Annotated in this window: 51 protein-coding genes (2 of these 51 running past the window's edge); 26 read left to right on the plus strand and 25 right to left on the minus strand. The window is 61.3% G+C overall.

Annotated elements, in window-relative coordinates:
* Positions 1–591 carry the 5' portion of a threonine aldolase family protein gene (locus ACU680_RS16555; RefSeq protein WP_038363178.1) on the minus strand. It extends 450 nt beyond the left edge of the window, so the window shows 591 of its 1,041 coding nt (coding positions 1–591); it begins with the start codon at positions 589–591; its stop codon lies off the left edge, out of view.
* 126 nt (positions 592–717) lie between these two features.
* On the opposite strand from ACU680_RS16555, the gene ACU680_RS16560 reads away from it, so the two are divergent.
* From ACU680_RS16560 to fdhA, 8 genes are all read left to right on the plus strand, one after another.
* The gene (locus ACU680_RS16560) at positions 718–1,428 is read left to right on the plus strand and encodes a TraX family protein (protein ID WP_448179998.1); all 711 of its coding nucleotides are present in this window, start codon (positions 718–720) and stop codon (positions 1,426–1,428) included.
* Between the two features lie 310 nt (positions 1,429–1,738).
* On the plus strand, positions 1,739–2,992 hold the full coding sequence (gene glyA / locus ACU680_RS16565) for a serine hydroxymethyltransferase (RefSeq protein WP_003228965.1): 1,254 nt from the start codon (positions 1,739–1,741) through the stop codon (positions 2,990–2,992).
* A gap of 20 nt (positions 2,993–3,012) precedes the next feature.
* Complete coding sequence (locus ACU680_RS16570; protein WP_003206307.1) at positions 3,013–4,263, plus strand: sarcosine oxidase subunit beta; 1,251 nt, start codon at positions 3,013–3,015, stop codon at positions 4,261–4,263.
* A 14-nt stretch (positions 4,264–4,277) separates the two neighbouring features.
* The gene (locus ACU680_RS16575; protein ID WP_007962600.1) at positions 4,278–4,607 is read left to right on the plus strand and encodes a sarcosine oxidase subunit delta; all 330 of its coding nucleotides are present in this window, start codon (positions 4,278–4,280) and stop codon (positions 4,605–4,607) included.
* A complete protein-coding gene (locus tag ACU680_RS16580) occupies positions 4,604–7,621 on the plus strand; it encodes a sarcosine oxidase subunit alpha (RefSeq protein ID WP_448179999.1) in 3,018 nt (1,005 codons plus the stop codon). Before ACU680_RS16575 ends, ACU680_RS16580 begins: the two co-directional genes overlap by 4 nt.
* Before the next feature lie 181 nt (positions 7,622–7,802).
* Positions 7,803–8,435: a sarcosine oxidase subunit gamma gene (locus ACU680_RS16585; RefSeq protein ID WP_367086003.1), complete on the plus strand. Its 633-nt coding sequence runs from the start codon at positions 7,803–7,805 to the stop codon at positions 8,433–8,435.
* Positions 8,436–8,656: 221 nt separating this feature from the next.
* Positions 8,657–9,514, plus strand: a complete 858-nt coding sequence (gene purU / locus ACU680_RS16590; protein WP_448180000.1) for a formyltetrahydrofolate deformylase — start codon at positions 8,657–8,659, stop codon at positions 9,512–9,514.
* A gap of 200 nt (positions 9,515–9,714) precedes the next feature.
* Complete coding sequence (gene fdhA / locus ACU680_RS16595; RefSeq protein WP_027610665.1) at positions 9,715–10,914, plus strand: formaldehyde dehydrogenase, glutathione-independent; 1,200 nt, start codon at positions 9,715–9,717, stop codon at positions 10,912–10,914.
* Between the two features lie 216 nt (positions 10,915–11,130).
* Here fdhA and ACU680_RS16600 read toward each other — a convergent pair whose 3' ends face one another.
* Entirely contained in the window at positions 11,131–11,805 is a 675-nt protein-coding gene (locus tag ACU680_RS16600; protein WP_448180001.1) for an anti-sigma factor, read from the minus strand.
* A complete protein-coding gene (locus ACU680_RS16605; protein WP_448180002.1) occupies positions 11,802–12,437 on the minus strand; it encodes an RNA polymerase sigma factor in 636 nt (211 codons plus the stop codon). Before ACU680_RS16605 ends, ACU680_RS16600 begins: the two co-directional genes overlap by 4 nt.
* Before the next feature lie 148 nt (positions 12,438–12,585).
* On the opposite strand from ACU680_RS16605, the gene ACU680_RS16610 reads away from it, so the two are divergent.
* Positions 12,586–13,143, plus strand: a complete 558-nt coding sequence (locus tag ACU680_RS16610; protein WP_007962589.1) for a DUF2780 domain-containing protein — start codon at positions 12,586–12,588, stop codon at positions 13,141–13,143.
* 1 nt (position 13,144) lies between these two features.
* Here ACU680_RS16610 and yihG read toward each other — a convergent pair whose 3' ends face one another.
* Positions 13,145–14,032 (minus strand): 1-acylglycerol-3-phosphate O-acyltransferase, YihG family, encoded by an 888-nt coding sequence (gene yihG, locus ACU680_RS16615; RefSeq protein ID WP_448180003.1) that lies wholly within the window; start codon positions 14,030–14,032, stop codon positions 13,145–13,147.
* A gap of 337 nt (positions 14,033–14,369) precedes the next feature.
* On the opposite strand from yihG, the gene rloA2 reads away from it, so the two are divergent.
* From rloA2 to creC, 3 genes are all read left to right on the plus strand, one after another.
* The gene (rloA2, locus tag ACU680_RS16620; protein WP_007962587.1) at positions 14,370–14,873 is read left to right on the plus strand and encodes a retropepsin-like aspartic peptidase RloA2; all 504 of its coding nucleotides are present in this window, start codon (positions 14,370–14,372) and stop codon (positions 14,871–14,873) included.
* Between the two features lie 68 nt (positions 14,874–14,941).
* Positions 14,942–15,622 carry a two-component system response regulator CreB gene (gene creB / locus ACU680_RS16625; RefSeq protein WP_448180004.1) on the plus strand — a complete coding sequence of 227 codons (681 nt, stop codon included), beginning with the start codon at positions 14,942–14,944 and terminating at the stop codon, positions 15,620–15,622.
* Positions 15,622–17,040 (plus strand): two-component system sensor histidine kinase CreC, encoded by a 1,419-nt coding sequence (gene creC, locus ACU680_RS16630; protein WP_448180005.1) that lies wholly within the window; start codon positions 15,622–15,624, stop codon positions 17,038–17,040. The genes creB and creC overlap by 1 nt, the downstream gene beginning before the upstream one ends.
* A gap of 21 nt (positions 17,041–17,061) precedes the next feature.
* Here creC and ACU680_RS16635 read toward each other — a convergent pair whose 3' ends face one another.
* Positions 17,062–18,195 (minus strand): acyltransferase family protein, encoded by a 1,134-nt coding sequence (locus tag ACU680_RS16635; protein ID WP_448180006.1) that lies wholly within the window; start codon positions 18,193–18,195, stop codon positions 17,062–17,064.
* A gap of 20 nt (positions 18,196–18,215) precedes the next feature.
* Between ACU680_RS16635 and creD the strand changes: the two genes are divergently transcribed.
* Positions 18,216–19,586: a cell envelope integrity protein CreD gene (gene creD, locus ACU680_RS16640; RefSeq protein ID WP_448180007.1), complete on the plus strand. Its 1,371-nt coding sequence runs from the start codon at positions 18,216–18,218 to the stop codon at positions 19,584–19,586.
* Positions 19,587–19,785: 199 nt separating this feature from the next.
* On the opposite strand, the gene ACU680_RS16645 is transcribed toward creD, so the two are convergent.
* From ACU680_RS16645 to ACU680_RS16680, 8 genes are all read right to left on the minus strand, one after another.
* Entirely contained in the window at positions 19,786–20,415 is a 630-nt protein-coding gene (locus ACU680_RS16645) for a glutathione S-transferase (RefSeq protein ID WP_448180008.1), read from the minus strand.
* 206 nt (positions 20,416–20,621) lie between these two features.
* A complete protein-coding gene (locus ACU680_RS16650) occupies positions 20,622–20,801 on the minus strand; it encodes a hypothetical protein (RefSeq protein WP_041069939.1) in 180 nt (59 codons plus the stop codon).
* Positions 20,798–21,922, minus strand: coding sequence for a PepSY-associated TM helix domain-containing protein (locus tag ACU680_RS16655; protein ID WP_448180009.1), 1,125 nt, complete (start codon positions 21,920–21,922; stop codon positions 20,798–20,800). Before ACU680_RS16655 ends, ACU680_RS16650 begins: the two co-directional genes overlap by 4 nt.
* A gap of 74 nt (positions 21,923–21,996) precedes the next feature.
* On the minus strand, positions 21,997–24,423 hold the full coding sequence (locus ACU680_RS16660; protein ID WP_448180010.1) for a TonB-dependent siderophore receptor: 2,427 nt from the start codon (positions 24,421–24,423) through the stop codon (positions 21,997–21,999).
* A 248-nt stretch (positions 24,424–24,671) separates the two neighbouring features.
* Positions 24,672–25,643 carry a FecR domain-containing protein gene (locus tag ACU680_RS16665; RefSeq protein ID WP_367085985.1) on the minus strand — a complete coding sequence of 324 codons (972 nt, stop codon included), beginning with the start codon at positions 25,641–25,643 and terminating at the stop codon, positions 24,672–24,674.
* The gene (locus tag ACU680_RS16670; protein ID WP_045121971.1) at positions 25,640–26,158 is read right to left on the minus strand and encodes an RNA polymerase sigma factor; all 519 of its coding nucleotides are present in this window, start codon (positions 26,156–26,158) and stop codon (positions 25,640–25,642) included. The genes ACU680_RS16665 and ACU680_RS16670 overlap by 4 nt, the downstream gene beginning before the upstream one ends.
* Positions 26,159–26,446: 288 nt before the next feature.
* Positions 26,447–27,154, minus strand: coding sequence for a 3'-5' exonuclease (locus ACU680_RS16675; RefSeq protein WP_448180011.1), 708 nt, complete (start codon positions 27,152–27,154; stop codon positions 26,447–26,449).
* Positions 27,151–29,085, minus strand: a complete 1,935-nt coding sequence (locus tag ACU680_RS16680) for a putative nucleotidyltransferase substrate binding domain-containing protein (RefSeq protein WP_448180012.1) — start codon at positions 29,083–29,085, stop codon at positions 27,151–27,153. The genes ACU680_RS16675 and ACU680_RS16680 overlap by 4 nt, the downstream gene beginning before the upstream one ends.
* 259 nt (positions 29,086–29,344) lie before the next feature.
* Here ACU680_RS16680 and ACU680_RS16685 point away from each other — a divergent pair, with 259 nt between their 5' ends.
* Positions 29,345–29,791, plus strand: coding sequence for a response regulator (locus tag ACU680_RS16685; RefSeq protein WP_007966541.1), 447 nt, complete (start codon positions 29,345–29,347; stop codon positions 29,789–29,791).
* Positions 29,792–30,033: 242 nt separating this feature from the next.
* Here the strand turns inward: ACU680_RS16685 and ACU680_RS16690 are convergent, their stop codons facing one another.
* Positions 30,034–32,211 (minus strand): malate synthase G, encoded by a 2,178-nt coding sequence (locus ACU680_RS16690; protein WP_448180013.1) that lies wholly within the window; start codon positions 32,209–32,211, stop codon positions 30,034–30,036.
* Between the two features lie 603 nt (positions 32,212–32,814).
* On the opposite strand from ACU680_RS16690, the gene ACU680_RS16695 reads away from it, so the two are divergent.
* Positions 32,815–33,333 carry a glycine cleavage system transcriptional repressor gene (locus ACU680_RS16695; RefSeq protein WP_027610683.1) on the plus strand — a complete coding sequence of 173 codons (519 nt, stop codon included), beginning with the start codon at positions 32,815–32,817 and terminating at the stop codon, positions 33,331–33,333.
* Positions 33,334–33,556: 223 nt separating this feature from the next.
* On the opposite strand, the gene rarD is transcribed toward ACU680_RS16695, so the two are convergent.
* From rarD to ACU680_RS16720, 5 genes are all read right to left on the minus strand, one after another.
* The gene (rarD, locus tag ACU680_RS16700; protein WP_448180014.1) at positions 33,557–34,444 is read right to left on the minus strand and encodes an EamA family transporter RarD; all 888 of its coding nucleotides are present in this window, start codon (positions 34,442–34,444) and stop codon (positions 33,557–33,559) included.
* Between the two features lie 204 nt (positions 34,445–34,648).
* Complete coding sequence (locus ACU680_RS16705) at positions 34,649–35,623, minus strand: serine/threonine protein kinase (RefSeq protein WP_007966536.1); 975 nt, start codon at positions 35,621–35,623, stop codon at positions 34,649–34,651.
* A 182-nt stretch (positions 35,624–35,805) separates the two neighbouring features.
* Positions 35,806–37,707: a PhoX family protein gene (locus ACU680_RS16710; protein ID WP_448180015.1), complete on the minus strand. Its 1,902-nt coding sequence runs from the start codon at positions 37,705–37,707 to the stop codon at positions 35,806–35,808.
* A 70-nt stretch (positions 37,708–37,777) separates the two neighbouring features.
* Positions 37,778–38,542 carry a TOBE domain-containing protein gene (locus ACU680_RS16715; RefSeq protein WP_367085976.1) on the minus strand — a complete coding sequence of 255 codons (765 nt, stop codon included), beginning with the start codon at positions 38,540–38,542 and terminating at the stop codon, positions 37,778–37,780.
* 190 nt (positions 38,543–38,732) lie between these two features.
* On the minus strand, positions 38,733–39,467 hold the full coding sequence (locus ACU680_RS16720) for a ComFC family protein (RefSeq protein ID WP_448180016.1): 735 nt from the start codon (positions 39,465–39,467) through the stop codon (positions 38,733–38,735).
* 91 nt (positions 39,468–39,558) lie between these two features.
* Between ACU680_RS16720 and bioB the strand changes: the two genes are divergently transcribed.
* From bioB to ACU680_RS16765, 9 genes are all read left to right on the plus strand, one after another.
* Positions 39,559–40,614 (plus strand): biotin synthase BioB, encoded by a 1,056-nt coding sequence (bioB, locus tag ACU680_RS16725; protein WP_448180017.1) that lies wholly within the window; start codon positions 39,559–39,561, stop codon positions 40,612–40,614.
* A gap of 133 nt (positions 40,615–40,747) precedes the next feature.
* Positions 40,748–41,926, plus strand: a complete 1,179-nt coding sequence (gene bioF, locus ACU680_RS16730) for an 8-amino-7-oxononanoate synthase (protein WP_448180018.1) — start codon at positions 40,748–40,750, stop codon at positions 41,924–41,926.
* Complete coding sequence (locus ACU680_RS16735; RefSeq protein ID WP_448180019.1) at positions 41,919–42,650, plus strand: alpha/beta fold hydrolase; 732 nt, start codon at positions 41,919–41,921, stop codon at positions 42,648–42,650. Before bioF ends, ACU680_RS16735 begins: the two co-directional genes overlap by 8 nt.
* Entirely contained in the window at positions 42,643–43,455 is an 813-nt protein-coding gene (bioC, locus tag ACU680_RS16740; RefSeq protein WP_448180020.1) for a malonyl-ACP O-methyltransferase BioC, read from the plus strand. Before ACU680_RS16735 ends, bioC begins: the two co-directional genes overlap by 8 nt.
* Positions 43,452–44,132, plus strand: coding sequence for a dethiobiotin synthase (gene bioD, locus ACU680_RS16745; protein WP_007966523.1), 681 nt, complete (start codon positions 43,452–43,454; stop codon positions 44,130–44,132). The genes bioC and bioD overlap by 4 nt, the downstream gene beginning before the upstream one ends.
* Before the next feature lie 108 nt (positions 44,133–44,240).
* Entirely contained in the window at positions 44,241–44,537 is a 297-nt protein-coding gene (locus tag ACU680_RS16750; RefSeq protein WP_003228898.1) for a hypothetical protein, read from the plus strand.
* 275 nt (positions 44,538–44,812) lie between these two features.
* On the plus strand, positions 44,813–46,618 hold the full coding sequence (locus ACU680_RS16755; RefSeq protein WP_123589027.1) for a phenylacyl-CoA dehydrogenase: 1,806 nt from the start codon (positions 44,813–44,815) through the stop codon (positions 46,616–46,618).
* Between the two features lie 192 nt (positions 46,619–46,810).
* Positions 46,811–48,100 carry a GGDEF domain-containing protein gene (locus tag ACU680_RS16760; protein WP_448180021.1) on the plus strand — a complete coding sequence of 430 codons (1,290 nt, stop codon included), beginning with the start codon at positions 46,811–46,813 and terminating at the stop codon, positions 48,098–48,100.
* Between the two features lie 189 nt (positions 48,101–48,289).
* Positions 48,290–50,068 (plus strand): acyl-CoA dehydrogenase C-terminal domain-containing protein, encoded by a 1,779-nt coding sequence (locus tag ACU680_RS16765; protein ID WP_007966520.1) that lies wholly within the window; start codon positions 48,290–48,292, stop codon positions 50,066–50,068.
* A 227-nt stretch (positions 50,069–50,295) separates the two neighbouring features.
* Here ACU680_RS16765 and ACU680_RS16770 read toward each other — a convergent pair whose 3' ends face one another.
* On the minus strand, positions 50,296–51,225 hold the full coding sequence (locus tag ACU680_RS16770) for a LysR family transcriptional regulator (RefSeq protein ID WP_007966519.1): 930 nt from the start codon (positions 51,223–51,225) through the stop codon (positions 50,296–50,298).
* Positions 51,226–51,394: 169 nt separating this feature from the next.
* Here ACU680_RS16770 and ACU680_RS16775 point away from each other — a divergent pair, with 169 nt between their 5' ends.
* Together ACU680_RS16775 and ACU680_RS16780 are read left to right on the plus strand one after the other, a co-directional pair.
* Positions 51,395–52,678 (plus strand): aspartate aminotransferase family protein, encoded by a 1,284-nt coding sequence (locus ACU680_RS16775; protein ID WP_448180022.1) that lies wholly within the window; start codon positions 51,395–51,397, stop codon positions 52,676–52,678.
* Between the two features lie 196 nt (positions 52,679–52,874).
* Complete coding sequence (locus ACU680_RS16780; RefSeq protein ID WP_003228885.1) at positions 52,875–53,033, plus strand: YqaE/Pmp3 family membrane protein; 159 nt, start codon at positions 52,875–52,877, stop codon at positions 53,031–53,033.
* A gap of 136 nt (positions 53,034–53,169) precedes the next feature.
* On the opposite strand, the gene ACU680_RS16785 is transcribed toward ACU680_RS16780, so the two are convergent.
* From ACU680_RS16785 to pqqB, 5 genes are all read right to left on the minus strand, one after another.
* Positions 53,170–54,981, minus strand: coding sequence for an alpha/beta hydrolase family protein (locus ACU680_RS16785; protein WP_448180023.1), 1,812 nt, complete (start codon positions 54,979–54,981; stop codon positions 53,170–53,172).
* On the minus strand, positions 54,947–56,119 hold the full coding sequence (gene pqqE, locus ACU680_RS16790) for a pyrroloquinoline quinone biosynthesis protein PqqE (RefSeq protein WP_448180024.1): 1,173 nt from the start codon (positions 56,117–56,119) through the stop codon (positions 54,947–54,949). Before pqqE ends, ACU680_RS16785 begins: the two co-directional genes overlap by 35 nt.
* Positions 56,091–56,366 carry a pyrroloquinoline quinone biosynthesis peptide chaperone PqqD gene (gene pqqD / locus ACU680_RS16795; protein WP_003228880.1) on the minus strand — a complete coding sequence of 92 codons (276 nt, stop codon included), beginning with the start codon at positions 56,364–56,366 and terminating at the stop codon, positions 56,091–56,093. Before pqqD ends, pqqE begins: the two co-directional genes overlap by 29 nt.
* A complete protein-coding gene (gene pqqC / locus ACU680_RS16800) occupies positions 56,363–57,115 on the minus strand; it encodes a pyrroloquinoline-quinone synthase PqqC (protein ID WP_448180025.1) in 753 nt (250 codons plus the stop codon). The genes pqqD and pqqC overlap by 4 nt, the downstream gene beginning before the upstream one ends.
* 135 nt (positions 57,116–57,250) lie before the next feature.
* Positions 57,251–57,671, minus strand: partial view of a pyrroloquinoline quinone biosynthesis protein PqqB gene (gene pqqB / locus ACU680_RS16805; RefSeq protein WP_448180026.1) — the 3' portion only. 491 nt of this gene lie beyond the right edge of the window; 421 of the gene's 912 nt are visible here — the last part of the coding sequence; its start codon lies off the right edge, out of view; the stop codon is at positions 57,251–57,253.

The following is a 57,671-nucleotide window of genomic DNA, read 5'->3' on the forward strand; positions in this document are numbered from 1 at the left end:
GCCGGCCTTCCAGGTCAGATCGGCCGGCGAGCAACCGAGGAACGCGCAGGCGTTGGAGAAGCGCGCGCCGTCCATGTGCAGGTGCAGGCCCAGTTCCTTGCAGGTGGCGCTGATGGCGCGGACTTCTTCCGGGGTGTAGACGCTGCCGACTTCGGTGGCCTGGGTCAGGGTCACCACGCGCGGTTTGGGGTAGTGGATGTCCTGGCGCTTGAGCGCGACTTCGCGGATCGACTGCGGGGTGATCTTGCCGTTTTCAGTGCCGGCGATCAGCAGTTTCGAGCCGTTGGAGAAAAATTCCGGCGCGCCGCATTCGTCGGTTTCGACGTGGGCGGTTTCCGAGCAGATCACGCTGTGGTAACTCTGACACAGCGACGACAGCGCCAGCGAGTTGGCGGCGGTGCCGTTGAAGGCGAAGAATACTTCGCAGTCGGTTTCGAACAGTTGGCGGAAATGGTCGGACGCGCGTGCGGTCCATTCATCGTCGCCGTAGGCGCGCTGGTGGCCGTGGTTGGCCTGTTCCATGGCGGCCCAGGCTTCGGGGCAGATACCGGAGTAGTTGTCGCTGGCGAATTGTTGGCTCTTGTCGGTCATGGCCGGCTTCCGTGGTCGAGACTCTTGTGAAGGCTCGTGGTCAATGAGGGTGCGCACTTTACCGAAGATCTTCCGGGGAGCACACGGGATGTCGCAGTCAGAAAATTACCAGTTTGTTGCCCGATTATGCACGTGACTAAACGCGACGGCGCGCTGGATTTGCTCAAGTGGCTGGCGCTGCTGAGCATGCTGCTCGATCACCTGCGATATGTCGGGATCAGCGCCGATTGGCTGTATGTGCCGGGACGTCTGGCGTTCCCGTGGTTCTGCCTGGCGATGGCGGCGAATCTTGCCCGCGCCGGTGCGCAGAAGACCGAGTGGCGTTATTTGGGCTGGTTGCTGCTGTTCAGTCTGGTCAGCGAGTTTCCTTACCGCTTGTACATTCCAGATCCCGACACTTTGAACGTGATGCCCACCCTGGCGCTGGGATTGCTGGTAGCGCGGGGCTGGCAGGATCGCACGTTGTTGTCGCGGCTTTTGGGCGCAGGTGCGTTGCTGCTGGCGGCGCTGTTTTCGCAATGGCTGATGTTCGGCGTGTTTGGCGTGTTGCTGCCGCTGGCGCTGCTGTGGGTGATTCGTCGCCCCGGGTATTTTGGCCTGCTGCCGGGACTGGTGTGTCTGGCGGGTAATCAGTGGCAAGTGTTGTATGAGGCGGCGCAGTTCGGCAACCACGTGGCGGTGTTTGGTATCGCGGCGTGTCTGGTTGCGCCATCGCTTGGGTTGTTCTTGTTGCGACGTGCGCGACATCTCCAGCCACCGCCAATGCGGCGCTGGGCTTACGCACTCTATCCCCTGCATTTCCTCATTCTCCTGGCACTACGCACAGTATTTGCCTGACACCTGTGGCGAGGGAGCTTGCTCCCGCTGGGCTGCGCAGCAGCCCCAAATCCTCAACATAAGGTCTATCAGGCGCACCGCATGCTGAGGTTTTGCGACGGCTGCGCCGCCGAGCGGGAGCAAGCTCCCTCGCCACAGAAGGCATTGTGTGCCTGAGCTTTCCCGGCCATGTCGTAAACGCACCTTTGTGTGGCGTCCGTAGGCATCTGGGCTGTCTGCGCCGGCCATACCATCGCATCAAAGGGCACCGCCGCAAGCCGCGTGCCTGACCAAGACGAAATGGCGCACCGACGCCGCCGGGAGAGACGCGATGTTCAGCAAGCAAGACCAGATCCAGGGTTATGACGATGCACTGCTGGCGGCGATGAATGCCGAGGAGCAACGTCAGGAAGATCACATCGAGCTGATCGCGTCGGAAAACTACACCAGCAAGCGCGTGATGGAGGCGCAAGGCAGCGGCCTGACCAACAAATACGCCGAAGGTTATCCGGGCAAGCGTTACTACGGCGGCTGCGAGCATGTGGATAAAGTCGAAGCGCTGGCCATCGAGCGCGCCAAGCAGCTGTTCGGCGCCGATTACGCCAACGTTCAGCCGCACTCCGGCTCCTCGGCCAACAGCGCGGTGTACCTGGCGCTGATCCAGCCGGGCGACACCATTCTCGGCATGAGCCTGGCCCACGGCGGTCACCTGACCCACGGCGCCAAAGTGTCGTCCTCGGGCAAGCTGTACAACGCGGTGCAGTACGGGATCAACACCGACACCGGGCTGATCGATTACGACGAAGTCGAGCGTCTGGCCGTCGAGTGCAAGCCGAAGATGATCGTTGCCGGGTTCTCCGCCTACTCCAAGACCCTGGACTTCCCGCGTTTTCGCCAGATCGCCGACAAGGTCGGTGCGCTGCTGTTCGTCGACATGGCCCACGTCGCCGGTCTGGTGGCTGCCGGTCTGTACCCGAACCCGCTGCCGTACGCCGACGTGGTCACCACCACCACCCACAAAACCCTGCGCGGTCCGCGTGGCGGGCTGATCCTCGCCAAGTCCAACGAAGAGATCGAGAAGAAGCTCAACGCCGCGGTATTCCCCGGCGCTCAGGGCGGCCCGTTGATGCACGTCATCGCCGGTAAAGCGGTGTGCTTCAAGGAAGCGCTGGAGCCAGGATTCAAGGCCTATCAGCAGCAAGTGATCGACAACGCCAAGGCCATGGCCAGCGTGTTTATCAAACGTGGCTACGATGTAGTGTCCGGCGGCACCGACAACCACCTGTTCCTGGTCAGCCTGATCCGTCAGGGCCTGACCGGCAAAGATGCTGACGCTGCCCTTGGCCGTGCGCACATCACTGTCAACAAGAACGCCGTGCCGAACGACCCGCAGTCGCCGTTCGTGACTTCGGGCCTGCGCATCGGCACCCCGGCCGTCACCACCCGTGGCTTCAAGGTCGCCCAGTGCGAAGTGCTGGCCGGCTGGATCTGCGACATCCTCGACAACCTCGGTGACGCCGACGTTGAAGCGAATGTGGCCAAGAACGTCGCGGCACTGTGCGCCGACTACCCGGTTTATCGCTGAGCGGTTTGGAGTAAATGACTATGCAACGCTATTCGGGCTTCGGCCTCTTCAAACACTCCCTCAGCCACCACGAGAACTGGCAGCGCATGTGGCGCACGCCGACGCCGAAGAAGGTCTACGACGTGGTCATCGTCGGTGGTGGCGGGCACGGTCTGGCGACCGCCTACTATCTGGCGAAAGAGCACGGCATCACCAACGTCGCCGTGGTCGAGAAAGGCTGGCTGGGCGGCGGCAACACCGCGCGCAACACCACCATCGTGCGTTCCAACTACCTGTGGGACGAGTCGGCGCACCTGTACGAACACGCGATGAAACTGTGGGAAGGCCTGTCGCAGGACCTGAACTACAACGTGATGTTCTCCCAGCGCGGCGTCTACAACCTGTGCCACACCTTGCAGGACATCCGTGATTCCGAGCGTCGGGTCAGCGCCAACCGCCTCAACGGCGTCGATGGCGAACTGCTCAATGCCAAGCAAGTGGCCGACGAGATTCCGTACCTCGACTGCTCGAAAAACACCCGCTACCCGGTGATGGGCGCAACCGTGCAGCGTCGCGGCGGCGTCGCCCGTCACGATGCCGTGGCCTGGGGCTTTGCCCGTGCCGCCGACGCCTTGGGCGTGGACTTGATCCAGCAGACCGAAGTGATCGGTTTCCGCAAGGAAAACGGCGTGTGCATCGGCGTTGAAACCAACAAGGGTTTCATCGGCGCCAAGCGTGTCGGTGTGGTCACCGCCGGTAACTCCGGGCACATGGCCAAGCTCGCCGGTTTCCGTCTGCCGATCGAATCCCACCCGCTGCAAGCGCTGGTGTCCGAGCCGATCAAACCGATTATCGACAGCGTGATCATGTCCAACGCCGTGCACGGTTACATCAGCCAGTCCGACAAGGGCGACCTGGTGATCGGCGCCGGTATCGACGGCTACAACGGCTACGGCCAGCGCGGTTCGTACCCGGTGATCGAGCACACCATCCAGGCCATCGTCGAGATGTTCCCGGTGCTGTCGCGGGTGCGCATGAACCGCCAGTGGGGCGGCATCGTCGACACCACCCCGGACGCCTGCCCGATCATTTCGAAAACCCCGGTGCCGAACATGTTCTTCAACTGCGGTTGGGGCACCGGCGGCTTCAAGGCCACACCTGGCTCGGGCAACGTGTTTGCCGCGAGCCTCGCCAAGGGTGAAATGCACCCGCTGGCTGCACCGTTTTCCATCGACCGTTTCCATAACGGCGCACTCATCGACGAACACGGCGCTGCTGCCGTCGCCCACTAACAGGAGAAATCCCCATGTTGCATATCTTCTGTCCTCACTGCGGCGAACTGCGCTCCGAAGAGGAATTCCACGCATCCGGTCAGGCGCACATTCCGCGTCCGCTGGATCCTGCCGCCTGCACCGATGAAGAGTGGGGCGACTACATGTTCTTCCGCGACAACCCGCGTGGTCTGCACCACGAACTGTGGGATCACGTCGCCGGTTGCCGCCAGTACTTCAACGTCACCCGCGACACCGTGACCTACGAGATTCTCGAAACCTACAAGATCGGCACCAAGCCGCAATTCACCGACAAGGCTGATACGGCGAAAACAGCCACGACGGCGCTGGGAGAGAAGGTATGAGCCAGACCAATCGCCTGTCCAACGGTGGACGGATCGACCGCAACAAAGTGCTGAGCTTCACCTTCAACGGTCAGAGCTACAAAGGCTTCGAGGGCGACTCGCTGGCCTCGGCGCTGATCGCCAACGGCGTCGACATCATCGGTCGCAGCTTCAAGTATTCGCGTCCACGCGGGATCTTCGCCGCCGGTGCCGAAGAGCCGAACGCCGTGCTGCAGATCGGTGCTACCGAAGCCACGCAGATTCCCAACGTGCGCGCCACGCAACAGGCGCTGTACCAAGGCCTGGTCGCGACCAGCACCAACGGCTGGCCGAGCGTCAACAACGACATGATGGGCATTCTCGGCAAGGTCGGCGGCAAGCTGATGCCGCCGGGTTTCTACTACAAAACCTTCATGTACCCGCAATCGTTCTGGATGACCTACGAGAAGTACATTCGCAAGGCTGCCGGTCTGGGCCGTTCGCCGACCGAAGTCGATCCGGACACCTACGACTACATGAACCAGCACTGCGACGTGCTGATCGTCGGCGCCGGCCCTGCTGGTCTGGCGGCTGCACTGGCGGCTGCGCGCAGCGGTGCGCGGGTGATCCTCGCCGATGAGCAGGAAGAGTTCGGCGGCAGTCTGCTCGATTCGCGCGAAAGCCTCGACGGCAAACCAGCGATCGAGTGGGTGGCCAGCGTCATTGCTGAACTGAAGAACACCCCGGACGTGCTGCTGTTGCCGCGCGCCACGGTCAACGGTTACCACGACCACAATTTCCTGACCATTCACGAACGCCTCACCGATCACCTCGGTGACCGCGCGCCAATCGGTCAGGTGCGTCAGCGCATCCACCGTGTCCGCGCCAAGCGTGTGGTGCTGGCGACTGGCGCCCATGAGCGCCCGTTGGTCTACGGCAACAACGACGTGCCGGGCAACATGCTCGCTGGTGCGGTTTCGACTTACGTACGCCGTTACGGCGTGGCACCGGGCAAAAAACTGGTCCTGACCACCAACAACGATCACGCCTACCGCGTGGCGCTGGACTGGCTCGACGCCAGCCTGCAAGTGGTGGCCATCGCCGATGCACGGAGCAATCCGCGTGGCGCACTGGTGGAAGAAGCCCGCGCCAAAGGCATCCGCATCCTCACCGGCAGCGCTGTGATCGAGGCGCGTGGCAGCAAGCGCGTCACCGCTGCCCGCGTCGCTGCGATTGACGTGAAAGCGCACGCCGTGACCAGCCCGGGCGAATGGCTCGACTGCGACGTGATCGCCAGTTCCGGCGGTTACAGCCCGGTGGTGCACCTGGCTTCGCACCTCGGTGGCAAGCCGATCTGGCGTGAAGACATCCTCGGTTTCGTACCGGGCGAAGCACCGCAGAAGCGTGTGTGCGTCGGCGGCATCAACGGCGTTTACGGCCTCGGAGATTCGCTGGCCGATGGTTTCGAAGGTGGCGCACGCGCTGCCAGTGAAGCCGGTTTTGCGGTGGTCGAAGGCACGCTGCCAAAAGCGCTGAGCCGTCTTGAAGAAGCGACGCTGGCGCTGTTCCAGGTGCCGCACGAGAAGGGCACCTCGCGTGCGCCGAAGCAATTCGTCGACCTGCAGAACGACGTCACCGCCGCCGCCATCGAACTGGCGACCCGCGAAGGTTTCGAGTCGGTCGAGCACGTCAAACGCTACACCGCGCTGGGCTTCGGCACCGATCAGGGCAAGCTCGGCAACGTCAATGGTCTGGCGATTGCCGCCCGTTCGCTGAACGTGACCATCCCGCAGATGGGCACCACGATGTTCCGCCCGAACTACACGCCGGTAACGTTCGGCGCCGTGGCCGGTCGTCACTGTGGGCACATCTTCGAACCGGTGCGCTACACCGCACTGCATCAATGGCACCTGAAAAACGGCGCCGAGTTTGAAGACGTCGGCCAGTGGAAACGTCCGTGGTACTTCCCGAAAAACGGTGAAGACATGCATGCGGCGGTGAAGCGCGAATGCAAAGCCGTGCGCGACAGCGTCGGCCTGCTTGATGCCTCGACCCTGGGCAAGATCGACATTCAAGGCCCGGATGCCCGCGAGTTCCTCAACCGCGTGTACACCAACGCCTGGACCAAGCTCGATGTAGGCAAGGCGCGTTACGGCCTGATGTGCAAAGAAGACGGTATGGTTTTCGACGACGGTGTGACGGCGTGTCTGGCCGACAACCATTTCGTCATGACCACCACCACTGGCGGCGCGGCGCGCGTGCTGCAATGGCTGGAGCTGTACCACCAGACCGAATGGCCAGAGATGAAGGTCTACTTCACTTCGGTCACCGACCACTGGGCGACCATGACCCTGTCCGGGCCGAACAGCCGCAAGCTGCTCAGCGCCGTGACCGACATCGATCTGAGCAACGAAGCCTTCCCGTTCATGACCTGGAAAGAAGGTCTGGTCGGCGGCGTGCCGGCGCGGGTGTTCCGCATCTCGTTCACCGGTGAGTTGTCGTACGAAGTCAACGTGCAGGCCGACTACGCGATGGGCGTGCTGGAGAAAATCGTCGAGGCCGGCAAGCAGTACAACCTGACGCCGTATGGCACGGAAACCATGCACGTTCTGCGCGCCGAGAAAGGTTTCATCATCGTCGGTCAGGACACCGACGGCTCGATGACCCCGGACGACCTGAACATGGGCTGGTGCGTCGGTCGCACCAAGCCGTTCTCATGGATCGGCCAGCGCGGCATGAACCGTGAAGACTGCGTGAAGGATCAGCGCAAGCAACTGGTGGGCCTGAAGCCGATCGATCCGAACGTGTGGCTGCCGGAAGGCGCGCAACTGGTGTTCAACACCAAGCAGGCGATCCCGATGACCATGGTCGGCCACGTGACCTCCAGCTACGCGCACAACTCCCTCGGTTATTCATTTGCCATGGGTGTGGTCAAGGGCGGTCTCAAGCGCATGGGCGAGCGGGTGTTTGCGCCGCTGGCCGATGGCAGCGTGATCGAGGCGGAGATTGTTTCTTCGGTGTTCTTCGATCCGAAGGGGGATCGGCAGAACATCTGACAGCTTCGAACCCTGTGGTGTGGCGGATATCGCCTTCGCGAGCAAGCTCGCTCCCACAGGTTTCGGGTTGTTAATGGAATTTGTGTCAGGCATCAGTCCACTGTGGGAGCGAGCTTGCTCGCGAAGGCGGCAGTACAGCCACTACAAGGACCGGAACCAACAGAATTGATAAAGGTGCTTTATGACCACAGCCAATGTGTACCAACAACGCCCGGCCACCGGGGCCCGTGCCGAGTCGTCGCTGCACCATGCCGACCTCGCCAGCCTGGCCGGCAAGGGTCGCAAGAACGCCGGTGTGTTCGTGCGAGAAAAGAAACTCCTCGGTCACCTGACCCTTCGTGGCGACGGCCATGACGCCGCGTTTGCCGCCGGGGTGCACAAGGCCCTGGGCATCGAGTTGCCGGGCGCTCTGAGCGTGATCGTCAAAGGCGAAACCAGCCTGCAATGGATGGGCCCGGACGAGTGGCTGCTGATCGTGCCAAGTGGTGAAGAATTCGCCGCCGAGCAGAAGCTGCGCGAAGCGCTGGGCGATCTGCACATCGCGATCGTCAACGTCAGCGGCGGCCAGCAAGTGCTCGAACTGAGCGGGCCGAACGTGCGTCAGGTGCTGATGAAATCCACCAGCTACGACGTGCACCCGAACAACTTCCCGGTGGGCAAAGCGGTGGGCACGGTGTTCGCCAAGTCGCAACTGATGATTCGCCACACCGCCGAAGACACCTGGGAACTGCTGATCCGCCGCAGCTTCTCGGATTACTGGTGGTTGTGGTTGCAGGATGCGTCGGCCGAGTACGGCCTGAGCGTGCAGGCGTAACGCTTAGTGGTTGCCGCGATTGCTTCTTGTGGCGAGGGAGCTTGCTCCCGCTCGGCTGCGAAGCAGTCGCAAAAACCTGCGAGCGCATTCTTTCTGGAAGATCGCGATTGCTGATTTTGGGGTCGCTTCGCAACCCAGCGGGAGCAAGCTCCCTCGCCACAGAACTCACTCGCCACAGAGTTCACTCTGCTCACAGATGTTGAAACAGGAGTCACCGCACCATGAGCCGCGCACCAGACACATGGATTCTGACCGCCGACTGCCCCAGCGTGCTCGGCACGGTGGACGCGGTGACGCGTTTTCTGTTCGAGCAGGGTTGCTACGTCACCGAGCACCACTCGTTTGATGACCGGCTCTCGGGCCGCTTCTTCATTCGCGTGGAATTCCGTCAGCCTGACGGTTTCGACGAACAATCCTTCCGCGCCGGCCTTGCCGAGCGTGGGCAGGCGTTCGGCATGGTCTTCGAGCTGACCGCACCGAACTACCGGCCGAAAGTGGTGATCATGGTTTCCAAGGCCGATCACTGCCTCAACGATTTGCTTTACCGCCAACGCATCGGCCAGTTGTCGATGGACGTGGCGGCGGTGGTCTCCAACCATCCGGACCTCAAGCCGTTGGCCGACTGGCACCAGATTCCCTACTACCATTTCCCTCTCGATCCCAACGACAAGCCGTCGCAGGAGCGACAGGTGTGGCAGGTGATCGAAGCGTCCGGCGCCGAACTGGTGATCCTCGCCCGTTACATGCAGGTGCTGTCACCGGAACTGTGCCGCAAGCTCGATGGCAAGGCGATCAACATCCATCACTCGCTGCTGCCGGGGTTCAAGGGCGCCAAGCCGTATCACCAGGCCTACAACAAAGGCGTGAAACTGGTCGGCGCGACTGCGCATTACATCAACAACGACCTCGATGAAGGGCCGATCATCGCCCAGGGCGTCGAGGCGGTGGATCACAGTCATTACCCGGAGGATCTGATCGCCAAGGGGCGGGATATCGAAGGCCTGACCCTGGCCCGGGCCGTGGGTTATCACATCGAAAGAAGGGTGTTTTTGAACGCCAACAGAACCGTGGTTCTTTAGATCGCCATCGCTGGCAAGCCAGCTCCCACAGGGATTTGTGCCGTACACAATCTTTGAGTTCCACCCGAAACCTGTGGGAGCTGGCTTGCCAGCGATGAGGCCATAACAGGCAACACAACAATCAGCATCTGTACCCGAGCACTCAACGCGCTGCCTGCCTGGGCAACGCGGTTCCATAAAAACAACAGCGAGGTGAAAGCATGTCTGGCAATCGTGGTGTGGTGTATCTCGGCGCTGGCAAGGTCGAAGTACAGAAAATCGACTATCCGAAAATGCAGGACCCGCGCGGCAGGAAGATCGAGCACGGGGTGATTCTGCGTGTGGTGTCCACCAACATTTGTGGCTCCGACCAGCACATGGTGCGCGGCCGTACCACGGCGCAGACCGGTCTGGTGCTGGGCCATGAAATCACCGGCGAAGTGATCGAAAAGGGTTCCGACGTCGAGAACCTGAAAATCGGCGACCTGGTCTCCGTACCGTTCAACGTGGCTTGCGGGCGCTGCCGTTCCTGCAAGGAGCAACACACCGGTGTCTGCCTGACCGTCAACCCGGCCCGTGCCGGCGGGGCTTACGGTTACGTCGACATGGGTGACTGGACCGGCGGCCAGGCCGAATACGTGCTGGTGCCGTACGCCGACTTCAACCTGCTGAAACTGCCGGATCGCGACAAGGCCATGGAGAAAATCCGCGACCTGACCTGCCTCTCCGACATCCTGCCGACCGGCTATCACGGCGCCGTGACGGCGGGCGTTGGCCCGGGCAGCACCGTGTACATCGCCGGCGCCGGCCCGGTCGGTCTGGCCGCTGCAGCCTCGGCGCGTTTGCTGGGCGCAGCGGTGGTGATCATCGGCGACGTCAACACCATCCGCCTGGCGCACGCCAAGGCGCAGGGTTTTGAAGTGGTCGACCTGTCCAAGGACACGCCGCTGCACGAACAGATCGCCGCACTGCTGGGCGAGCCGGAAGTGGATTGCGCGGTGGACTGCGTGGGCTTCGAAGCGCGCGGCCACGGGCATGACGGGGTGAAAGCCGAAGCCCCGGCCACGGTGCTCAACTCGCTGATGGGCGTGGTGCGCGTGGCGGGCAAGATCGGTATTCCGGGCCTGTACGTGACCGAAGATCCGGGTGCCGTGGACGCCGCCGCAAAAATGGGCAGCCTGAGCATCCGCTTCGGTCTGGGCTGGGCCAAATCCCACAGCTTCCACACCGGCCAGACCCCGGTGATGAAGTACAACCGCCAGCTGATGCAGGCGATCATGTGGGATCGCATCAACATCGCCGAAGTGGTCGGCGTGCAAGTCATCAGCCTCGACCAGGCGCCTGAAGGGTATGGCGAGTTCGATGCGGGTGTGCCGAAGAAGTTTGTGATTGATCCGCATCGGTTGTTCAGTGCGGCGTAAGTTTCAGGCAATGCAAAACGGCGACCTCAAGGTCGCCGTTTTTTATGGGGATGAGCACTAAACCTGTGGCGAGGGGGCTTGCTCCCGCTCGGCGGCGAAGCCGTCGTAAAATCCACACATGCGGCGTCTCAGGAAAATTACCCACTCAAGATTTGGGTCGCTTCGCAGCCCAGCGGGAGCAAGCTCCCTCGCCACAAAAGGTTTGTGGTGCCAGAGTCAGAGAGCCGCTAACGCGCCTTGGTAAAGCACCGGCCCCGTCGGCTGCCCGGTCGGCGAGCCGCCCTTCGGCTCCAGACTCACCGCCAGCGCAATCGGCTGGCCGATCAAGACTTTCTGCGCCTCGCTCAGTTCAACCTTGCCCTTGCCCCCCGCCGGAATCACCCCCAGCGAAATCGGCTTGCCATCAGCCGGGATCGCCCACAATTCCAGACTGCGATCTGGCCCGACTGCCGCCAAAGTTAGCGGTTCGACTTGCAGATAGTCTGCATGCGCCTCGACCTTCAGCGCCGGTTGCGCATTGGCGTTCAGCAGGGTGGCGCGGTAGCGGGCGTCGTCGCGGTTGTACAGCGAGCCAAGAAATACCAGCACGGCGATGGAGCAGATCGCTGCGGTGAGTCGCAGCCAGTTCCAGAACGGTCGTTTGGGCGGTACATGCAGCTCTTGCGGATCGATGCGTGCAGTAATGGCTTGCCACACCCGATCCGGCACCGGTTGCTCCGGCAATGTATCGGTCAGGCTGGCGAGACTCTCCTGCCACTGTGCCAACTCGGTTCGCAGTGCTGCGTCATCCAGCAGCAATTGCTCAAAGCGCCGACGCGCCGCCGCCGACATCAATCCGATGGCGTAATCGGCAGCGAGGGCGCGGCGCAGGGCCGGGGTCTGGTAGTTCATGATTCGAGGCACCTGCGCAGGCGTTCCATGCCGCGACGAATCCACGACTTCACCGAGCCCAGCGGCGCCGCCAGGTGTTCGGCGAGTTCCGCGCAGGACAGGCCCTGAAAGTAGGCGACAGTGATCGACTGGCGCTGCATGCCGTCGAGGGTGTCGAGGCAGCGGTGCAGCGCACTGGCTTCGCGGCTGCGGTTCAACAGGTCATGGGCCGAAGGACTTTCGTCCGGCAAGGTGTCTTGTTCGAACTCGGTCAGCGGCCGTTCGCGCTGTTTGCGCAACTGGTCAATGGCCTGATGGCGGGTGATGTTGATCATCCAGGTCAGCGGCGCCGACAGATGGGCTTCGTAGCGCGAGGCGTTGTTCCAGATGCGCACGAAGCTTTCCTGCAGCACTTCTTCGGCCAGATCCGCCCGACCCATGAAGCGCAGAGCGATGCCGTGCAGGCGCGGGCCGACGCTGCGATAGAGGGTTTCGAAGGCGCCTCGGTCGCCCAGTGCGCACTGGGCCAACAGATGCCTGAGCTGATCGGTGTCGACGATGGAAATGACAGGCCTCCAAGCAATGCACGGGCGACGAAGGCGGGCCCCGGGTTGTTCACAGGCTAGTTCAGCGACAGCGCTTGTGCCATTCATCTCGGGTTATCCACGGTTTCACGTTTTATATACGTGGCTATGCTGAAAATGGATGCGCCAGCGAGGAACATGCTGGCTGAAACCCGGTCAAAACGGCAGTTTTGCCGCCCATTGACGGGCGGTCACCACAGCGCAAGAGGATGTCTGAATGAAGATTTCACGCGGTATTGCCTTGGCTTCACTGATGACCCTTGCAGCGAGCCCGGTGTTTGCCGGCTTCAGTCTGGACGATGTGACCAAAGCAGCTTCGAGCATGCAGGGTGGCAACGCAGCCACCGCCGCCGCGCCGACCTCGGAAACCGCCGGTTTGCTGCAAGCCGTCACCGGTCTCGGCGTGACGCCGCAGCAGGCGGTCGGTGGCACCAGCGCCATGCTTGGCCTGGCCAAGAACCAATTGAGCAGCACCGATTATTCGCAGCTGGCCAAAGAAGTGCCGGGCATCGACAAACTGTCGGGCGGCAGCGGCAACTTGGCGGCGTTGAGTGGTTTGCTGGGTTCGTCGGGCAAGTCGGCGGGGCTGGAAAACGCGCTGGGCAACGTCAAGAACACCAGCGACCTGAACAATGCCTTCGGTGCGTTGGGCATGGACAGCGGCATGGTCGGCCAGTTTGCCCCGGTGCTGCTCAAGTATCTGGGTGATCAGGGCGTCGGCGGCCCGATTTTGCAGAGCCTGGGCAGCATCTGGGGCGCCGGCACCGGTAGCTGATTCAGCTGCGCTCGCCGCGCAGTTCGCTGATGCGCTGATCCTTCTCGGTCCAGAGCTGGTTGACCCAGTTCTGGACCTGCTGGCGAAACAGCGGATCGTTTTCGTAATCACCCTGCGACAGTGCCGGGTGGAGTTCGCGGGTCTGGATGTCGACGATCACCCGCGGCACGCTGCCGCTGATCAGATCCCAGAACCCCGGAATCTTTTCCTGTGGATAAACCACGGTCACATCGAGCAGCGCATCGAGTTGTTCGCCCATTGCTGCCAGTACAAACGCCACGCCGCCCGCCTTGGGTTTGAGCAGATGCTTGAACGGTGACTGCTGCTGCGCGCTTTTCGCCGCGGTGTAGCGGGTACCTTCCAGATAATTCACCACCGTCACCGGCTGGCGCTTGAACAGCTCACAGGCCTGTTTGGTGATCTCCAGATCCTTGCCCGCCAACTCCGGGTGTTTGGCGAGGAACGCTTTGCTGTAGCGCTTCATGAACGGGTAATCCAGCGCCCACCACGCCAGACCGAGGAACGGCACCCAGATCAGTTCTTTCTTGAGGAAGAACTTGAAGAACGGCGTGCGCCGGTTGAGAGTCTGGATCAGCGCCGGAATGTCGACCCACGACTGGTGGTTGCTGATGACCAGATACGAAGTGTCACCGCGCAGGTCTGCGCCGCCGCGAATGTCCCATTGGGTGGGGATGCACAGGCGAAAGATCAGTTTGTCGATCTCGGCCCAGGTCTCGGCAATCCACATCACCGCCCACGAGGCGTAATCGCGCCAGCGCCCGGGCGCGATCAGCTTGAGCAGGGCAAAGACCAGCAGCGGCCCGATCAGGATCAGGGTGTTGAGCAACAGCAGCAGGGTGACGAAACAGCCGGTGAGCAGGCGGCGCATAAGCAACTCTATGAAGGCGGATGGGCGCGCCATGATAAGTGGCTTCGGGCGACAGGCCAAATCGGTGGTGACGAATGTTTCACTTTTGCTCCGTTATTCTTTGAATGATTACGCAGCATCCTGTGGCGAGGGAGCTTGCTCCCGCTGGGGTGCGAAGCGGCCCCAAATCCATTCACCTCGGTGTGTCAGGCGAAACCTGCAGGCTGGTTCACGCCGACTGCGTCGTCGAGCGGGAGCAAGCTCCCTCGCCACAAAGGTCGGCGGCGAACCAACTATCGTGTTTTTTCGCGGTCTAGAATTCGGCGTTGAGCCCTCATTTTCCAAGGAAGCCCCTTACGTGAAATCCCTCCTTGCACTGTTTGCCCTCGTCGCCCTGCCGGTCATGGCCGCCGAGCCGACCCTGTACGGGCGTTATGAATACATCGCGCTGCCGGAAATCGGTGGTGAGGTGCTCAAGGCCAAGATGGACACCGGCGCGCTGACCGCCTCGCTGTCGGCCAAGGACATCGAGACCTTCACCCGCGACGGCGAGAACTGGGTGCGTTTCCGCCTCGGCACCAAGGACGCCAGCAACAAAGTCTACGAGCACAAGGTCGCGCGGATCAGCAAGATCAAGAGCCGCTCGGATGAAGAGGACGAAGGCGACAGCACTGAAGTCGCCAAGCGTCCGGTGGTCGATCTGGAACTGTGCTTGGGCAACGTCAAGCGCACCGTTGAGGTCAACCTGACCGACCGCAGCAACTTCAACTACCCGCTGTTGATCGGTGCCAAGGCCTTGCGCGAGTTTGGCGCAGCGGTGAACCCGGCGCGGCGTTTCACCGCCGACAAGCCGGACTGCTAAGTGGTCTCATTGACGTAAGGTCAGGCTTGGGGCACCGTTCGCGCACTTAACCCATGGGCTCGGACGCCATGCCTCATATCCTGATTGTCGAAGACGAAGCGGCGATTGCCGACACGCTGATTTTTGCCCTGCAGGGCGAGGGGTTCGCCACCACGTGGCTGAGTCTCGGCGCGGCGGCGCTGGAGTTTCAACGGCAGACCCCGGCTGACTTGATCATTCTCGATATCGGCCTGCCGGACATCAGCGGTTTCGAAACCTGCAAACAGCTGCGGCGCTTCAGTGAAGTGCCAGTGCTGTTTCTCAGTGCCCGGGACGCCGAGATCGACCGGGTGGTGGGGCTGGAGATCGGTGCCGACGATTACGTGGTCAAGCCGTTCAGCCCACGGGAAGTTGCCGCGCGGGTGCGGGCGATTCTCAAACGCGTGGCGCCGCGACCTGTGGTTGAAGCCTCCTCGGCACTGTTTCGCATCGATGTCGAGCGTGTGCTGATCACCTACCGCGGCCAGCCATTGAGCCTGACCCGCCACGAATTCCGTCTGCTGCAATGCCTGCTCGAACAACCGCAGCGGGTGTTCAGCCGCGAGCAATTGCTCGATGCGCTGGGGGTGGCCGCGGACGCCGGCTACGAGCGTAGCATCGACAGCCACATCAAAAGCGTGCGTGCCAAACTGCGTCTGGTGCGCGCCGACGCCGAGCCGATTCAGACTCATCGCGGCCTCGGCTACAGCTACAGCCCGGGGCACAGCTGATGTCGTTGGGGCTGCGGATTTTTCTGGTGTATGTGCTGTTTGTCGGCCTGACCGGTTACTTCGTGCTCAACACGGTGATGGAAGAAATCCGCCCCGGTGTGCGCCAGTCCACCGAAGAAACCCTGGTCGACACCGCCAATCTGATGGCTGAGATCCTGCGTGATGATTTCAAGGCCGGCACGCTCAGCGAGAACCGCTGGCCCGAATTGCTGCGCGCCTACGGCGAGCGTCAACCACAGGCGACCATTTGGGGCTTGCCGAAAAACCAGGTCAACCACCGCATCTACGTCACCGACGCCAAAGGCATCGTGGTGCTGGATTCCAGCGGGGTGGCGGTCGGGCAGGATTACTCGCGCTGGAACGACGTATACCTGACCTTGCGCGGCGAATACGGTGCGCGCTCGACCCGCAGCGATCCGAACGATTCGGCGTCGTCGGTGATGCACATTGGCGCGCCGATCCGTGATAACGGCAAAATCATCGGCGTGGTCACCGTGGCCAAGCCCAACAGTTCATTGCAGCCTTATGTCGACCGCACCGAGCGGCGCTTGCTGTTTTACGGCGCGGGGCTGATCGGCCTCGGCCTGCTGTTCGGCGCCTTGCTGTCGTGGTGGCTGAGCCGCGCGCTGCACCGTTTGACCGGCTATGCCCAAGCGGTGAGTGAAGGGCGCCGGGTCGAAGTGCCGCATTACCGTGGCGGTGAACTGGAGCAACTGGCGACGGCGGTGGAGCAGATGCGCACTCAACTGGAAGGTAAGGCCTACGTCGAGCGCTATGTGCACACCCTGACCCATGAACTGAAGAGTCCGCTGGCGGCGATTCGCGGTGCGGCGGAATTGCTGCAGGAGGAGATGCCAGCGATTCAGCGCCTGCGCTTTGTCGGCAACATCGACAGTGAAAGTGCGCGGATGCAGCAGTTGATCGAGCGGCTGTTGAATCTGGCGCAAGTCGAGCAGCGTCAGGGGCTTGAGGAACGCGTGGCGGTGCCGCTGGCGGCGCTGGTCGATGAATTGTTGCGCGCGCAGGCAGCGCGAATCGAAGGCCGGCGGCTCACGGTTGAGCAGACCATTGCGCCGGATCTGATGCTGATCGGCGAGCCGTTTCTGCTGCGTCAGGCGCTGGGCAATCTGCTGGAGAATGCGCTGGATTTCACCCCGGTCGCCGGGTTGCTGCGCTTCAGTGCCGAACGCGTGGGGGAGCAGGTCGAGTTGCGCCTGTTCAACGAAGCCGCCCCGATTCCCGAGTACGCCTTGCCGCGTCTGTGCGAGCGGTTTTATTCGCTGCCGCGACCGGACAGTGGGCGCAAGAGCACCGGGCTGGGGCTGAACTTTGTGGCAGAGGTAGCCAAGTTGCATGGTGGCCAACTGTCGATCAGCAACGTGTCGGGCGGTGTGCAAGCCGTTCTGAGCCTGCCCTGAAACCTTACGGACAGGCCGGGCTCAGGGTGGGGACGAGGCCGCTGCGGTGTGCTGAAGCTTCTTCCGATGGGCGAAATTCAACGCTGGCTGCTCCACCAGACGCCATGAAGCGATCGCCAGCATGATCACGATCAGCGCCGAGACAAGCATGGACGGCAGAAAGCTCAGGTGGGACTTGTTGATGACCAGTTGCTGGACCGGGAACGCATACAGATAGATTCCGTAAGAAATATCGAATCGGCCCCGGATACTTTTGTCGACGTAGAGCAGGCCCAGACTCAGGGTGACCAGCGCACAGCCCAGCGTCGCCAGCACTGTGGCCAATGGGGTGCCGACGCTGAGGCAGATCAATCCGGTCCCGGCCGCCAGAGCGATCGCCAGCACACGGGGATTGCTGAGGTACTGTTTGTGAAAGGCAATCACGGAACCGGCAAAGAAGGCGATACCAGCACCGCAGTAAGTCGCCAGTTTTTGCGCCATGGCGCCGGACACTGCACTACTCAAGACATACGTTGCCACCGCAAACCCCATCAGCAGGATCCATGGCAACAGGGCTTTTCGGTACAGACCCAGAACCGCCGCCAGCAGCAAGTAAAAGCCGAATTCGATTTTCAGCGTCCAGAGACTGCCATTGAAGGATTCGTCGAAGATAAATCCATTGGTGATCTGTTCGATAGTGGCTTGACCGAAAACCGAGATTCGCAGGAAGTCGATCGTGGCGCTCAAGCTTGTGACATAGCCTTCGGCAAACAGTGCACCGGCGATATAAGTCATCGCGAAGGCGCAGAGGATCAATGCTGGAAAGATGCGGGCAATGCGTTTGATCAGATAGTCGGTGAAGTTCGTGGCGTTGACGAAGCTGCGAGTGATCAGCAGGCCGGAGATCGCAAAGAACGCGATCACGGCGATACCGCCCAGTGAGTTGAAGCCGGCGATGCCTGGCTCTGGCAGACCCCACAGCGCAAAGTGATGGCTGATCAGCACCATGAGTGCCGCCAAGTGCCGGATCAAATCGAAAGAGTTGTTGCGCAACGTGTCCGTCCTTTCTATGAACATTGCCAAGGTGATGAGGAAAAAGCGTTTTACAGGTATTTCCACGCAAAGCCCACACAACCTCCATAACAAAACCACAAAGCACTCCCAGACTGGCCACATTCCAACCAGGGAGCGTCGTTATGAATCGAAATCTGACTATCAAACTCGGGGCTGTAGCCCTGTTGATCCTGCTGTTGCTGATCCCGTTGCTGATGATCGACGGCATCATCGATGACCGCCAGCAACGGCGCGACGGCGTACTCGAAGACATCGCCCGCAGTTCCAGCTACAGCCAGCAACTGAGCGGGCCGGTGATGGTGGTGCCGTACCGCAAGGTGGTGCGTACCTGGAAGACCAACGAGAAAACCAGTCAGCGCTATGAAGAGCTCGGCGAAGAGCGCGGTCGGCTGTACTTTCTGCCGGAACGTTTCGAACTCGATGGCCAGGTGCAGACCGAGCTGCGCAAGCGCGGTATCTACGAGGCGCGGCTGTTCCATGCCGACAATCGCATCAATGGGCATTTCTCGTTGCCGGCGCAGTTGGGGATCAAGGAAGACTTCGCCGATTACCAGTTCGATGCGCCGTTTCTGGCGGTGGGCATCAGTGACATTCGCGGTATCGAAAACGCCCTGAAACTGGAACTCGATGGCCAGCGCCTGGACTTCGTACCCGGTACTCAGGTGGGCTGGCTGGGCGAAGGCGTGCGGGTCACGCTGCCGGCGCTGGATACCCGCAAAACCACGGAACTGACCTTCGGTTTCGACCTGCGTCTGCAGGGCACCGGTTCGCTGCAGGTGTTGCCGGTGGGCAAAACCAGCCACGTCAGCCTCGCGGCCAACTGGCCGCACCCAAGCTTCATCGGCAATTTCCTGCCGGGCAAGCGCGAGATCAGCGATCAGGGTTTCAACGCCGATTGGCAGACCACGTTCTTCTCCACCAATCTGCAAGAAGCCATGAGTCGTTGCGTGACGGGCAATGAATGCGAGGGGTTCAGCGGGCGCAGTTTTGGCGTGAGTTTCATCGATCCGGTGGACCAGTACCTGAAGAGTGATCGGGCGATCAAATATGCGCTGTTGTTCATCGTCCTGACCTTCGCCGGTTTCTTCCTGTTCGAAGTGCTCAAGAGTCTGGCGGTGCATCCGGTGCAATACGCATTGGTCGGGGTGGCGCTGGCGTTCTTTTACCTGTTGCTGCTGTCGTTGTCGGAGCACATCGGCTTTGCCCTGGCGTATCTGCTGTCGTCCAGTGGCTGTGTGTTGTTGATCGGGTTTTATGTGTGTCACGTGCTGCACAGCGTGCGCCACGGCCTGAGTTTTTCTGCGGGATTGGCGGCGTTGTATGGCCTGCTGTACGGACTGCTGAGCGCCGAGGATTACGCGTTGCTGATGGGCTCGCTGCTGTTGTTCGGTCTGCTCGGGGTGTTCATGGTGCTGACGCGCAAACTCGACTGGTACGGGATCGGGCAGAAACCGGCCAGGCCGCTGGAGTTTGATGTGGAGGCGATGCAATGAGCGGGTTGCGCGAGGATCAGCGCTGGAAGGAAGCGTTGGTGACGCGGATTGTCGGGTTTCTGCCAGTGGATGCGAGTTGGTGCCATCGCTGGCAAGCCAGCTCCCACAGGATTTGTGCTGAAACAGAGAACTCTGTCATATCCAAATCCATTGTGGGAGCTGGCTTGCCAGCGATGAGGCCGGTACAGGCGCCGCCGATTTAAGGCTTGGGCAGGGTGGCGACCATGGACGCTCGCTGGCTCACCTCGAAATACCAGCTGGCCAGTTGCGGATTGGCGCTGCGCCAGTCCAGATCCGGATGACGCAGATCGATGTAACCCAACGCACAAGCGACGCTGATGGCGGCCACATCGAAATGGCTGGTCAGCTCGGCGATGGCGTCACTTTCCAGATAGGCCAGGGCGCGACGGATTTTCTCGCGCTGGGCGTCGAGCCATTCGTCCCAGTGCTTTTCCGGGGCGCGCAATACCAGTTCGTAACGCATCATCACCGAGGCGTCCATGATCCCGTCAGCCAGCGAGGCCAGGGTCAGGCGCCGCCAGCGAGCCGAACCTTCACGGGGGATCAGCGGATTGCCGACGTGCTGCTGGTCGAGGTATTCGAGGATCACGCGGCTGTCATGGATCACGCTGCCGTCGGCCAGACGCAGGGCGGGAATCTTGCCCAGCGGGTTGTCGGCGTTGAGCGCAGCGTCCGGGCTGACCGGGCTGAGCACGCAGTCTTGCAGGGCGACGCGATTCTGCTGGCCGGTCTCGTGCAACAGCACCATCACTTTGCGCACGAACGGGGAAAGCGTGTTGTGAAACAGGGTCATGCTGGGGGCGGACATTGGCAAACCTCGGTGGTCATCAAGAACAGCAGGTTAGCCTAGCTACAACCACTGTGGCTGGCGAGGAATTGATGGTGTTCGTGAGATCGCCATCGCTGGCAAGCCAGCTCCCACAGTTTTTGCAGCGAACACAAATTTCAGATTCAGCATAAACCCCTGTGGGAGCTGGCTTGCCAGCGATGAGGCCATCACCGACAACACAAAAACTACCTGCGCTGCAATAAACCTCTAATGGCCAGATAAGCCGGAACACCCAGCCCGACCCAGCTCAACGCATCCCAGATTCCATCCCCCAACAACGCCGCGAACAACCCCGCCGCACTCAGCAGCGCAATCACCAGCGGCGTGCTGAACACTTTCCAGAAATTGCTCTGACGCGGCTTCATGCAGCAACCTCCGCCGTGACCGGTCTCGCCGCTTTACGCCGCACCACCCACAGATACACGCCACTGCCGAGGACGATGATGGTCAGCACGTCGAGGGTTGCCCAGAGGATCTTCATCGGCATGCCGCCGTAGTCACCGAAGTGCAGCGGCTGCGACATGCCCATGGCGTCCATGTACCACGGGCGCTCGGCCACAGCGGTGACCTGCAGGGTGCTGGCGTCGATCAGTACCGGCGTCAGTAGGTGCGAAGTCAGGTGGGTGCCACCCTTCATGAACACCGCGTAGTGATGCTCACTGGAAAACCGCGTGCCGGGGAAGGCGATGAAATCCGGATTCATCCCCGGCGCCACGTCGCGGGCGATGTCGAGCAGGTGGGTGGCGGGGGCCAGTCGGGTCAGTGGCGGGGCATCGCGGTACGGCGCGACCATGGCGGTCAGCGAGTCATTGCGCCACGCGGCGATGAGCAGGTCGGCGCAGGCGCTGATCACTCCGGTGACGCCCACCACCAGTGCCCAGGTCAGGGTGACGACGCCGATCAGGTTGTGCAGGTCGAGCCAACGCAAGCGGGTGGACTTGTCCTGACGCACGGTGCCGAACGGCAAGCGACGCATGAACGGCAAGTACAGCACGGTGCCCGAGATGATCGCGACCACGAACAGCAAACCCATGAACGCCAGCAGCAACTTGCCGGGCAATCCGGCGAACATGTCCACATGCAGGCGCAGGATGAACAGCATCAGCCCGCCATTTGCCGACGGGGTTTCCAGCGCTTCACCGGTGCGCGCATCGAGCATGAAGGTGTGCGACGAGTTCGGTTCGGTGCCGGCGGTCTTCGCCATGATCGTCAACACGGCATTGGGTTCGTCGTCCTCGAAACCGAAGTACTGCACCACTTCGCCGGGACGATGTTGTTCGGCGGCCTCGACCAGTTGCGCCAGGTTCAGGCGCGGCGTGTCGGCCGGCATCTCGCGCACTTGCGGGGCATCGCCGAGCAGGTGCTCGATCTCGTGATGGAAGATCAGCGGCAGGCCGGTCAATGCCAGCAACAGCAAAAACACGGTGCAGATCAGGCTGGTCCAGGTGTGGATGAACGACCAGCGGCGAATTGTTTTACTTTTCATTTCATGACCTTCAAAAACACCGAAGCCGTCCATGAAGGACGGCTTGGTGACAGGACCTGTTTCAGCTCACGCGGTTACCACTTGTAGGTGGCGCTGGCGACGACGCTGCGCTGGTCGCCGTAGTAGCAGTAGAAGCCGTCGCAGGTGGAGATGTAGTCCTTGTCGAACAGGTTGGTGGCGTTGACCGCGACCGATGCACCTTTGAGGCTGTTGTCCAGGCGCCCGAGGTCGTAATGCACGGAGGCGTCGAACACCGTGTAAGCATTGGCCTTGCCCAGCCAGGTGTTGCCCTGATCGCCATAGGTGTTGCCGGTGTAACGCACGCCACCGCCGATACCGAAGCCGTCGAGCACGCCGCTGTGCCAGGTGTAATCGGTCCACAGCGAGGCTTGCTGGTTTGGCATCAGTTGCAGGCGGTTGCCTTTGTAGTCGCCTTTCTGCACTTCGGACTTGGCCAGGGTGTAGGCGGCAATCACTTTCAGGTTATCGGTGACGTCCGAGGTCGCCTCCAGTTCCAGGCCTTTGACTTTCACTTCGCCGGTCTGGCTGGTGATCGGGGTGTTGCCGACGGTGGTGGTGACCGCGACGTTTTTCTGCGTCAGGTCATACACGGCGGCGGTCAGCAGGGTCTTGCTGCCCGGTGGCTGGTACTTGACGCCCATTTCCCATTGCTTGCCTTCGGTCGGTTTCAGCGAACCGGTGGAGGAGGCGTCGGCGCCGGTGGTTGGCTGGAAGGATTCGGCGTAGGAAATGTACGGGACGAAGCCCGAGTCGAACACGTAGCTGAGCGCTGCGTTACCGCTGAAGTTCTTGTCGCGCTGGGTGTTGGTCGCATCGGCCTTGTTGAAGAATTTGGTGCCGGTGTGGACCCAGTCTTCACGACCGCCCAGCGTCAGGCGCCATTGGTCGAGGGCCATCTGATCCTGTACATAGAGGCCGGTCTGGTAGGTCTTCTGGTCGTAGTCGTAATACGCCGTCGAGCGATCCGGACGAACGATCGGCTGGCCGTAGATCGGGTTCAGCACGTTGGTTTTCAGGCCGTCACCGTAGATCGACAGGTAGTTGGTGTTGCTGCGCTGGTGATCCAGCCCCAACAGCACGGTGTGGCGAATGTCACCGGTGGCGAAGTCGGCCTGGAAGTTGTTGTCCACCGCGAACTGGCTGATGTCTTCGTCAACGCTGGTGCTGGTGCGCCCGACGTTACCTTGATCGTCCACCATGGTGTACGGGTAAGAGCCGACGGTCAGGGCCTGGAACGACAGATCCGACTTGGTGTAGCGCAGGTTCTGCTTGAACTGCCAGACATCGTTCAGCCGATGTTCGAAGGCATAGCCGAGCGCGTAGTAGGTGCGGTCGTAGTATTCCCAATCCGGGTCGCCGAGATTTTTGTGGTGCGAAACGCTACCGAACGGCATGTCGATCTTGGTGCCCTGCACCGGCAGGAACTGGCTGGTAATGCCGGTATCGTCGCGGGTGAACTGGCTCAGCAGGGTGAATTTGGTGTCGTCGTCGATGTTCCAGGTCAGGCTCGGCGCGATGTTGTAGCGTTTGTTATCGATGTGGTCGATCTGCGTGCCGCTGTCACGCACCACACCGCTGATGCCGTACAGAAACTGGCCGGCGTCGTCGATCTTGCCGGTGCTGGCGAAGTTGATCTGGCGATGGTTGTCGCTGCCGTACTGCAGCTGGATTTCGCTGCTGGCGTCGCTGCTCGGGCGCCGGCTGACCATGTCCAGCAGGCCGCCCGGCGGGGTCTGGCCGTAAACGGAAGAGGCCGGACCGCGCAGCAGGGCAAGGCGATCGAGGTTCCAGGTTTCCTGTTTCGGGTTGGCGTATACGCCTTTGGGCAGCGGCAGGCCATCGAGGAACTGGGTCGGCTCGAAACCGCGCACGCGCAGCCAGTCGGCGCGGGTGTCGCTGCCGTAGCTGCTGGCGGTGATGCCCGGCATGTAGCGCACAGCGTCATCGAGGCTGTGCACGCTGCGGTCGTCCATTTGCTGGCGGGTCGCGACCGAGATCGAGCGCGGTGCTTCGACCAGCGCAGTGTCGGTCTTGGTGCCGGCGGCGGTGCGGGTGGCGGTGTAGCCTTCGACCGGGCCCCAGGCGCTTTCGTAGTTTTCCACGCCGATCACTGCAGTTTCCGGCAGCGCCAGTGTCCCTTCCGGCACCGCCACCAGGGTGTAGGTGCCGGCGCTGCTTTGTTCCAGTTGCAGACCGGTGCCACGCAGGGCGGCACGCAGTGCGCCGGCGGCATCGTACTGACCGTTGACCGGCGCCGAGGTCTTGCCCGCGGCCAGCGAGGGATTGAGCGACAGCGCGAGGCCGCCCTGGCTGGCGATCTGGTTCAGCGTGGTCGACAACGGCGCCGCCGGCAGGTTGTAGGCGCGTACGCTGGAGGCCTGCTCAGCGGCGAGCAACGGGTGGCTGATCAGCGGGGTGCTGAGGGCGATGGCGACCGCCAGCAGACTGGGGCGCAACAAGGTGTCTAGCGAACGGGACATGCGAAGGCTCCTGAATGGAAATATTTCTCAATTGCCTGTGTGCCGGACGAGAATTGAAAAGTGATAGGGCTGGATGAAAATAATTTCGATTAACTGAAAAGTGACCGAGACCCTGTGGCGAGGGAGCTTGCTCCCGCTGGAGCGCGAAGCGGTCCCTGCTGTCTTTCAGATAAATCGCATTGACTGGTTTGACGACTGCTGCGCAGCCGAGCGGGAGCAAGCTCCCTCGCCACAGAGGTCGGTCGCCCTCAAGGCTTGGTATCAGCCTTCGCCACCGTGACCCAATACGGCGTGTGCTGCTCGATCTGTACCGGCAGGGTCGGCAGCAGAGCACTCAGGGCCTTGTCGGTGTCGTGCAGCGGGAAGCTGCCGGTGATGCGCAGGTCGGCGACCTCCGGGGCGACGCCCAGATAGCCACGGCGGTAGCGCCCGAGTTCGTGCACCAGATCGCCGAGCCGCGCGTTGTCCACCACCAGCATGCCGCGGGTCCAGGCATCGGCGCCGGGGGTGAGTGCGGCGACCGCGTCGAGGCCGTCGTTGCGAATCAGCACTTGCTGGCCTTCGCGCAGGATCTGCTCGTCAGGATGACTTTGCGGATGCGCCGCCACCGCCGATTGCAGGACGCTCAGACGCGTGCCCTGGTCTTCACGCTTGACCAGAAACCGCGTGCCCAGCGCGCGCATGCTGCCTTCGCGGGTCTCGACGATGAACGGCCGCGCATCGCCGTGACCGGTCTCAACCATGATTTCGCCTTCCTGCAACACGATCAGGCGCTGGCTGGCATCGAAGCGCACATCCACCGCGCTGTGGGTGTTGAGGTTGAGCACGGTGCCATCGGCCAGCCGCACCGTGCGCTGCTCACCGGTGGCGGTGCGTTGATCGGCCAGCCAGTAATCCAGCGGCAGGTAGCGATCACCGGCAAACAGCGCCAGACCGACCACTGCCACCACGCTGGCCAGTCCGCTGCCGAGCTTGCGCACTCTGCGGCGAATGCCTTCGCGTGATTGCAGCAACGCAGCGCGGGCCGGGCCGTTGGCGACACTGAAGCGCTGATCGAGCATGCCCAACTGACGCCAAGCGCGGGCATGTTCTTCATTGGCTGCGTGCCATTTGGCGAACTCTTCGCGCTCCAGCGCACTGCTGGAATCCAGCGACAATTGCCAGGCAATCGCCGCGTCCAGCACCTGAGCCGAAACCGGTTTGGAGCTGGCCGGGCTCATGTCGGCTCACCGTAGAGGGCGATGTAGCACTGGCGAATGCCCTGAGCCAGGTATTGCCGCACACGCGGCACCGAGACGCCGAGCTTCGCGGCGATTTCGGCATGGCCGAGGCCGTCGAGGCGGTTATAAAGGAAAGCGGCGCGGGCCTTGGTCGACAGTTTGCCGAGCAGGCGGTCGATGGCCTTGAGGTCTTCGAGGATCAATTGCTGTTCTTCCACCGAAGGCTGTTCGCCTTCGGGGATCAGCATCAATTCGGCGAGATAGGCCTGCTCCAGCGCGGCGCGGCGGAAATAGTCGAACAGCAGGCCCTTGGCAATCGCCACCAGAAACGCCCGCGGTTCGCGCGGCGTCAGCAATTGTTCGCGACCGAGCAGGCGCACGAAGGTGTCCTGGCTCAGATCTTCTGCCCGTTGCGGGCACGCCACGTTGCGCCGCAACCAGCTCAGCAGCCAACCGCGATGGTCGCGATACAACGCACCGACGAGTTCACTGTGAGGGCTTGGGACTGACGACACCAGACGCACCGATTGGGAAATGTTAACCAACGAGAATTGTTCGCGATTCTCGCAGAGGTGGGAATGGTTAGCAATTGGCCACTGGTCGGGTGGGCGCACAAGAGCTGCCCCTCACCCTGACCCTCTCCCGGGGGAGAGGGGACCGATCAGGGAATATTCTGGAGCTACACCGACCGGAAAGTAACTTGCTGAATCCATAATCGAACTGGTTTTTCAGGTCGATGTATAACGCAAGACAATAAGGTCAGCTCCCTCTCCCTCTGGGAGAGGGCTGGGGTGAGGGTGCTTTTAGAAGGAAGGCGCCTGCTGTCGGCGTTTCCACTGACTCAAACGCTGCTGCAGGTTCAGCGGACTATGAATCTGCTGCTGCCGCGCCCGGCTGAACAGGATCAACGCCAGCTCTGCCGTCGCCAGTGCATCGGCACTCGCGTTGTGCCGCTCGAACACCTCAAGCCTGAACCAGTCGATCCATTCATCCAGCCCGGCCTCGCGGATATTCGCCTGCGGGCACAACAGCGGTGCCATGTCCGCGACATCCAGAAACACGTTCTGCAGCTTGTAGCCCAAGTGTTCTTTCAATGCGCGCCCGAGCATGTGCTGATCGAAGGGCGCATGAAACGCCAGCACCGGGCTGTCGCCGATGAATTCCATCAACTCCAGCAACGCCTCGGCCGGGTCGCTGCCGGCGGCAATCGCATTCGGCCCCAGGCCATGAATCAACACGCTCGGGCTGAGCTTCAGCTCCCGACATTGCAGGGTGCGCTCGAACTGCTGACTGAAGTCGATCGCGCCGTCCTCGATCACCACCGCGCCGATCGACAGCACACGATCCTTGTTCAGGTTCAGCCCGGTGGTTTCCAGATCCAGCACCACCCAGCGCTGCTCGCGCAGGCTGCACTCTTTCACTTCGCTGATCGCCGGCAGCTCCGCCAGACGCTGTTGCAGGTCGGCCGACAGCAGAGGGCTGGCCGGGCGCAGCCACGAGAACAGGCTCATAGCTGATACCGCAAGGCCAGGCTGCTTTGCAGGCGCTGGGCCTGGCGCAGGGATTCACGCAGAATGCGCCGGTCCAGATGATTGAGGCTGTCCGGGTCGACCCGGTTCGACCAGGGCAGATTCTCACGGCTCTGGATCTGGTGTTGCTGCATGCGCGTCTGCTGGATGAAGTGGTAGGCCTCTTCATATGCCGCGCCATCGAGCCGTTCGATGACTTCTTTTTCGACCAGCTGGCGCAGGCGTTCGAGGGTGTTGTTGGTTTCGATGCCATGCGCCAGCGCCAACAGGCGTGCGCCGTCGACGAAGGGCGTCAGGCCCTGGACCTTGAGGTCGAGGGTGGCTTTCTCGCCGTTTTTGCGCGCCAGCACAAACTCGCGAAAGCGTCCCACCGGTGGACGATTGCGCAGGGCGTTTTCGGCCAGCATGCGCTGGAATAAACGGTTGTCGCCGACCTGATCGAGAATCCCCCGGCGCAGTTGCGCGCAGCCTTTCTCGTCACCCCAGACCACTCGCAGGTCGAAATAAATGCTCGAACCGAGCAGATTCTCCGGCGTCGCTTCGCGGATGAACGCCGCAAAACGCCGCGCCCATTCCGCCCGCGACAGGCACAGCTCAGGGTTGCCGGCCATGATGTTGCCCTTGCACAGGCTGAAGCCGCACTGCGCCAGGCTCTGGTTGATCTGCTGGGCGATCGGCAGCAGCTTGCCGCGAATCTCCGCCGCGTGTGCCGCGTCCCGCGCTTCGAACAGAATGCCGTTGTCCTGATCGGTGTGCAGCGTCTGCTCGCGCCGGCCCTCGCTGCCGAAACACAGCCAGCTGAACGGTACGCCGGGGTCGCCTTTTTCGGCGAGGGTCAGTTCGATCACCCGGCACACGGTGTGATCGTTGAGCAGGGTGATGATGTGGGTGATCTGGGTCGAAGACGCACCGTGGGCGAGCATGCGTTCGACCAGTTGACCGATCTCGCCGCGCAGGCTCATCAGTTGCTCGATGCGCTGGGCACTGCGGATGGTCCGGGCCAGATGCACCAGATCGACCCGTTGCAGGGAGAACAGATCGCGCTCGGAGACCACGCCGCACAAGCGCTGATCCTTGACCAGGCAGACGTGGGCGATGTGCCGCTCGGTCATGGCAATCGCCGCGTCGAAGGCGCTGTGATCGGGCGACAGAAAGAACGGCGAACAGGTCATGTGGCGCTCGATGGTTTCGCTGAAATCGCCGCTGCCGTTGGCGACCACCTCGCGCAGGTCACGCAGGGTGAAAATCCCCAGCGGCGCCTTGTGTTCATCCACTGCGACGATGCTGCCGACCTGTTGTTCGTGCATCAGCTTCACCGCTGTGCGCAGAGATGTATCCGGGCTACAGGTCACCGGATGGCGCATCGCCAATTCGCCGAGGCGCGTGTTGAGTGAATACTGGGTGCCGAGGGTTTCCACGGCTTTTTGCTGGACTTGCTGGTTGACCTGATCAAGCAGGCTGCTGACCCCGCGCAAAGCGAAATCGCGGAAGCTGTTGGACAGGGCGAACAGTTTGATGAACGCCGGTTTGTTCAGTTGCAGGCAGAAGGTGTCTTCGCTGGCCAGATGTTCGGTGCGGGTCGCCCGTTCGCCAATCAGCGCGGCGAGGGGGAAACACTCGCCAGTGGTGATTTCAAACGTGGTTTCGGTGCCGGGCTTGGTGATGTGGTGACGCTCACCGATCACCCGGCCCTGTTTGACGATGTAGAAGTGTTCGACCGGCCCGTCGGCGGGCTTGATGATGCTTTCGCCCTGGCCGTAGAACCGCAGCTGACACTGCTCCACCAGATAAGCCAGGTGGGCGTGTTCCATCTGATTGAAGGGCGGGAAGCGCTGGAGGAATTGCAGGGTGCCCTGAATGTTCTGCAACACCGCGGTTTTCCCTGCCTGGGTGAAGGCGTCCGCTTTACTCATAACCATTACCGCAGTCTTTTTTGAATTGTTGTTGTCGGATCGTTGCAGCCATGGTCGGCCCCTGCGTGCGGGGTGCCCATTGGACGTAAGTCTAGGTTTGAGCTGCCGTTGGGCACATTTGGGAAGTGCCCTACAAAAACAGTCGGAAATTCCCCCGCCAGCCACTTGGAAAAAAATCCGACGAAGTGCACATTGAAGCTCTGCTTAGCGATGTCTGACGACTGTGCCAGGTGATTGATTTGAAAACTTAGAGAACGCCATGTCCGACCACGATATTTTGAGCGACGCCGAGCGTGAAGCGCTCAGCGCTGTAATGCTCGAACCCGACTTGCCGCCGCAGCGTGTGCTGATCGTCGATGACGACAAGGACGCCCGGGAGCTGTTGTCGGAGATACTCGCGTTGGACGGTATTCACTGCATGACCGCGGCCAGTGGCGAAACCGCACTGAAGATGCTTGCGGAAAAGCCCTCGATAGGCCTGGTGATCACTGATCTGCGCATGGGCAATGTCGGTGGCCTGGACTTGATTCGGCAGGTGCGCGAGTCGGTACGGGCAGCAATGCCGATCATCATTGTTTCCGGCGATGCCGATGTGAAGGACGCCATCGCGGCGATGCATTTGAGCGTGGTGGATTTTCTGCTCAAGCCGATTGATACTGCGAAGTTGCTGGGGCTGGTCAAACACGAATTAGGTATTGATCCGTAATCGTGTTTAACCGCTGCCCTTGTGGCGAGGGAGCTTGCTCCCGCTGGGCTGCGAAGCGGCCCCAAACCCTGCATCCACATTAATCCTGACACATCGCATTCGCTAAAATTACGACGGCTGCGCCGCCGAGCGGGAGCAAGCTCCCTCGCCACAGGGATTACTGCCTGCTTGGGATTTCAGTCCAAACAAAAAAGCCCTGATCGCGAGATCAGGGCTTTTTCATGTCCGGCAGTCAGCGCAGGTTACAGGCCGTTAGCCTTTTTGAACTCGCGACGACGACGGTGCAGCACCGGCTCGGTGTAGCCGTTCGGCTGTTTGGTGCCTTCGATCACCAGTTCGACCGCCGCCTGGAAGGCGATGTTGCTGTCGAAGTCCGGTGCCAGCGGACGGTACAGCGGGTCGTTGGCGTTCTGCCGGTCAACCACCGGCGCCATGCGCTTGAGGCTTTCCATCACTTGCGCTTCGGTGACGATACCGTGGCGCAGCCAGTTGGCGATGTGCTGGCTGGAGATCCGCAGCGTTGCGCGGTCTTCCATCAGGCCGACGTCGTTGATGTCCGGCACTTTCGAACAACCCACGCCCTGGTCGATCCAGCGCACCACGTAACCGAGAATGCCCTGGGCGTTGTTGTCCAGTTCGTTCTTGATCTGCTCCGGGGTCCAGCTTGGGTTGACCGCCAGCGGGATGGTCAGAATGTCGTCCACCGAAGCGCGGGCACGCTTGGCCAGTTCGGCCTGACGGGCGAACACGTCGACCTTGTGGTAGTGCAACGCGTGCAGCGCAGCAGCGGTCGGCGACGGTACCCAGGCGGTGTTGGCGCCGGCCAGCGGATGAGCGATTTTCTGTTCGAGCATCGCCGCCATCAGGTCGGGCATCGCCCACATGCCTTTACCGATTTGTGCACGACCTTGCAGGCCGGTGCTCAGACCGATATCGACGTTCCAGTTCTCGTAGGCGCCGATCCACTTTTCGGCCTTCATGTCGGCCTTGCGCACCATCGGCCCGGCTTCCATGGAGGTGTGGATCTCATCGCCCGTGCGGTCAAGGAAACCGGTGTTGATGAACACCACGCGCTCGCTGGCCGCCTTGATACAGGCCTTGAGGTTGACCGTGGTGCGGCGCTCCTCGTCCATGATCCCGACTTTCAGCGTGTTGCGTTTCAGGCCCAACACGTCTTCGATGCGACCGAACAGCTCGTTGGTGAACGCCGCTTCTTCCGGGCCGTGCATTTTCGGTTTAACGATGTAGACCGAGCCGGTACGCGTATTGCGACGCGAGGTGTTGCCATTGAGGTTGTGCATCGCTGCCAGGCAAGTGACCAGACCGTCGAGGATGCCTTCCGGCACTTCGTTGCCGTTCTTGTCGAGGATCGCGTCGATGGTCATCAGGTGGCCGACGTTGCGCACGAACAACAGCGAACGGCCGTGCAGGGTCACTTCACCGCCGTTCGGTGCGGTGTAGGTGCGATCCGGGTTCATGGTGCGGGTGAAGGTCTGGCCGCCCTTGGCGACTTCTTCGGACAGGTCGCCCTTCATCAGGCCGAGCCAGTTGCGGTAGATCACCACTTTGTCGTCGGCATCGACGGCGGCCACGGAGTCTTCGCAGTCCATGATGGTGGTCAGGGCTGCTTCCATCAGAACGTCTTTGACGCCGGCAGCGTCGGTCTGGCCGACCGGGGTGCTGGCGTCGATCTGGATTTCGAAGTGCAGACCGTTGTGTTTCAGCAGCACGGCAATCGGCGCGTTGGCATCGCCCTGGAAGCCGATCAGCTGTGCATCGTCACGCAGGCCGGTGTTGCTGCCACCCTTGAGGGAGACCAGCAGTTTGCCGTCAGCGATCTTGTAGCCGGTGGAGTCGACGTGGGAGCCGGCCGCCAGTGGCGCCGCTTCATCGAGGAAGGCACGGGCGAAGGCGATGACTTTGTCGCCACGCACCTTGTTGTAGCCTTTGCCTTTTTCCGCGCCACCGTCTTCGCTGATGGCGTCGGTGCCGTAGAGGGCGTCGTACAGCGAACCCCAGCGGGCGTTCGAGGCGTTGAGGGCGAAGCGGGCGTTCATCACCGGGACCACAAGTTGCGGGCCGGCGGTACGGGCGATTTCATCATCGACGTTTTGCGTCGTTGCCTGGAAATCAGCCGCTTCTGGCAGCAGATAACCGATTTCCTGCAGGAAGGCTTTGTAGGCCACGGCGTCGTGCGCCTGGCCGGCATGTTCCTGGTGCCAGGCATCAAGACGAGCCTGGAAGTCATCGCGTTTGGCGAGTAGGGCTTTGTTCTTCGGCGCCAGGTCGTGAATGACCTTGTCGGCACCTTCCCAGAATTTTTCGGCGGTGAGGCCGGTACCGGGAATGGCTTCGTTGTTCACGAAGTCGAACAGGACTTTGGCGACCTGCAGGCCACCGACTTGAACGTGTTCAGTCATTGCTTGCCTCACTCTGCTCAGCTATTTCGCTTTTCAGCTCTTCAATTTAACAATGAAGCCTCTGGCCATTTAAACCACAAACCTTCCGACCAGTACATGCCATTGCTGGCGGCTGGGCTGGGACCAATCAACGGCTTGGGGGCCTTGCTGACGGGGCTTTCAAGGTTGCGAACGTGCCTTGGGCAGACATCGATCCAGCGTTATGTAGTGCGCGCCGAGGCATACTACATGATGCGTTGCGCTTGTGAAAATCAGACTAATTACGTCGTTCTGCGACCTCATGACGCATTGCGGTCACGTCGCGGAACGGGATGTTCTCAAAAAACCAGCGGATTGTTCCAGCTAAATATAAAAAGTTGTACACATAAATTATGTGCGGCTTCCATTCAGCTTCGATGAGCCTGCATTTGTGGCGAGGGAGCTTGCTCCCGCTCGGGTGCGAAGCATCCGCAACAGATTACTGACTGGAGAGGGCGTCTTGCGGCCGCAAGCGGGAGCAAGCTCCCTCGCCACAGGTGTTGTTCACTTGAGCATGGCGGCTGAATGTCGACGCTTGCCTATACTTGCCTTTCTATAACAAAAGTCATGACAAGAGGGCGCGCCATGGACCATCTCGTACTCACCGTGTTTGCCCCGGACAAGCCCGGGCAGGTCGAGCGCATCGCCCAATGCATCGCCGAGCACGGCGGCAACTGGCTGGAAAGCCGCATGTCACGGATGGCCGGGCAGTTCGCGGGGATTCTGCGGGTGGGCGTGCCGGCGGAGGCTTACGACGAATTAGTCGATTCCTTACAAGCACTGTCGGCACAGGGCATTCGCGTACTGATTGCCGAAAGCAGTATCGAGCAGTCCTGCACCTGGAAACCGATTGCCATGGAACTGGTGGGCAATGACCGCCCGGGCATCGTGCGCGACATCACCCGTTTGCTCAGCGAGCAGGGAGTGAACCTCGAACGCCTGGTGACCGAAGTGCGCCCGGCGCCGATGAGCAGCGAGCCGTTGTTCCACGCCGAAGCGATTCTGGCAGTGCCGCTGACCCTGTCGCTGGATGTGCTGCAATCGCGCCTGGAAACTCTGGCCGATGACCTGATGGTCGAACTGGTGCTACGCACAGACGTTTAACCGCTGTCCGGGTTATCCAGTTTTTACATGCACCTGCCTGTGGATAACCTGTAGAGACCGGGCGCAACGCCACGCTGGCCATGGCTTGCAGGGAACTGATCAAAAAACCGCCAACATTCAGTGACTTGCGCACAAACGGCGGGGATCACGCTGTGGATAACCTTGGGAAGGAACGTTGCAGGCCACGAGAACCGTGGCCTGCGAAGCTTTGTGCGTTTTTTGATCAGCTGCGCCGACGCAAACTGATCACTGCATCGACGCTGTAAACGGCCAGACCGGCCCAGATGAAAATGAACGCGATCAGCGTGCTCGACGATAAATGCTCGCCAAACAGCAGCACCGCTTGCAGCAGCACCAGCGTTGGCGCCGTGTACTGAAGGAAACCGATGGTGGTGTAGGGCAGGTGCCGGGTGGCGGCGTTGAAACAGACCAGCGGGATGAGCGTCACAGGACCCGCCGCCACCAGCCACCAGGCTTGCGAAGTGGTCCAGAACTCGGGTTGGGCGCTGGTCGCCGTCTGGTTGAACAACAACCAGGCCACGGCGATCGGCACCAGCATCCAGGTTTCCACCACCAGCCCCGGCAAGGCCTTGACCGGTGCCTGTTTGCGGATCAACCCGTAAAAACCGAAGGTCAGCGCCAGCACCAGCGAGACCCACGGCAGACTGCCGACCTGCCACACCTGCTGCGCCACGCCGATGGCCGCCAGCCCCACGGCGACCCACTGCATGCGCCGCAGGCGTTCGCCGAGAATCAACATTCCCAGCAACACGTTGACCAGCGGGTTGATGTAGTAACCGAGGCTCGCTTCGAGCATGCGCCCGTTGTTCACCGACCACACGTAGGTCAGCCAGTTGGCCGCGATCAGGGTGCCGCTCAGGGCCAGAATCGCCAGACGCCTGGGGTTGTCGAGCAACTCGCGCAACCAGCCGGGATGCTTCCACACCATCAGCAGCAAGGCGCCGAACAGCGCCGACCACAACACGCGGTGAATGATGATCTCGACAGCGGGGACTTCGGCGATGGCTTTGAAGTAGATCGGGAACAGGCCCCAGATGATGTAGGCACTCAGGCCCAGAATGTACCCGCGACGCGGGTTGGCGGCTTGCATGCAGAATCCTTGCTTAGGCAGCTGACAAAGCAGGGATTGTAAGGAGATTTGTCGACGAATGCCTGAGCTGATTGGTCAGAAAAGTGTGAACACAGAACCCTGTAGGAGTGAGCCTGCTCGCGATAGCGGTCTGACATTCAACATTTACGTCGACTGATAAAACGCTATCGCGAGCAGGCTCACTCCTACAGAAGCGGTGGTGGGTCAGAAGAGTTTCAGGGGTTCTTCGTTGAGCGCCGACAACTGTTCGCGCAACGCCAACACCTGATCGCCCCAATACCGTTCCGTACCAAACCACGGAAAGCTGTGCGGGAACGCCGGGTCGTCCCAGCGCCGCGCCAGCCAGGCGCTGTAATGCATCAGGCGCAGGGCGCGCAGCGGTTCGATCAGCGCCAGTTCGCGCGGGTCGAAGTCATGGAATTCGTTGTAGCCATCCATCAGCTCCGAGAGCTGGCCGAGGCAATCCTGACGGTCGCCCGCCAGCATCATCCAGATGTCCTGCACCGCCGGACCCATGCGACAGTCGTCGAGGTCGACGATGTGGAACATCTCGTCGCGGCACATCATGTTGCCGGGATGGCAGTCGCCGTGCATGCGGATGTTCTGGTGCGGCGTGTTGGCGTAGGCATCTTCCACGCGCTTGAGCAGATCGCGGGCGACGGACTCGTAGGCCGGCAGCAGGCTCTTGGGAATGAAGTTGCCTTCGAGCAAGGTGTTCAGCGAGGCGTGGCCGAAGTTCTGCACGGCGAGCGCTTCGCGGTGTGCGAACGGCTTGGTGGCGCCAACTGCATGAATGCGCCCGAGCAACTGGCCGAGGCGATACAGCTGATCAAGATTGCCCGGCTCCGGCGCCCGCCCGCCACGACGCGGAAACAGGGTGAAACGGAAACCGGCGTGCTCGTGCAGGGTCTGACCGTTGTGGATCAGCGGCGCCACCACGGGAATCTCGACGTCGGCCAGTTCGAAGGTGAACTGGTGTTCTTCGAGGATGGCTTCGTTGGTCCAGCGCTGCGGACGGTAGAACTTGGCGATCAGCGGTTCGGAGTCTTCGATGCCGACCTGGTAGACGCGGTTTTCGTAGCTGTTGAGCGCCAGAATGCGCGCGTCACTCAGGAAGCCAATGCTTTCGACGGCATCGAGCACGAGATCGGGTGTGAGGGTTTCAAACGGGTGGGCCATGCTGACTCCTGCGCGCAGCAGGCTGCCGCGTCCGGCCCAGCATGGTAGCGCAGATGGCAGCGGGGGAGGTGGCTGGTGTCTGGGAGGACGCTATCGCTGGCAAGCCAGCTCCCACAAAGTCTTGCACTATTTTCAAATTAGCGCAGAACCTGTGGGAGCTGGCTTGCCAGCGATTAGGCCTGTCAGGCGCCGACGACGCCGCCATCCTCACGAGTAATCGCCATCACCGAGGAGCGCGGCTTGCCATTGGGCAGATGCTCGGGGAAGGTCGAGCCACCGTTCTCGCCCGGATGCTGAATCCCGACAAACAGGGTTTTCTGATCCGGCGAGAAGCTGATCCCGGTGACTTCACAGCCAATCGGCCCGACCATGAAGCGGCGGATCTCGCCAGTCCTGGGATCGGCGCAGAGCATCTGGTTGTTGCCCATCCCGGCAAAGTCACCGGCGTTGCTCGAATCACCGTCGGTGAGAATCCACAAGCGCCCGGCCTTGTCGAAGCCCAGACCGTCCGGGCTGTTGAACATGTTCTGCGGGGTGATGTTCTTCGACCCGCCCTTCGGCGTACCGGCGTGCACCCCCGGGTTGCCGGCAACCACAAACAGATCCCAGGCAAACGTCTTCGACGCATGATCGTCGCGGTCGGTGCGCCAGCGCAGGATCTGCCCGTAGACGTTTTTCTCGCGCGGGTTCGGCCCGCCCACCGGCTGGCCGTCTTCGCCGCGTTTGGCGTTGTTGGTCAGGGTGCAATAGACCTGGCCGTCCTTCGGGCTGACGACGATCCACTCCGGGCGGTCCATACGCGTGGCACCGACCACACTGGCGGCGAGGCGGGCATGGATCAGCACTTCGGCCTGATCGGCGAACCCGCTGCTGGCGTCGATGCCGTTCTTGCCGTGGGTCAGTTCGATCCACTGGCCCTGGCCTTTCGGGTGATCCGGATTGCCGTCTCCGGCGTCGAACTTGGCCACGTACAGGGTCCCGTGGTCGAGGAGGTCGCGGTTGGCTTTCGGGTTGCGATGGTTGATGCGGTCGCGGCTGACGAATTTGTAGATGAACTCGCCACGCTCGTCGTCGCCCATGTACACCACGGCGCGACCGTCGTCGGTCTCGGCCAGTGCGGCGTTCTCATGCTTGAAGCGACCCAGCGCGGTGCGTTTGACCGGGGTCGATTGCGGATCGAACGGATCGATCTCGACCACCCAGCCGTGACGGTTGAGTTCGTTGGGGTTCTTCGCCATGTCGAAGCGCGGGTCGAACGGGTGCCAGTTGATTTCACGGCTGGCGGCCGACACGCCGTAGCGCTTCTGCGCCGGGTCGAACTGCTGCTGGGCGTTGCTGCTGCCGAAACAGTCGGTGAAGTTCTCTTCGCAGGTCAGGTAGGTGCCCCACGGTGTTTTGCCGTTGGCGCAGTTCTGGAAGGTGCCGAGGACTTTCTTGCCGTGCTTGTCGGCGGCCGTCTTCATCAGCTCATGACCGGCCGCCGGGCCGCTGATGCGCAGCGGCGAGTTGCCGTGGATGCGGCGGTTGTAGCGCGAGCCCTGAACGAACTGCCATTGGCCGTTCCTGCGCTGCACTTCAATTACCGATACACCTTCGCAGGCCAGTGCCTTACGCACGTCTTCGGCCGACTGCGGCATGCCGCCGTGCGGGTAGAGGTAGCGGTAGTTGGTGTATTCGTTGTTGATCGCCATCAACGCACGGTTGCGGTCGTCGGGGAATTCGAACAGGCTCATGCCGTCGTTGTTGTCGCCGAACTGCACTTCCTGGGCGGCGGCAGTGCCATTGCCGCTCGGGTCGAACGCCGGGCCGTTCTTGTGCAATGGCTGACCCCAACTGATCAGCACCGAAGACTTGTAGCCCTTGGGCAGGCTGATGACGTCGGTGGTCGCGGCGGGAATGCTCTCGAAACCGAGCAGGCGGCTGTTGCCGGCGCTGATGCCGGTGGCCAGTGCGCTGCGGCTGAGCAGGTTACCGCCGAGGAACATGGCGGCACCGCACAACGCACCGGCGCTGATGAAACCGCGACGGCTGAGGCCGACCATCTTTTCCAGATCTGTGGATTGGTTTTCTTCTAATAGGCTCACATCAGGCTCCCTGCTTGGTTTTGGCAGCCACCTTAATGAGCGTCGATTACGCTTTCGTTGCAGCGCCTGATTACAGTGGCGTGCCGATCAGCACATTGGACGGCGAGAACTGCACCTGCACCGGTTGCCCGACGCTCAGCCCGCGAGTGCGAAGCAGCAACGGCTCAGCCAGAGCGCAGAGCGTCTGGCCGTTGGGCAGGGCGACGCGCACTTCGCTGGGGCCGTCTTCGGCATCGAGAATGGCTTCGAGGGTGCCTTTGAGAAGATTGTGTCCAGATGTTGCCGCTTGATCCGCCGCCAACAATTCAAGCCAGCCGGCCTTGATCAATGCCACCACTTCGGTGCCCGGTTGCAGCTCCAGGTGCACGGTGCTGTCGTGAGTGATCTGCGCATCGATCCACAGGCCTTCGGCCAGTTCGAGGCGGATCAGGTCATTGCGGCCCTGACCTTCGATGGCCACGACTTTGCCGTGCAGTTGGTTGCGCGCGCTGGTGCGCAGCATCAATCGCCCGAGCAGGTCCAGATCGCTGGCGTCTTCAGCGGCTTCCAGCACCTGCGCCTGCAAGGCTTGCAGCTTTTGATACAGACGCAGCACCCGCTCACCTTCGCTGGACAATCTGGCGCCACCGCCGCCCTTGCCGCCGACGGCGCGCTCCACCAGTGGCTTTTGCGCCAGGTTGTTCAACTCGTCGATCGCATCCCATGCCGCTTTGTAACTCAGCCCGGCGCTTTTCGCCGCGCGGGTGATCGAGCCCTGTTCGGCAATGTGTTGCAGCAGGGCGATGCGCTGCGGACGGCGGACGATGTGCTGGGAGAGCAGGCTGGGCAGGGACATGAAGTGGGTGCTTTTTTTCACTGTGGCGGTGGAGAGTGAAGTTGGCGGCTTGCGACGCATCAGTCAAGCCAAACACAGTGCCCTTGTAGGAGTGAGCCTGCTCGCGATGGCGGCGGAACAGTCAGCATCAATGTTGGCCGTGATTGCGCTATCGCGAGCAGGCTCACTCCTACAAGGGATTGTGTCGGTTTCAGTTTCCGGGTTTTGGCGTGCGCGCCAGGCAATACACGTCAACTCGCGCCGCCCCTGCATCCCGCAGCAGTCGCGCCAGTGCCTGGGCCGTGGCTCCGGTAGTCAGCACGTCATCGATCAATGCGAAGTGCCGACCTTTCACCTCGGCGTCAGGGGCCAGAGCGAAGGCGTGACGCAGATTGCGTTTGCGCGCCTTGGCGTCGAGGTCCTGCTGGGCACTGGTGTCGTGGATCCGCCGTAAAGCGTGTTCCTCAAAAGGCAGATCCAGCTCCTGGCTCAACCAGCGTCCCAGCATTGCGGCTTGATTGAAACCGCGTTTGCGCAGGCGTTTTTTCGCCAACGGCACCGGCAACAACACGTCGGGTTGCGGCAAACCTTCATCGAAGCGATGTTGCAGGTATTGTCCGGCAACGTCGGCGAGCAAGTGACCAAACGGCCATTTCGCGTTGTGTTTAAAACGCGTAATCAGACTGTCCACCGGGAAGTCATAACGCCAGGGCACCACCACCTGTTCGAACGCCGGCGGCTCTAGCAGGCATTCGCCGCAGGTCAGGCCGGCGGCCGGCATAGGCAAAGCGCAAGTCTGGCAATGGTCGCCAAGCCAGGGCAGATCGGTTTCGCAGGCGACGCAAATTGGCATTTCTGCTTCTGCAGGTTCATCGCACAGCAAGCAGGTCTGTACGTTTTTTAAACAGATGTAAACCTGTTTTTCGTCTCGTGGTTGACAGCGCATGGCTCTTCCTTAAATATGCCGAACATCCGTGTCGCGCCTGTGGGTATTCCGTTCCCGCAGCCGCCAGCCAAGCATAACCAAGGAACTGCCCATGAGCGCCAGCACCTCTGCCACCCTGCGTCACGACTGGTCTTTTGCCGAAGTCAAAGCGCTCTTCGTACAGCCATTCAACGACTTGCTGTTCCAGGCGCAGACGGTGCACCGCGCACATTTCAACGCCAACCGCGTGCAGGTTTCCACGCTGCTGTCGATCAAGACCGGCGCCTGCCCTGAAGACTGCAAGTACTGCCCACAGTCCGGTCACTACAACACCGGCCTGGAAAAAGAAAAGCTGATGGAAGTGCAGAAAGTCCTCGAAGAGGCTGCCCGCGCCAAGGCCATCGGCTCGACCCGTTTCTGCATGGGGGCCGCGTGGAAGCACCCGTCGGCCAAAGACATGCCGTATGTGCTGAAAATGGTCGAAGGCGTGAAAGCCATGGGCCTGGAAACCTGCATGACCCTCGGTCGTCTCGATCAGGAGCAGACAGAAGCGCTGGCCAAGGCTGGCCTCGATTACTACAACCACAACCTCGACACCTCGCCTGAGTTCTACGGCAGCATCATCACCACCCGCACCTACAGCGAGCGCCTGCAGACCTTGGCCTACGTGCGCGAGTCGGGAATGAAGATCTGCTCCGGCGGCATTCTCGGCATGGGCGAGTCGCTGGACGACCGCGCCAACCTGCTGATTCAACTGGCCAACCTGCCGGAGCATCCGGAGTCGGTGCCGATCAACATGCTGGTGAAAGTGGCTGGCACGCCGCTGGAAAACGCCGAAGACATCGACCCGTTCGACTTCATCCGCATGCTCGCTGTCGCGCGCATCCTCATGCCGCAATCCCACGTGCGCCTGTCCGCCGGCCGCGAAGCGATGAATGAGCAGATGCAGGCCCTGGCATTTTTCGCCGGCGCCAACTCGATTTTCTACGGCGACAAACTGCTGACCACCGCCAACCCGCAGGCCGACAAGGACATGCAGCTGTTCGCGCGCCTGGGCATTCAGCCGGAAGCACGCGAAGAGCATGCCGATGAAGTGCATCAGGCCGCGATCGAGCAGGCGCTGGTGGAGCAGAAGAGCAGCGAGCAGTTCTATAACGCTGCGGTCTGATCTTCGCTTGAAACGCAAAAACCTGTAGGAGCTGCCGAAGGCTGCGATCTTTTGATGTTGATTTATAAGCAAGATCAAAAGATCGCAGCCTGCGGCAGCTCCTACAGGGTTATCACTGACTTTCGAGGCCTGCATGTCTTTCGATCTCGCCGCACGCCTTGCTGCCCGCCGCGCCGAAAATCTCTATCGCCAGCGGCCGCTGCTCGAGTCCCCGCAGGGGCCTGAAGTGGTGGTTGACGGGCAGCCGTTGCTGGCGTTCTGCAACAACGACTATCTGGGCCTGGCCAATCACCCGCAGGTGATCGAAGCCTGGCGCGCCGGAGCAGAGCGCTGGGGCGTTGGTGGCGGGGCGTCGCATCTGGTGATCGGCCACAGCGGCCCGCACCATGCGCTGGAAGAAGCATTGGCCGATCTTACCGGCCGGCCGCGTGCGCTGTTGTTCACTACCGGCTACATGGCCAACCTTGGCGCGGTCACGGCGCTGGTCGGGCAGGGCGATACGGTGCTGGAAGACCGGCTCAATCACGCCTCGTTGCTGGATGCCGGTCTGCTGTCCGGCGCGCGTTTCAATCGTTACCTGCACAACGACGCCGACAGCCTCGCCAAGCGTCTGGAGAAGGCCACCGGCAATACGCTGGTGGTCACCGATGGTGTGTTCAGCATGGATGGTGATCTTGCTGACTTGCCGGCACTGGCGCGCGAAGCCAAGGCCAAAGGCGCGTGGCTAATGGTCGATGATGCCCATGGCTTCGGCCCGCTCGGTGCCAATGGCGGCGGGATCGTCGAGCATTTCGGCTTGAGTCAGGAGGATGTGCCGGTGCTTGTCGGCACCCTAGGCAAGGCGTTCGGTACGGCGGGTGCTTTCGTCGCTGGTAGCGAAGAGCTGATCGAAAGCCTGATCCAGTTTGCCCGACCGTACATCTACACCACCAGTCAACCACCGGCGCTGGCCTGTGCAACGCTGAAAAGTCTGGAATTACTGCGCTGCGAGCATTGGCGACGTGAGCACCTTAACCTGCTGATCCGCCAATTTCGTCGAGGGGCCGAGCAGATCGGTCTGCAGCTGATGGACAGCTTCACCCCGATCCAGCCGATCCTGATCGGCGACGCCGGTCGCGCCGTGCGCCTGTCGCGGATGCTGCGCGAGCGCGGCTTGATGGTCACGGCAATCCGTCCACCGACCGTCCCGGCGGGCAGTGCACGCCTGCGCGTGACCCTGACCGCCGCCCACAGCGAAGCGCAGGTGCAGCTATTGTTGGAAGGACTGGCCGATTGTTTCGCCCAACTGTCGTCGGAGCCAAGCCATGCGTGATCGCCTGATTCTGCTGCCCGGCTGGGGCCTCGGTGTTTCGCCGCTGGAACCTTTGGCGGCGGCGTTGCGAGGGCTCGATGAACATCTGCATGTCGAGATCGAACCGTTGCCGGAACTCGATTCCAGCGACTTGCAGGACTGGCTCGACGAACTCGATGAACGTATCGCTCAGGACGTGTGGCTGAGCGGCTGGTCGCTGGGCGGCATGCTTGCCTCTGAATTGGCGGCACGGCGCGGCGAGCGTTGTTGCGGTCTGCTGACACTGGCGAGCAATCCGTCCTTCGTTGCTCACGAGCAGTGGCCGAGTGCGATGCCGGGCGAGACGTTCGATGCGTTTCTCGCCGGCTGCCAGGCAGATCCGCGGATAACACTCAAGCGTTTCTCACTGTTGTGTGCCCAGGGTGCGCAAGACCCGCGCGGCTTGTCGCGGCTGCTGCTGGGCGGTGCGCCGAATGCAGCGCCCGAGACCTTGATGGCCGGCCTGGAATTGCTCGCACAGCTCGATACCCGAGAAGCGTTGCAGGCGTTTCGCGGCCCGCAGTTGCACTTGTTTGCGGGGCAGGACGGTCTGGTGCCGGCAGAAGCAGCGGGGGCGTTGTTTGCGCTGTTGCCGGATATCGAAATTGGTCTGATCGAACAGGCCAGCCATGCATTTCTTCTGGAAGACCCCCATGGCGTGGCGGGTGCGATCCAGGCTTTTCTACACGAGTGCGGTGATGACTGATTTGTCTTTTGTTGCGCTGCCTGGTGGCTTGCCCGACAAGCGCCAGGTGGCGGCCTCGTTCTCGCGCGCAGCGGCCAGCTATGACAGCGTTGCCGAGTTGCAGCGCGACGTCGGTTCACAGTTGCTGCAGCGTTTGCCGGCGGATTTTGCGCCATCGCGTTGGCTGGATCTGGGCTGCGGCACTGGTTACTTCACTCGCGCACTGGCCGAGCGATTTGCCGAGGGTCAGGGGCTGGCGCTGGATATCGCCGAGGGCATGCTCAACCACGCACGGCCATTGGGCGGTGCGCAGCATTTCATCGCCGGTGATGCCGAGCGCCTGCCGCTGCGGGACGCGACCTGTGATCTGATCTTCTCCAGCCTCGCCGTACAGTGGTGCGCGGACTTCGAATCGGTGCTCAGTGAAGCACTGCGTGTACTGAAACCCGGCGGGATTTTCGCGTTTGCTAGTCTTTGTGTCGGGACGTTGTACGAATTGCGCGACAGTTGGCGTCAGGTCGATGGGCTGGTGCACGTCAATCGCTTCCGCGAATTCGCCCGGTATGAGCAGTTGTGTGCCGAAAGTGGCTTGCGTGCGCTGAGTCTGCAGAATCAGGCGCATGTGCTGCACTACCCGGATGTGCGCAGCCTGACCCACGAACTCAAGGCGCTCGGTGCGCACAATCTCAACCCCGGTCGGCCAGGTGGCTTGACCGGACGCGAGCGGATTCTCGCTCTGGTCGAGGCTTACGAGCAGTTCCGTCAGACTCCGGGATTGCCGGCAACTTACCAGGTGGTCTACGCCGTGTTGGAGAAACCCTTATGAGCGCAGCCTATTTCATCACCGGGACTGACACCGATGTCGGCAAGACCACCGTGGCTGCGGGTTTGCTGCATGCTGCGCGCTCGGCCGGGCTGAGCACGGCGGCAGGGAAACCGGTGGCGTCGGGTTGCGAGGTAACGCCCAAGGGTTTGCGCAACGCCGACGCGCTGGCGCTGTTGGCCGAATGTTCGGTGCCGCTGACTTATCAACAGGTCAATCCGGTAGCTTTCGAGCCAGCCATCGCGCCGCATCTGGCAGCGCGTGAGGCCGGTGTCGCGTTGACGGTGCAATCGCTGCTGGCGCCGATGCGCGAAATTCTGGCGCTCAATGCCGATTTCACCTTGATCGAAGGCGCGGGGGGCTGGCGGGTGCCGTTGGCCGATCAGGACAATCTGTCGGATCTGGCCATCGCGCTGAAGCTGCCGGTGATTCTGGTGGTGGGCGTGCGGCTGGGCTGTATCAGTCATGCCTTGCTGACGGCCGAGGCAATTGCCCGTGATGGTCTGCAACTGGCGGGTTGGGTGGCCAATATCATTGATCCGAAGACCTCGCGGCTGGAAGAGAATCTGGCGACGCTGGCCGAACGGCTGCCGGCGCCTTGTCTGGGGCGCGTGCCGAAACTCAAGGCGCTCAGTGCCGAAGCGGTGGCTGCCCACTTGCAACTCGATCTGCTGGATTAATGCTTTTGCTATGACAGGGCACTGTGCCATCAGTATTTTTGACGGGTGTTTTTCTGACGCCTCTGCTTCAATGGCAGCCATTGATCCTTCCCAAGGATGAGAACTCCCATGGAAATCTCCGGTAACACAGCTTTTTATGCGGGTTTGAGTACCATTCAGACCGGGCAGAATCGTGTTGATCAGGCGGCCAGCCAGATCGCCAACAACACCATCGAACGCTCGGTCACCAGCCAGTCTTCCGAGGCGCAGGTTGATCGTCTGCGTGGTATCGACCGCAGCCAGCAGATGGATCCGGGCAGTGCGATGGCCGAGATGGCTCAAGGCAAGTTTCAGGTGGAGCTGGGCACCAAGGTCGCCAAGGCTTCCGATGAAATGCTCGGTACGATCATCGATACGTTTGCCTGACTTTTCACGATCACCGTTTGCCGAACGCCGCGCACTGTCGCGGCGTTTTTCGTTGTAAGTCCTTCTCCCTCAACTAATCTTTTTCTATCGCCCATGCCGCTTCGCGGTTCATGGCAGTTTGCTGTGTCCGTGATTTGAAAGAGCCGATGACGAACGGCAAAAGATCGACGCTTGACAAGATTTAGGCGTAAACGTATGTTTCAAACAACTGTTTGACCGTCACAACAAATCACACGGTCGTTCATTCCCGGTTACATCAGCAGAGGTTTATCGCTATGCCTGACTACAAGGCCCCCTTGCGTGATATTCGCTTCGTTCGTGACGAACTGCTCGGCTACGAAGCGCACTATCAGAGCCTTCCAGCTTGCTCCGAAGCAACGCCGGACATGGTTGACGCCATTCTCGAAGAAGGCGCCAAGTTTTGTGAGCAGGTACTGGCACCGCTGAACCGCGTGGGCGACCTCGAAGGCTGCACCTGGAGCGAGTCCGGCGTGAAAACCCCGACGGGTTTCAAAGAAGCCTACAAGCAATTCGTCGAAGGCGGCTGGCCAAGCCTGGCCCATGACGTCGAGCACGGCGGTCAAGGCCTGCCTGAGTCGCTGGGTCTGGCTGTGAGCGAAATGGTCGGCGAAGCCAACTGGTCGTGGGGCATGTACCCGGGACTGTCGCACGGCGCGATGAACACCATTTCCGAGCACGGCACCCCTGAGCAGCAAGAAGCCTATCTGACCAAACTGGTCTCCGGCGAGTGGACCGGCACCATGTGCCTGACCGAACCGCACTGCGGCACCGACCTGGGCATGCTGCGCACCAAGGCCGAACCTCAGGCCGACGGTTCCTACAAGGTTTCCGGCACCAAGATCTTCATCTCGGCCGGTGAACACGACATGGCCGACAACATCGTCCACATCGTACTGGCCCGCCTGCCGGACGCTCCGGCTGGCACCAAAGGCATTTCCCTGTTCATCGTTCCAAAATTCCTGCCGAACGCCGATGGCACCATCGGTGCGCGCAACGCAGTGAGCTGTGGTTCGCTGGAACACAAGATGGGCATCCACGGCAACGCCACTTGCGTGATGAACTTCGACGGTGCCACCGGTTTCCTGATCGGCCCGGCGAACAAAGGTCTGAACTGCATGTTCACCTTCATGAACACCGCACGTCTGGGTACCGCGCTGCAAGGTCTGGCTCACGCCGAAATCGGCTTCCAGGGCGGCCTGAAATACGCTCGCGATCGTCTGCAAATGCGCTCCCTGACTGGCCCGAAAGCGCCGGACAAAGCCGCTGATCCGATCATCGTGCACCCTGACGTACGCCGCATGCTGTTGACCATGAAGGCATTCGCCGAAGGCAACCGTGCGATGGTGTACTTCACCGCCAAACAGGTCGACATCGTCAAATACGGCGTGGACGAAGAAGAGAAGAAGAAAGCCGACGCACTGCTGGCCTTCATGACGCCGATCGCCAAAGCGTTCATGACCGAAGTCGGTTTCGAAGCCGCCAACCACGGCGTGCAGATCTACGGCGGCCACGGCTTCATCGCCGAGTGGGGCATGGAGCAGAACGTTCGCGACAGCCGCATCTCGATGCTGTACGAAGGCACCACCGGTATTCAGGCACTCGACCTGCTGGGCCGCAAAGTGCTGATGACTCAAGGCGAGGCCCTGAAAGGCTTCACCAAGATCGTCCACAAGTTCTGCCAGAACAACGAAGGCAACGAAGCCGTCAAAGAGTTCGTTGCACCGCTGGCTGCACTGAACAAGGAATGGGGCGAGCTGACCATGAAGGTCGGTATGGCGGCCATGAAAGATCGCGAAGAAGTCGGCGCGGCCTCCGTGGATTACCTGATGTACTCCGGTTACGCCTGCCTGGCCTACTTCTGGGCTGACATGGCGCGTCTGGCAGCGGAAAAACTGGCCGCCGGCACCAGCGACGAGGCGTTCTACACCGCCAAGCTGCAAACCGCGCGCTTCTACTTCCAGCGCATCCTGCCACGTACCCGTACCCACGTGGCCACCATGCTGTCGGGCGCCAACAACCTGATGGACATGAAAGAAGAAGACTTCGCACTGGGCTACTAAGCCTTAACGTGGTCTGACGAAAACCGCTGCTCCCTTGGGGGCAGCGGTTTTTTTGTTTCCGAATCGCTCAGAAACCCGGGTTTTCTGCCGTTAAAGAGACTGCGTGTGATCTGGATCACATTGTGTGTGCTTAACTGGCCACATTGCAGGCACAATGCCATCTCTTTGATATGACGGGTCGGAGCTTTACCCTTGCCGCGTTCTTCCGCTGTACGTTTCAGTCATTTCCTACCTTCACTGCTGTTGTTGCTCGCGGGGTTGGCGGCTGCGTACGTCAAAGACCTCAACGTGTTCTTCACTTCGCTATTCAATGTGCTGCCGACTCTGGTGCTGCTGTTGGGCGGCGCCTACTGTGCGGTTTACCGACGTCAGCGCGAACTGTTTCTGATGCTCACGGTGTACATCGCCTACTTCTTGCTCGACACCCAGACCGACTACTACCGCGACAACGGCAAAGTCCGCGAGGACGCCGCCGTGGTGTTCCACCTTGTTTGTCTGCTGTTGCCGCTGCTGTTCGGGCTGTTCGCCGCGTGGCAGGAACGCACGCATCTGTTCCAGGACATGGTGGCGCGGTTCGCCGTGTTGCTGGCCTTCGGCAGTGTCGCCCTCGGCCTTGAACAGAGTTATCCCCAGGCGTTATTGATGTGGCTCTCGGAAATCCGCTGGCCGGCGCTGCACGGCGCCTGGATGAGTTTGATCCAGATGTCTTATCCGGTGTTCCTCTCCGCGTTCCTGCTGCTGGCCTGGCAGTACTGGCGCAACCCGCGCCCGCTGCATGCAGCACAACTGGTCGGCCTGCTCGGGGTGTTCTGGATGCTGCCGAAAACCTTCATCCTGCCGTTCACCCTGAACATCATGTGCAGTCAGGTGATGCTGATGATTGCCGCTGCCGTGGCGCATGAGGCCTATCAAATGGCCTTTCGCGATGAACTCACCGGTCTGCCGGGCCGTCGCGCGCTCAATGAACGCATGCAGCGCCTGGGGCGCAACTATGTGTTGGCGATGAGCGACGTCGATCACTTCAAGAAATTCAACGACACCCACGGTCATGACGTCGGTGACCAAGTACTGCGACTGGTCGCCAGCAAGCTGTCGAAAATCAGCGGCGGCGGTAGGGCGTATCGTTATGGAGGTGAGGAATTCGCCTTGGTGTTTGCGGGCAAAACCCTCGAGGAGTGCATGCCGCACCTGGAAGTCATCCGCGAGTCGATTGCCTCCTACAACATCCAGTTGCGTAATCAGGAGAACCGACCGCAGGACGACCAGCAAGGTCGCCAGCGTCGTAGCGGCAGTGGCGCTTCCAGTGTGTCGGTCACGGTCAGTATTGGCGTCGCCGAACGCGTTGAGCAGCGCACCCCGGAAGAAGTTCTCAAGTCCGCCGACCAGGCGTTGTACAGCGCCAAGGGCGCCGGGCGTAACTGCGTCATGGCGTTCGGACAGAACCGTCGCGGCGCGGTGCGCATGGACAGCGTCGCTGGCTGAATCAAGCCACGCTTCATCACTCAAAAGCCCGCTGATTGCGGGCTTTGTTTTATCGCTGAATGCCGATGACCAAAAATAACAAATCAGTCACCGGTTGACCCTATGTGTCGCAAAAGTTGTTGAGGTACACTCGGCCTCAACGAAAACACTCTTCCACGAATCACCTGTTTAGATCTTGCGAGGTTTGCTATGGCTGACTACAAAGCGCCGCTGCGCGATATGCGCTTCGTCCTCAATGAAGTATTCGAAGTCGCCAAACTCTGGGCCGAACTGCCGGCGTTGGCCGAGACTGTCGACGCAGAAACCGTAGAAGCCATTCTCGAAGAAGCCGGCAAGGTCACCAGCAAAAGCATCGCCCCCCTGAGCCGCGCAGCCGATGAAGAAGGCTGCCACTGGAAGGACGGTGCCGTCAGCACCCCGGCCGGTTTCCCACAGGCCTATCAGACTTACGCCGAAGGTGGCTGGGTCGGCGTCGGTGGCGATCCGGCCTACGGCGGCATGGGCATGCCCAAGGCTGTTTCGGCTCAAGTAGAAGAGATGGTCAACTCCGCCAGCCTGTCGTTCGGCCTGTACCCGATGCTGACCGCCGGCGCCTGCCTGTCGATCAACGCCCACGCCAGCGAAGAGCTGAAGGCCGCCTACCTGCCGAACATGTACGCCGGCATTTGGGCCGGTTCGATGTGCCTGACCGAGCCGCACGCCGGCACCGACCTGGGCATTATCCGCACCAAGGCCGAACCGCAGGCCGACGGTTCCTACAAGGTCAGCGGCACCAAGATTTTCATCACCGGCGGTGAGCACGACCTGACCGAGAACATCATTCACCTGGTGCTGGCGAAACTGCCGGACGCACCGGCTGGCCCGAAAGGCATTTCGCTGTTCCTGGTGCCGAAGTTCATGGTCAATGCCGATGGCAGCCTGGGCGCGCGCAATCCGGCCAACTGCGGTTCGATCGAACACAAGATGGGCATCCAGGCGTCCGCGACCTGCGTGATGAACTTCGATGAAGCTGTGGGCTATCTGGTCGGCGAGCCGAACAAGGGCCTGGCGGCGATGTTCACCATGATGAACTACGAGCGTCTGGGCGTCGGCATTCAAGGCCTGGCCAGCGGCGAGCGTTCCTATCAGAACGCTGTCGAATATGCGCGCGATCGTCTGCAAAGCCGTTCGCCGACCGGCGCGCAGAACAAGGACAAGGTTGCTGACCCGATCATCGTCCACCCTGACGTGCGTCGCATGCTGCTGACCATGAAAGCCTCGAACGAGGGCGGTCGCGCCTTCTCCACTTACGTGGCGATGCAACTCGACACCGCCAAGTTCAGCGAAGACGCGACCACCCGCAAGCGCGCAGAAGATCTGGTCGCGCTGCTGACCCCGGTGGCCAAGGCATTCCTCACCGACCTGGGCCTGGAGACCACCGTCCACGGCCAGCAGATTTTCGGCGGCCACGGCTACATCCGCGAGTGGGGCCAGGAGCAGCTGGTGCGTGACGTGCGCATCACCCAGATCTACGAAGGCACCAACGGCATTCAGGCGCTGGACCTGGTCGGGCGCAAGATCGTCGGCAGCGGTGGCGCGTTCTACAAGCTGTTCGCAGACGAGATCCGCCACTTCACCGCGACCGCCGGCGCTGAGCTGGGCGAATTCACCAAGCCGCTGAACGATGCCGTCAGCATCCTCGACGAGCTGACGGCGTGGCTGCTGGATCGGGCGAAAACCAATCCGAACGAAATCGGCGCAGCCTCAGTCGAATATTTGCAAGCGTTCGGCTACACCGCTTATGCCTACATGTGGGCACTGATGGCGAAAGCCGCGCTGGGCAAAGAAGCGCAGGACGATTTCTACGCCAGCAAGCTGGGCACCGCACGCTTCTATTTCGCCCGACTGCTGCCGCGTATCCACTCGTTGAGCGCGTCGGTGAAGGCGGGTAGCGAGTCGCTGTTCTTGCTGAATGCTGAGCAGTTCTGATGATGTAACGTCATGTAAGCATTCTCTTACATGACGTGCTGCTGTTCTCCCATAGGCGTGGATTGGATCCACAGCTAATCTACAACTCATGGACGTCGCGCAGGAAGCGCAAAGCAACAACACGGACACGTAGGATTCTGCCAGGATGGCGGAGTGAAATGGATGTCAGGGAAACAGTCTGCAAAGCCCCGCTTCGGCGGGGTTTTCTTTTGCCTGCAGGAAAGTTTTCAGGCCAGCGGATCCAGTGGCGGCGTGGCTTTAAGCAGTTTGTCCTCACGCTGAATCACTTCTTCCAGCAATGTGCGCAGCAACGCCAAAGACGCCTGTTGACGCTGCACGTCGCGGCATACCAGTCCAACCTTCAGCGGCACCCGTGGTTCGCTCAACGGCTTCCACAGCAGATCCTGCTCGTCGTATTCCCTCTGTGAGCGCCCGGGCAGCACCGTCGCCAGTCTGGTGTGCGGCAGACTGTCGAGAATCCCCAGCATATTGTTCAGCTCGGCCTGTACTTGCGGGCGCCGACCCAGGCTGGTCAGTTGGGCCTGCCAGATCTGCCGGATCTGAAACTCTTCGCCCAGCAGCAACATTGGCAATTCCGCAGCCTGCCGCATCGAGACTTTCTTGAATTCACGCAGCGGATGATCCGCCGGGATGACCAGCGTCAGCTCATCTTCATACAGCATCACGCCATGCAGCCCCGGTTGGCGCGGCGGCAGGTAGCTGATGCCGATGTCCAGCGAGCCGTTGAGCAAACGGCGCTCGATCTCCAGGCCCGTCAGTTCATAGATCTGCACCACAAGATGCGGCTGCGCCTTGCGTACCCGTTCGAGCATTTGCGGCACGAGGCTGGTGTGCACGGTTTGCAGTACGCCGATCGCCAGCGTGCGCAAGGCCTGCCCCTTGAAGTTGCCCAGCGCTTCCCGCGCCCGCTGTAAACCGTCGAGCAGCGGCAGGGCGTGGTTGTACAGCGTGTGCGCGGCAAGTGTCGGCAACAGGCGCTTGCTGCTGCGCTCGAACAGCGTGACGTCGAGGTTCTGTTCGAGCTGGCGAATCTGCTGCGACAGCGCCGGTTGCGAGATCGACAGGCGTTCGGCAGCGCGGCCGACATGGCCCTCTTCGTAGACCGCGACGAAATAACGCAGTTGTTTGAAATCCATAAGTAATGCTTATCGAAAATGCTGGTAAATCGAAATGGCCCGAAGCCGTCAGTGAGCCTAGTCTAACCGCAATCACAAGGCTTGCAGGGCCAGAGAGCGCGATGAGTAGCGTTTGCTTCGACAGTGTTTGCATAGGCAGTTCAAAAAACCTCAAACGAGGTTTTTTTCAATGAATCTGTTCAGTTTGCGGCGCCAAGCGCCGAGTCTTGATGACCTCGCGTTCGAGGCCAGTCCATTTGCTGCAGGCGACAGCCTTAATGCCGAACGCCTGATGCCCAGCGTTGAACGCCCGCAGCAGGTGTTCGTGCGCGGCCAGGGCTCCTGGTTGTGGGACAGCAACGACCGCGCTTATCTCGACTTCTCCCAGGCCGGCGGCGCCAACAGCCTCGGCCACAGCCCTTCGGCACTGGTCAAAGCCATCGCCAGTCAGGCCCAGGCGCTGATCAATCCCGGTTTCAATCTGCACAATCGCGGCATGCTCAGCCTTGCCGAGCGCCTGTGCGCCAGCACCTCCAGCGATCAGGCTTACCTGCTCAACAGCGGCAGCGAAGCCTGCGAGGCAGCGATCAAACTGGCGCGCAAGTGGGGCCAGCTGCATCGTGGCGGCGCGTCGCGGATCATTGTTGCCAGACAAGGCTGTCACGGCCGTAGTCTGGCGACGATTTCCGCGTCGGACAGTTGCAATCTGCACAATCGCTTTGCACCGTTGCTGCCGGGTTTCGACCTGGTGCCGTTCAACGATTTGCCGGCGCTGCATGCCGCCGTCGATGCGCAAACCGTGGCGATCATGCTCGAACCGATCCAGAGCGATGCCGGAGTGATTCCTGCTACCGAGCATTACCTCAAGGGTGTCGAACGGCTGTGCCGCGAGCTGGGCATTCTGCTGATCCTCGACGAAGTGCAGACCGGCATCGGCCGCTGCGGGACATTGCTCGCCGAACAGTCCTTTGGCGTGCGCGCCGACATCGTCGTGCTCGGCAAGGGCCTGGGGGGCGGCGTGCCATTGGCGGCGCTGCTGGCCCGGGGCAAAGCCTGCTGCTTTGAGGCAGGTGAACTGGGCGGGACTCATCATGGCAACGCACTGATGACCGCGGCCGGTCTGGTGGTGCTCGATAGCGTGCAGGACCGCAGCTTCCTCGAACAGATCAAAGACAACGGTCAGCACCTGCGCGAAGGTCTGGCTCGATTGGCACATCGCTACGGCCATGGCGAATTGCGCGGGCGAGGGCTGTTCTGGGGACTGAGCCTGTCAGAGGATTGCGCCGATGCCGTGGTCAATGCCGCCCTGCAGGAAGGTCTGCTGCTCAACGCGCCGCAGGCGGACTGCCTGCGTTTCACGCCGGCTCTCACGGTCAGCAAGGCCAACATCGACGAAATGCTCCTGCGCCTGACTCGGGCCTTCTCACGGGTGCGCACCGCGCAACTGCAATGCCGCAAAGGGATTGCCGTCTGAGCTGAATTTTCCTACCCGATTTCAAGAACCGTCTCGCGGTATAACGCACGCCTCACGCCTGATTCTTTTGGCGTGGGGCGTTTTTTTGTGCCCGATGGAGGCGATCAAATGGCGTTTGCGCTGAACCCTGACGAACGGCGCAGGTCGATTAGCTTGTATGGCTCACGTGAGCCAACCCCCATTCAGGAGCTGACCCATGGACTTCATTCGTATCATCATCGCTATTCTGTTGCCGCCACTGGGTGTGTTTCTGCAGGTCGGTTTCGGCGGGGCGTTCTGGCTGAATATTCTGCTGACGTTGTGCGGTTATATTCCGGGGATCGTGCATGCGGTGTACATCATCGCCAAGCGCTGAGTATTGCTGAGGCAGATAAACAGCTATCGCGAGCAGGCTCACTCCTACAGGGAATGTGTGTTGTGAACACGGTCAACTGTAGGAGTGAGCCTGCTCGCGATAGGGGCACCGCTATTTTGAAATGTAAATGCGATGCTCAGTCCGCCAACCCCATCACCCGCCGATAGAACTTCCATTCCTGCTCCAGCGCATGCGCCTGATTCACCGCCCGGCGAAAGCCATGGCGCTCCTCGGCGTAGTAATGCGCCTCGACCGGGATGCCGTTTTGCTCCAGCGCCGCGACCATGTCGCGGGTCTGTTGCGGCACCACCACCGCATCCAGCTCACCCTGAAAGAAAATCACCGGCACCCGGATGTTGCTCGCATGCAGTAGCGGCGTGCGGGCGGCGTAGCGCTCGGCGTCCTGCTCAGGATCACCGATCAGCCAGTCCAGATAATCACCTTCAAACTTGTGGGTTGCCCGGGCCAGTGCCACCGGGTCGCTGACGCCGTACAAACTGGCGCCCGCGCGGAATACCTGCTGAAACGCCAACGCGCATAACGTGGTGTAACCCCCGGCGCTGCCTCCGCGGATAAATGCCCGCTCGCCATCGATCAGACCTTGCTCAGCCAGATACGCCACCACCGCGCAGGCGTCCTCGACATCCACCTCGCCCCAACTCAGATGCAGCGCCTGACGGTATTCGCGGCCATAACCACTGCTTCCGCGATAGTTGAGGTCGGCGACAGCGAAGCCGCGTTGCGTCCAGTACTGAATGCGCGGGTCGAGCATCGGGTAGCAGGCCGAGGTCGGGCCGCCGTGGATGAACACCACCAGCGGTGGCTGCGGCTCGTCATTCATCGCCGGATAGAAGAAACCGTGGGCCGCCCCGCTGCCGCTCGGGTAGCGCAAGGTCTGCGGACGGCTGATGCGCTCCGCCGGTAGAGGTGCAACACCCCCGGCCAGCACTTGCACCGAGCGGGTTGTGCGTTCGATGGCAATCACCGCCGAAGGGCTGATCGGCGAGGCGGCGATGCAGTAGATGAATTGCGAATCCAGTGCCAGATGCCGAAAGCGGCTGTAATCGCCGGTGAAGTCCTCGCCGTCGAGCGCCAGGCGACCAAAACCGCCTTCGCTCCAACTCGCCAGAAACGAATCGCCCACTGGCAGCCAAGTGCAGCCGCCCATTTGCCACGGGGCGGGCGCATGATCGGCCTCGGCACTTGGCAGTCGCTGCAAGCCGTCGGACGTTTCGCCCCATGGCTGCCAGAAGCCGCCGCGATCGGTCAGGCAATACAGGCGACCTTGGGCATCGAACCGTGGTTGTTGGATCGACTCTTCACGGTCATCACCTGCGACACAGCGAGGTGCAGAATATCCACGTTCGGCCGCGCGTTCGGCCACCATCAATCGTGTCGACGTCCATGGCTGATGCGGCCGGCTCCACTCGATCCAGGCCAGTCGCGAACCGTCCGGACTGAGGGTCGGCGCAGCATAGAAATCCGCACCCTCAGCCAGTAGACGACGTGCGCCGTCAGCCAGGTTGATCGCCACCAGCCGATGCTGGTCACTTAGCTCCTCAACCGCCAACACCTGCCCGTCGGCAAAGTGCAGATCGCCATAACGACACTCACCAGCAGTCAGCACCTCGGGCGCGCCATCCAGCGCTTGCCAATACAACTGCTGATCCGCCTCATTGACGAAAACCACCCCGTCCGGCGTCAGACAAAACGCGCCACCGCCGTATTCGTACACCCGGCTGCGCACGCTGAAGCCATTCGGCGTCAGACATTTCGCCACGCCGTCGCGCCAGTGCCAGATCCGGCACGCGGCATCTTCCGGGCGATATTCATTCCAGAACAAGCCGTGGGCACCGAGTTGCAGTTCGGCGAAATCCATTCCGGCGGCGACAGCCTGGGCGGCGCTGAAAGGCTCAGCCCTTGGCGATGAGGCGTGAGTTTCGTTCATTACGGAAGGCCAGTTGTTCGATGGTCTGAGTGGCGGTCTCGGCTTCTTCGCGGGCCTTGAGAATCACGCCGTGATGGTCGGACTTGCTGCACACCGGGTCGGCATTGCTTGCGTCACCTGTGAGCATGAATGCCTGACAGCGGCAGCCGCCGAAGTCCTGTTCCTTCTCGTCGCAGGAGCGGCACGGTTCGGGCATCCAGTCGTAACCGCGAAAGCGGTTGAAGCCGAAGGAGTCGTACCAGATGTGCTGCATGCTGTGGTCGCGCACGTTGGGAAATTGTACCGGCAGTTGTCGGGCACCATGACAGGGCAGGGCAGTGCCGTCCGGAGTCACCGTCAGAAAGATACTGCCCCAGCCGTTCATGCAGGCTTTCGGACGTTCTTCGTAGTAATCCGGGGTGACGAATATCAGCTTGCACGGATGCCCTTCGGTTTCCAGTTTGGCGCGGTATTCGTTGGTGATGCGTTCGGCGCGCACCAGTTGTTCCTTGGTCGGTAACAGGCCGACACGGTTGAGCTGCGCCCAGCCGTAGAACTGGCAGGTGGCGAGTTCGACGAAGTCGGCCTCCAGCGCAATGCACAGCTCAATGATGCGGTCGATCTTGTCGATGTTGTGCCGGTGGGTGACGAAGTTCAGCACCATCGGATAGCCGTGGGCCTTCACCGCGCGAGCCATTTCCAGTTTCTGCGCGAAGGCTTTTTTCGAGCCGGCGAGCAGGTTGTTCACTTGCTCGTCACTGGCCTGGAAACTGATCTGGATGTGATCAAGACCAGCCTTCTTGAAGTCGCTGATTTTCTGCTCGGTCAGGCCGATGCCGGAGGTGATCAGGTTGGTGTAGAAACCCAACTGTCGCGCTTCACGGATCAGTTCGGCGAGGTCCTGACGCACCAGCGGTTCGCCACCGGAAAAGCCCAGTTGCGCCGCGCCCATCTCCCGCGCTTCGCGGAAGACCTTGATCCACTGCTCGGTGCTCAGCTCTTTGCCCTGCTCGGCGAAATCCAGCGGATTGGAGCAGTACGGGCATTGCAGCGGGCAGCGGTAGGTCAGCTCGGCGAGCAGCCACAGCGGCAGGCCGACTTCAGATTTTGGCGGTACTTGCACCGATGCTTCAGGCAAGTTCGATCCAGTGCTGCGCACGGGCAACCTCCATGAATTGCTCGATGTCTTCACCGAGCTCGGGCACGCCGGGGAACTGCTCGTCGAGTTTGGCGATGATCGCCGCGACATCGCGTTCACCGTCGATCAAACCGCCGATCAGCGCGGCGCTGTCGTTGAGCTTGATCATGCCTTCGGGGTAAAGCAGCACGTGACCTTTTTGCGCCGGTTCGTACTGGAAACGGTAGCCGGGACGCCAGGTCGGGATCTTGCTGCGATCAAAACTCATAGGGTGATTCCTTTGTGCCAGACCCGCTGCTCGGTGACGCTGTGATACGGCGGGCGGTTCAGTTCGTAAGCCATGCTCATGGCATCGAGCATGCTCCAAAGAATGTCCAGTTTGAACTGGAGAATTTCCAGCATGCGCTCCTGACCCTCGCGGGTCTTGTAGTGCTCGAGCGTGATCGCCAGACCGTGCTCGACATCGCGCCGCGCTTGACCCAGGCGAGTGCGGAAATATTCGTAACCGGCCGGGTCGATCCACGGGTAATGCTGCGGCCAGCTGTCGAGACGCGACTGGTGGATCTGCGGTGCGAACAGTTCGGTCAGCGAGCTGCTGGCGGCTTCCTGCCAACTGGCGCGGCGAGCGAAATTGACGTAGGCATCGACGGCGAAACGCACGCCGGGCAGCACCAGTTCCTGGGAGCGCAGTTGATCCGGATCGAGGCCGACCGCCTGACCGAGGCGCAGCCACGCCTCAATCCCGCCGTCTTCACTGGGGGCACCGTCGTGGTCGAGCAGGCGTTGAATCCACTCCCGGCGGATCTCGCGATCGGGGCAGTTGGCGAGGATCGCCGCGTCTTTCAGAGGGATGTTCACCTGATAGTAGAAGCGGTTGGCGACCCAGCCCTGAATCTGCTCGCGGGTGGCACGGCCTTCGTACATCGCCACGTGGTAGGGGTGGTAGATGTGGTAGTAGGCGCCTTTGGCGCGCAGGGCGGCTTCGAATTCGCTGGGGGACAGCGGGGTGTCGGTCATTGCGGTTCTCCGGGGAACAACCGTTAAAATCTTGGGTGTCTGGTCGGACGTTATCGCTGGCAAGCCAGCTCCCACAGTTTTTGTGTACGCCACAGAATCCTGTGGGAGCTGGCTTGCCAGCGATGGGGCCATCCGCTACAGCACAATACTCATGCCATCAAACGCCACTTCAACATTACGCCGCGCCAGCTCCGCGCGCTCCGGCGAATCTTCATCGAGAATCGGGTTGGTGTTGTTGATGTGGATAAGCACTTTGCGCTGCTCAGGCAACTGCTCAAGCACTTCGAGCATGCCGCCGGGGCCGTTCTGCGCCAGGTGGCCCATCTCGCGACCGGTACGGGTGCCGACGCCACGGCGCTGCATTTCATCGTCCTCCCACAGCGTGCCGTCCACCAGCAGGCAGTCGCTGCCGGCCATGATTTCCAGCAGCGGCGCGTCGACCTTGCCCAGCCCCGGCGCGTAAAACAGTTTGCCGCCAGTATTGAGGTCTTCGACGATCAGGCCGATGTTGTCGCCCGGGTGCGGATCGAAACGGTGCGGCGAATACGGTGGCGCG

The sequence above is a fragment of the Pseudomonas sp. LF020 genome, from assembly GCF_053456425.1.

Bases quoted from the DNA above. Each gene is read 5' to 3' on its own strand.
- ACU680_RS16755 (WP_123589027.1), top strand. From the start codon at position 44,813: ATGCCTGACTACAAGGCCCCCTTGCGTGATATTCGCTTCGTTCGTGAC.
- ACU680_RS16715 (WP_367085976.1), bottom strand. From the start codon at position 38,542: ATGTCCCTGCCCAGCCTGCTCTCCCAGCACATCGTCCGCCGTCCGCAG.
- yihG (WP_448180003.1), bottom strand. From the start codon at position 14,032: ATGCGCCGCCTGCTCACCGGCTGTTTCGTCACCCTGCTGCTGTTGCTC.
- ACU680_RS16600 (WP_448180001.1), bottom strand. From the start codon at position 11,805: ATGAACTACCAGACCCCGGCCCTGCGCCGCGCCCTCGCTGCCGATTAC.
- ACU680_RS16770 (WP_007966519.1), bottom strand. From the start codon at position 51,225: ATGGATTTCAAACAACTGCGTTATTTCGTCGCGGTCTACGAAGAGGGC.
- creC (WP_448180005.1), top strand. From the start codon at position 15,622: ATGTCGTTGGGGCTGCGGATTTTTCTGGTGTATGTGCTGTTTGTCGGC.
- ACU680_RS16680 (WP_448180012.1), bottom strand. From the start codon at position 29,085: ATGAGTAAAGCGGACGCCTTCACCCAGGCAGGGAAAACCGCGGTGTTG.
- ACU680_RS16780 (WP_003228885.1), top strand. From the start codon at position 52,875: ATGGACTTCATTCGTATCATCATCGCTATTCTGTTGCCGCCACTGGGT.
- ACU680_RS16775 (WP_448180022.1), top strand. From the start codon at position 51,395: ATGAATCTGTTCAGTTTGCGGCGCCAAGCGCCGAGTCTTGATGACCTC.
- ACU680_RS16585 (WP_367086003.1), top strand. From the start codon at position 7,803: ATGACCACAGCCAATGTGTACCAACAACGCCCGGCCACCGGGGCCCGT.
- ACU680_RS16560 (WP_448179998.1), top strand. From the start codon at position 718: ATGCACGTGACTAAACGCGACGGCGCGCTGGATTTGCTCAAGTGGCTG.
- ACU680_RS16580 (WP_448179999.1), top strand. From the start codon at position 4,604: ATGAGCCAGACCAATCGCCTGTCCAACGGTGGACGGATCGACCGCAAC.
- ACU680_RS16720 (WP_448180016.1), bottom strand. From the start codon at position 39,467: ATGCGCTGTCAACCACGAGACGAAAAACAGGTTTACATCTGTTTAAAA.
- purU (WP_448180000.1), top strand. From the start codon at position 8,657: ATGAGCCGCGCACCAGACACATGGATTCTGACCGCCGACTGCCCCAGC.
- bioF (WP_448180018.1), top strand. From the start codon at position 40,748: ATGTCTTTCGATCTCGCCGCACGCCTTGCTGCCCGCCGCGCCGAAAAT.
- ACU680_RS16765 (WP_007966520.1), top strand. From the start codon at position 48,290: ATGGCTGACTACAAAGCGCCGCTGCGCGATATGCGCTTCGTCCTCAAT.
- ACU680_RS16645 (WP_448180008.1), bottom strand. From the start codon at position 20,415: ATGTCCGCCCCCAGCATGACCCTGTTTCACAACACGCTTTCCCCGTTC.
- ACU680_RS16605 (WP_448180002.1), bottom strand. From the start codon at position 12,437: ATGAATGGCACAAGCGCTGTCGCTGAACTAGCCTGTGAACAACCCGGG.
- ACU680_RS16735 (WP_448180019.1), top strand. From the start codon at position 41,919: ATGCGTGATCGCCTGATTCTGCTGCCCGGCTGGGGCCTCGGTGTTTCG.
- ACU680_RS16660 (WP_448180010.1), bottom strand. From the start codon at position 24,423: ATGTCCCGTTCGCTAGACACCTTGTTGCGCCCCAGTCTGCTGGCGGTC.
- ACU680_RS16690 (WP_448180013.1), bottom strand. From the start codon at position 32,211: ATGACTGAACACGTTCAAGTCGGTGGCCTGCAGGTCGCCAAAGTCCTG.
- glyA (WP_003228965.1), top strand. From the start codon at position 1,739: ATGTTCAGCAAGCAAGACCAGATCCAGGGTTATGACGATGCACTGCTG.
- ACU680_RS16635 (WP_448180006.1), bottom strand. From the start codon at position 18,195: ATGTGGCCAGTCTGGGAGTGCTTTGTGGTTTTGTTATGGAGGTTGTGT.
- ACU680_RS16655 (WP_448180009.1), bottom strand. From the start codon at position 21,922: ATGAAAAGTAAAACAATTCGCCGCTGGTCGTTCATCCACACCTGGACC.
- ACU680_RS16665 (WP_367085985.1), bottom strand. From the start codon at position 25,643: ATGAGCCCGGCCAGCTCCAAACCGGTTTCGGCTCAGGTGCTGGACGCG.
- ACU680_RS16570 (WP_003206307.1), top strand. From the start codon at position 3,013: ATGCAACGCTATTCGGGCTTCGGCCTCTTCAAACACTCCCTCAGCCAC.
- ACU680_RS16785 (WP_448180023.1), bottom strand. From the start codon at position 54,981: ATGAACGAAACTCACGCCTCATCGCCAAGGGCTGAGCCTTTCAGCGCC.
- bioC (WP_448180020.1), top strand. From the start codon at position 42,643: ATGACTGATTTGTCTTTTGTTGCGCTGCCTGGTGGCTTGCCCGACAAG.
- rarD (WP_448180014.1), bottom strand. From the start codon at position 34,444: ATGCAAGCCGCCAACCCGCGTCGCGGGTACATTCTGGGCCTGAGTGCC.
- creB (WP_448180004.1), top strand. From the start codon at position 14,942: ATGCCTCATATCCTGATTGTCGAAGACGAAGCGGCGATTGCCGACACG.
- creD (WP_448180007.1), top strand. From the start codon at position 18,216: ATGAATCGAAATCTGACTATCAAACTCGGGGCTGTAGCCCTGTTGATC.
- ACU680_RS16650 (WP_041069939.1), bottom strand. From the start codon at position 20,801: ATGAAGCCGCGTCAGAGCAATTTCTGGAAAGTGTTCAGCACGCCGCTG.
- ACU680_RS16695 (WP_027610683.1), top strand. From the start codon at position 32,815: ATGGACCATCTCGTACTCACCGTGTTTGCCCCGGACAAGCCCGGGCAG.
- bioB (WP_448180017.1), top strand. From the start codon at position 39,559: ATGAGCGCCAGCACCTCTGCCACCCTGCGTCACGACTGGTCTTTTGCC.
- ACU680_RS16575 (WP_007962600.1), top strand. From the start codon at position 4,278: ATGTTGCATATCTTCTGTCCTCACTGCGGCGAACTGCGCTCCGAAGAG.
- ACU680_RS16675 (WP_448180011.1), bottom strand. From the start codon at position 27,154: ATGAGCCTGTTCTCGTGGCTGCGCCCGGCCAGCCCTCTGCTGTCGGCC.
- ACU680_RS16685 (WP_007966541.1), top strand. From the start codon at position 29,345: ATGTCCGACCACGATATTTTGAGCGACGCCGAGCGTGAAGCGCTCAGC.
- fdhA (WP_027610665.1), top strand. From the start codon at position 9,715: ATGTCTGGCAATCGTGGTGTGGTGTATCTCGGCGCTGGCAAGGTCGAA.
- ACU680_RS16750 (WP_003228898.1), top strand. From the start codon at position 44,241: ATGGAAATCTCCGGTAACACAGCTTTTTATGCGGGTTTGAGTACCATT.
- bioD (WP_007966523.1), top strand. From the start codon at position 43,452: ATGAGCGCAGCCTATTTCATCACCGGGACTGACACCGATGTCGGCAAG.
- pqqD (WP_003228880.1), bottom strand. From the start codon at position 56,366: ATGAGTTTTGATCGCAGCAAGATCCCGACCTGGCGTCCCGGCTACCGT.
- ACU680_RS16705 (WP_007966536.1), bottom strand. From the start codon at position 35,623: ATGGCCCACCCGTTTGAAACCCTCACACCCGATCTCGTGCTCGATGCC.
- ACU680_RS16610 (WP_007962589.1), top strand. From the start codon at position 12,586: ATGAAGATTTCACGCGGTATTGCCTTGGCTTCACTGATGACCCTTGCA.
- pqqC (WP_448180025.1), bottom strand. From the start codon at position 57,115: ATGACCGACACCCCGCTGTCCCCCAGCGAATTCGAAGCCGCCCTGCGC.